This window comes from Pedobacter africanus (genome assembly GCF_040548825.1).
In the GTDB taxonomy this organism is placed as follows: domain Bacteria; phylum Bacteroidota; class Bacteroidia; order Sphingobacteriales; family Sphingobacteriaceae; genus Pedobacter; species Pedobacter africanus_A.
The window spans coordinates 1037844-1095514 of record NZ_JBEPSL010000001.1 but is presented as its reverse complement, the minus strand read 5'-3'; the positions used below and the strand labels follow the sequence as shown (position 1 = coordinate 1095514).

Annotated in this window: 52 protein-coding genes (2 of these 52 cut by a window edge); 17 read left to right on the top strand and 35 right to left on the bottom strand. The window is 44.3% G+C overall.

The window, feature by feature from the left end; translation table 11 throughout:
• The 7 genes from ABIE26_RS04385 to ABIE26_RS04355 all read right to left on the bottom strand — a co-directional run.
• Nucleotides 1-2737 carry the 5' portion of a PVC-type heme-binding CxxCH protein gene (locus tag ABIE26_RS04385; protein WP_310139606.1) on the bottom strand. It extends 338 nt beyond the left edge of the window, so the window shows 2737 of its 3075 coding nt (coding positions 1-2737); the start codon lies at nucleotides 2735-2737; the stop codon falls past the left edge of the window.
• A 40-nt stretch (nucleotides 2738-2777) separates the two neighbouring features.
• A complete protein-coding gene (locus ABIE26_RS04380) occupies nucleotides 2778-6005 on the bottom strand; it encodes a polysaccharide lyase family 8 super-sandwich domain-containing protein (protein WP_310139608.1) in 3228 nt (1075 codons plus the stop codon).
• Nucleotides 6006-6023: 18 nt separating this feature from the next.
• The gene (locus tag ABIE26_RS04375) at nucleotides 6024-7883 is read right to left on the bottom strand and encodes a RagB/SusD family nutrient uptake outer membrane protein (RefSeq protein ID WP_310139610.1); all 1860 of its coding nucleotides are present in this window, start codon (nucleotides 7881-7883) and stop codon (nucleotides 6024-6026) included.
• A gap of 21 nt (nucleotides 7884-7904) precedes the next feature.
• On the bottom strand, nucleotides 7905-11057 hold the full coding sequence (locus tag ABIE26_RS04370; protein WP_310139611.1) for a SusC/RagA family TonB-linked outer membrane protein: 3153 nt from the start codon (nucleotides 11055-11057) through the stop codon (nucleotides 7905-7907).
• An 18-nt stretch (nucleotides 11058-11075) separates the two neighbouring features.
• Nucleotides 11076-12581, bottom strand: a complete 1506-nt coding sequence (locus ABIE26_RS04365; protein ID WP_310139612.1) for a PQQ-dependent sugar dehydrogenase — start codon at nucleotides 12579-12581, stop codon at nucleotides 11076-11078.
• A 127-nt stretch (nucleotides 12582-12708) separates the two neighbouring features.
• The gene (locus ABIE26_RS04360) at nucleotides 12709-13323 is read right to left on the bottom strand and encodes a sterol desaturase family protein (protein ID WP_310139614.1); all 615 of its coding nucleotides are present in this window, start codon (nucleotides 13321-13323) and stop codon (nucleotides 12709-12711) included.
• A 91-nt stretch (nucleotides 13324-13414) separates the two neighbouring features.
• A complete protein-coding gene (locus ABIE26_RS04355) occupies nucleotides 13415-15949 on the bottom strand; it encodes a BamA/TamA family outer membrane protein (RefSeq protein WP_310139615.1) in 2535 nt (844 codons plus the stop codon).
• A gap of 100 nt (nucleotides 15950-16049) precedes the next feature.
• Here ABIE26_RS04355 and ABIE26_RS04350 point away from each other — a divergent pair, with 100 nt between their 5' ends.
• The 10 genes from ABIE26_RS04350 (at nucleotide 16050) to ABIE26_RS04305 (ending at nucleotide 25910) form a co-directional block, all read left to right on the top strand.
• A complete protein-coding gene (locus ABIE26_RS04350; RefSeq protein WP_310139617.1) occupies nucleotides 16050-16985 on the top strand; it encodes a ring-cleaving dioxygenase in 936 nt (311 codons plus the stop codon).
• Between the two features lies 1 nt (nucleotide 16986).
• Complete coding sequence (locus ABIE26_RS04345; protein WP_310139618.1) at nucleotides 16987-17616, top strand: alpha/beta hydrolase; 630 nt, start codon at nucleotides 16987-16989, stop codon at nucleotides 17614-17616.
• A 123-nt stretch (nucleotides 17617-17739) separates the two neighbouring features.
• Nucleotides 17740-18567 (top strand): AraC family transcriptional regulator, encoded by an 828-nt coding sequence (locus ABIE26_RS04340; RefSeq protein ID WP_310139620.1) that lies wholly within the window; start codon nucleotides 17740-17742, stop codon nucleotides 18565-18567.
• A 254-nt stretch (nucleotides 18568-18821) separates the two neighbouring features.
• A complete protein-coding gene (locus ABIE26_RS04335; protein ID WP_310139623.1) occupies nucleotides 18822-19319 on the top strand; it encodes a T9SS type A sorting domain-containing protein in 498 nt (165 codons plus the stop codon).
• Nucleotides 19320-19323: 4 nt separating this feature from the next.
• Nucleotides 19324-20490 carry a type IX secretion system outer membrane channel protein PorV gene (porV, locus tag ABIE26_RS04330; protein WP_310139625.1) on the top strand — a complete coding sequence of 389 codons (1167 nt, stop codon included), beginning with the start codon at nucleotides 19324-19326 and terminating at the stop codon, nucleotides 20488-20490.
• Between the two features lie 30 nt (nucleotides 20491-20520).
• A complete protein-coding gene (locus ABIE26_RS04325; RefSeq protein WP_310139628.1) occupies nucleotides 20521-23697 on the top strand; it encodes a beta strand repeat-containing protein in 3177 nt (1058 codons plus the stop codon).
• A 28-nt stretch (nucleotides 23698-23725) separates the two neighbouring features.
• Nucleotides 23726-24148 (top strand): hypothetical protein, encoded by a 423-nt coding sequence (locus tag ABIE26_RS04320; protein ID WP_310139630.1) that lies wholly within the window; start codon nucleotides 23726-23728, stop codon nucleotides 24146-24148.
• Nucleotides 24149-24256: 108 nt separating this feature from the next.
• On the top strand, nucleotides 24257-24817 hold the full coding sequence (locus ABIE26_RS04315; RefSeq protein WP_310139632.1) for a DUF4230 domain-containing protein: 561 nt from the start codon (nucleotides 24257-24259) through the stop codon (nucleotides 24815-24817).
• Nucleotides 24818-24859: 42 nt separating this feature from the next.
• The gene (locus ABIE26_RS04310) at nucleotides 24860-25324 is read left to right on the top strand and encodes a YciI family protein (protein WP_310139634.1); all 465 of its coding nucleotides are present in this window, start codon (nucleotides 24860-24862) and stop codon (nucleotides 25322-25324) included.
• A 34-nt stretch (nucleotides 25325-25358) separates the two neighbouring features.
• Nucleotides 25359-25910: a hypothetical protein gene (locus ABIE26_RS04305; RefSeq protein WP_354375089.1), complete on the top strand. Its 552-nt coding sequence runs from the start codon at nucleotides 25359-25361 to the stop codon at nucleotides 25908-25910.
• A gap of 2 nt (nucleotides 25911-25912) precedes the next feature.
• Here ABIE26_RS04305 and ABIE26_RS04300 read toward each other — a convergent pair whose 3' ends face one another.
• Nucleotides 25913-26767 carry a helix-turn-helix domain-containing protein gene (locus ABIE26_RS04300; protein WP_310139637.1) on the bottom strand — a complete coding sequence of 285 codons (855 nt, stop codon included), beginning with the start codon at nucleotides 26765-26767 and terminating at the stop codon, nucleotides 25913-25915.
• An 83-nt stretch (nucleotides 26768-26850) separates the two neighbouring features.
• Here ABIE26_RS04300 and ABIE26_RS04295 point away from each other — a divergent pair, with 83 nt between their 5' ends.
• The gene (locus ABIE26_RS04295; protein ID WP_310139639.1) at nucleotides 26851-28338 is read left to right on the top strand and encodes an MFS transporter; all 1488 of its coding nucleotides are present in this window, start codon (nucleotides 26851-26853) and stop codon (nucleotides 28336-28338) included.
• Nucleotides 28339-28353: 15 nt separating this feature from the next.
• Here the strand turns inward: ABIE26_RS04295 and ABIE26_RS04290 are convergent, their stop codons facing one another.
• The 25 genes from ABIE26_RS04290 to ABIE26_RS04170 form a co-directional block, all read right to left on the bottom strand.
• Nucleotides 28354-29682 carry a putative sensor domain DACNV-containing protein gene (locus tag ABIE26_RS04290; RefSeq protein WP_310139641.1) on the bottom strand — a complete coding sequence of 443 codons (1329 nt, stop codon included), beginning with the start codon at nucleotides 29680-29682 and terminating at the stop codon, nucleotides 28354-28356.
• A 70-nt stretch (nucleotides 29683-29752) separates the two neighbouring features.
• Nucleotides 29753-32404 carry a DNA ligase D gene (gene ligD, locus ABIE26_RS04285; protein ID WP_310139643.1) on the bottom strand — a complete coding sequence of 884 codons (2652 nt, stop codon included), beginning with the start codon at nucleotides 32402-32404 and terminating at the stop codon, nucleotides 29753-29755.
• A gap of 83 nt (nucleotides 32405-32487) precedes the next feature.
• Nucleotides 32488-33258 carry a Ku protein gene (locus tag ABIE26_RS04280; RefSeq protein ID WP_310139645.1) on the bottom strand — a complete coding sequence of 257 codons (771 nt, stop codon included), beginning with the start codon at nucleotides 33256-33258 and terminating at the stop codon, nucleotides 32488-32490.
• 32 nt (nucleotides 33259-33290) lie between these two features.
• Nucleotides 33291-34466 (bottom strand): TlpA family protein disulfide reductase, encoded by a 1176-nt coding sequence (locus ABIE26_RS04275; RefSeq protein ID WP_310139647.1) that lies wholly within the window; start codon nucleotides 34464-34466, stop codon nucleotides 33291-33293.
• Between the two features lie 35 nt (nucleotides 34467-34501).
• Nucleotides 34502-35935: a RagB/SusD family nutrient uptake outer membrane protein gene (locus ABIE26_RS04270; RefSeq protein ID WP_310139649.1), complete on the bottom strand. Its 1434-nt coding sequence runs from the start codon at nucleotides 35933-35935 to the stop codon at nucleotides 34502-34504.
• A gap of 10 nt (nucleotides 35936-35945) precedes the next feature.
• Nucleotides 35946-39443 (bottom strand): TonB-dependent receptor, encoded by a 3498-nt coding sequence (locus ABIE26_RS04265; protein ID WP_310139650.1) that lies wholly within the window; start codon nucleotides 39441-39443, stop codon nucleotides 35946-35948.
• A 207-nt stretch (nucleotides 39444-39650) separates the two neighbouring features.
• The gene (locus tag ABIE26_RS04260) at nucleotides 39651-40817 is read right to left on the bottom strand and encodes a FecR family protein (RefSeq protein ID WP_310139651.1); all 1167 of its coding nucleotides are present in this window, start codon (nucleotides 40815-40817) and stop codon (nucleotides 39651-39653) included.
• A 122-nt stretch (nucleotides 40818-40939) separates the two neighbouring features.
• Nucleotides 40940-41512: an RNA polymerase sigma factor gene (locus tag ABIE26_RS04255; RefSeq protein WP_310139652.1), complete on the bottom strand. Its 573-nt coding sequence runs from the start codon at nucleotides 41510-41512 to the stop codon at nucleotides 40940-40942.
• Between the two features lie 85 nt (nucleotides 41513-41597).
• Complete coding sequence (locus tag ABIE26_RS04250; protein WP_310139654.1) at nucleotides 41598-42500, bottom strand: SDR family oxidoreductase; 903 nt, start codon at nucleotides 42498-42500, stop codon at nucleotides 41598-41600.
• 43 nt (nucleotides 42501-42543) lie between these two features.
• Nucleotides 42544-42981 (bottom strand): hypothetical protein, encoded by a 438-nt coding sequence (locus ABIE26_RS04245; protein WP_310139658.1) that lies wholly within the window; start codon nucleotides 42979-42981, stop codon nucleotides 42544-42546.
• A gap of 46 nt (nucleotides 42982-43027) precedes the next feature.
• Nucleotides 43028-43249, bottom strand: a complete 222-nt coding sequence (locus tag ABIE26_RS04240) for a hypothetical protein (RefSeq protein WP_310139660.1) — start codon at nucleotides 43247-43249, stop codon at nucleotides 43028-43030.
• Between the two features lie 133 nt (nucleotides 43250-43382).
• The gene (locus tag ABIE26_RS04235) at nucleotides 43383-44021 is read right to left on the bottom strand and encodes a DUF6266 family protein (protein ID WP_310139662.1); all 639 of its coding nucleotides are present in this window, start codon (nucleotides 44019-44021) and stop codon (nucleotides 43383-43385) included.
• On the bottom strand, nucleotides 44008-44592 hold the full coding sequence (locus tag ABIE26_RS04230; protein ID WP_310139664.1) for a peptidoglycan-binding protein: 585 nt from the start codon (nucleotides 44590-44592) through the stop codon (nucleotides 44008-44010). The genes ABIE26_RS04235 and ABIE26_RS04230 overlap by 14 nt, the downstream gene beginning before the upstream one ends.
• Nucleotides 44511-44891 (bottom strand): hypothetical protein, encoded by a 381-nt coding sequence (locus tag ABIE26_RS04225; protein ID WP_310139665.1) that lies wholly within the window; start codon nucleotides 44889-44891, stop codon nucleotides 44511-44513. The genes ABIE26_RS04230 and ABIE26_RS04225 overlap by 82 nt, the downstream gene beginning before the upstream one ends.
• Nucleotides 44892-45051: 160 nt before the next feature.
• The gene (locus ABIE26_RS04220; protein ID WP_310139667.1) at nucleotides 45052-45696 is read right to left on the bottom strand and encodes a DUF6266 family protein; all 645 of its coding nucleotides are present in this window, start codon (nucleotides 45694-45696) and stop codon (nucleotides 45052-45054) included.
• 116 nt (nucleotides 45697-45812) lie between these two features.
• Entirely contained in the window at nucleotides 45813-46172 is a 360-nt protein-coding gene (locus tag ABIE26_RS04215) for a hypothetical protein (RefSeq protein WP_310139670.1), read from the bottom strand.
• Between the two features lie 76 nt (nucleotides 46173-46248).
• Nucleotides 46249-47085, bottom strand: a complete 837-nt coding sequence (locus ABIE26_RS04210; RefSeq protein ID WP_310139671.1) for a hypothetical protein — start codon at nucleotides 47083-47085, stop codon at nucleotides 46249-46251.
• 53 nt (nucleotides 47086-47138) lie between these two features.
• Nucleotides 47139-47405: a hypothetical protein gene (locus ABIE26_RS04205; RefSeq protein ID WP_310139674.1), complete on the bottom strand. Its 267-nt coding sequence runs from the start codon at nucleotides 47403-47405 to the stop codon at nucleotides 47139-47141.
• Between the two features lie 198 nt (nucleotides 47406-47603).
• Nucleotides 47604-48083: a MauE/DoxX family redox-associated membrane protein gene (locus ABIE26_RS04200; RefSeq protein ID WP_354375080.1), complete on the bottom strand. Its 480-nt coding sequence runs from the start codon at nucleotides 48081-48083 to the stop codon at nucleotides 47604-47606.
• The gene (locus tag ABIE26_RS04195) at nucleotides 48067-48420 is read right to left on the bottom strand and encodes a hypothetical protein (RefSeq protein WP_310139678.1); all 354 of its coding nucleotides are present in this window, start codon (nucleotides 48418-48420) and stop codon (nucleotides 48067-48069) included. Before ABIE26_RS04195 ends, ABIE26_RS04200 begins: the two co-directional genes overlap by 17 nt.
• Before the next feature lie 49 nt (nucleotides 48421-48469).
• The gene (locus ABIE26_RS04190) at nucleotides 48470-49969 is read right to left on the bottom strand and encodes a TetR/AcrR family transcriptional regulator (protein WP_310139680.1); all 1500 of its coding nucleotides are present in this window, start codon (nucleotides 49967-49969) and stop codon (nucleotides 48470-48472) included.
• Between the two features lie 16 nt (nucleotides 49970-49985).
• The gene (locus ABIE26_RS04185) at nucleotides 49986-51269 is read right to left on the bottom strand and encodes an aminotransferase class I/II-fold pyridoxal phosphate-dependent enzyme (RefSeq protein WP_310139681.1); all 1284 of its coding nucleotides are present in this window, start codon (nucleotides 51267-51269) and stop codon (nucleotides 49986-49988) included.
• 269 nt (nucleotides 51270-51538) lie between these two features.
• Complete coding sequence (locus ABIE26_RS04180) at nucleotides 51539-51676, bottom strand: hypothetical protein (protein ID WP_310139683.1); 138 nt, start codon at nucleotides 51674-51676, stop codon at nucleotides 51539-51541.
• 166 nt (nucleotides 51677-51842) lie between these two features.
• Nucleotides 51843-52001, bottom strand: a complete 159-nt coding sequence (locus ABIE26_RS04175) for a hypothetical protein (protein WP_310139686.1) — start codon at nucleotides 51999-52001, stop codon at nucleotides 51843-51845.
• Nucleotides 52002-52288: 287 nt separating this feature from the next.
• Entirely contained in the window at nucleotides 52289-52522 is a 234-nt protein-coding gene (locus tag ABIE26_RS04170; protein WP_310139689.1) for a helix-turn-helix domain-containing protein, read from the bottom strand.
• A gap of 381 nt (nucleotides 52523-52903) precedes the next feature.
• Between ABIE26_RS04170 and ABIE26_RS04165 the strand changes: the two genes are divergently transcribed.
• Both ABIE26_RS04165 and ABIE26_RS04160 read left to right on the top strand, forming a co-directional pair.
• A complete protein-coding gene (locus ABIE26_RS04165; protein WP_310139692.1) occupies nucleotides 52904-53491 on the top strand; it encodes a hypothetical protein in 588 nt (195 codons plus the stop codon).
• Between the two features lie 4 nt (nucleotides 53492-53495).
• Complete coding sequence (locus ABIE26_RS04160; protein ID WP_310139694.1) at nucleotides 53496-53975, top strand: hypothetical protein; 480 nt, start codon at nucleotides 53496-53498, stop codon at nucleotides 53973-53975.
• Nucleotides 53976-53980: 5 nt separating this feature from the next.
• On the opposite strand, the gene ABIE26_RS04155 is transcribed toward ABIE26_RS04160, so the two are convergent.
• Entirely contained in the window at nucleotides 53981-54433 is a 453-nt protein-coding gene (locus ABIE26_RS04155; RefSeq protein ID WP_310139697.1) for a hypothetical protein, read from the bottom strand.
• A gap of 354 nt (nucleotides 54434-54787) precedes the next feature.
• Between ABIE26_RS04155 and ABIE26_RS04150 the strand changes: the two genes are divergently transcribed.
• Nucleotides 54788-55174: a hypothetical protein gene (locus tag ABIE26_RS04150; protein ID WP_310139700.1), complete on the top strand. Its 387-nt coding sequence runs from the start codon at nucleotides 54788-54790 to the stop codon at nucleotides 55172-55174.
• A 25-nt stretch (nucleotides 55175-55199) separates the two neighbouring features.
• Here ABIE26_RS04150 and ABIE26_RS04145 read toward each other — a convergent pair whose 3' ends face one another.
• Complete coding sequence (locus ABIE26_RS04145) at nucleotides 55200-55400, bottom strand: HTH domain-containing protein (protein WP_310139703.1); 201 nt, start codon at nucleotides 55398-55400, stop codon at nucleotides 55200-55202.
• Between the two features lie 188 nt (nucleotides 55401-55588).
• Here ABIE26_RS04145 and ABIE26_RS04140 point away from each other — a divergent pair, with 188 nt between their 5' ends.
• The 3 genes from ABIE26_RS04140 to ABIE26_RS04130 all read left to right on the top strand — a co-directional run.
• A complete protein-coding gene (locus ABIE26_RS04140) occupies nucleotides 55589-56320 on the top strand; it encodes a hypothetical protein (protein WP_310139706.1) in 732 nt (243 codons plus the stop codon).
• A gap of 249 nt (nucleotides 56321-56569) precedes the next feature.
• The gene (locus tag ABIE26_RS04135; RefSeq protein WP_310139708.1) at nucleotides 56570-57541 is read left to right on the top strand and encodes an aldo/keto reductase; all 972 of its coding nucleotides are present in this window, start codon (nucleotides 56570-56572) and stop codon (nucleotides 57539-57541) included.
• Nucleotides 57542-57671 carry the beginning of a helix-turn-helix domain-containing protein gene (locus tag ABIE26_RS04130; RefSeq protein WP_310139711.1) on the top strand. 677 nt of this gene lie beyond the right edge of the window, so 130 of the gene's 807 nt are visible here — the first part of the coding sequence; the start codon lies at nucleotides 57542-57544; its stop codon lies off the right edge, out of view.

Sequence of the window (57671 nt, the reverse complement as noted above, 5' to 3'; positions counted from 1 at the left end):
CAAACAAACGGTGACAAGGGCCACAATTGCTGAGGTATAAAACTCTTCCTTTCTGAAGATCTCCCCTGCCAGAACGGATAATTTTTGCAAATCTGGCTATACTTTCGTTTTTTTCGGCAGATGTGGCCAGTTTCACATTTGGCCACAGCCTGTTTACCCTTTCAGCTATACCTGGATCTTTCAGCAGCTTCAGTTTACGGGCAACTGCATCAGGTACATCAGCTTTATTGATATTTCTGGTTTTTTCTATCGCCTCCAGAAATGAAGCTGCCCATAACGATCTGCTGGACACCAGGTCTATCGCAGCATTCCTTACCCCCACATCTCCCCGGTATTGCGGATATGCGGCCACGACTTTTCTGCCAATCTCAGGCATATCAAAATACTGTAAGGCCTGCAAAGCGGTTTGCTTTAAGGCTGCCGATGAACCCGATGTCTGTACTATTTTCAATAAGGCTGGCACTGCCTTTTTCTGGCCGCTTTCGCCGAGGAGCCTGGCATAGGTCAGTCGCTGTTGTGGATCGGCCTTTGAATCAGTAATAATCAGAATGGCTTTTTCAACAACCCCGATCTTTCCCTGCCTGATACCCAATGCCAGCGGTCCGCCAAAAAGTTCATTCTGATAAGGTTTTATGGCTTTCGCAAGGGCGGGTGATAGTCCGATCAAATCCCGCCCGCGAAGGCCTTCACTTAAACCACTGATCAATTCTTTTGCTGCATTTTTTGAAGGGGCTAGTTCAATTAACTTCGCAGCGGCTGTAAAATTGGCCTCTCCACCAGCCATCACATACCTCTGTATCAAACGCTTCAGTACTGTATTTTGAACGGTTTTACTTTTCCAAACTGCAGGCCGCTGAAATATATCCAGCACCTTACCGCGATCTGTTTCAGCTTTGGCTTCTATGGCCCACCAGATCAGCAAAGGAATATCCGCGTCGGCGGCATCATATCCGCCTTTCAATAAGCCTTCGATCATAGGGATAGCCGTATCACCAGGCAAACGTTTTGCGGTAGCAGCAATCTGGCTCCGGGTTTCAGGATCTGCTTCTGTTTCTGCCAGCCTGATCAGGTGTTTTGAAACTACAGGAGAGACCGATTGACGATCACCTGCCAACCGTACTGCCCAGTTTCTCACAAAGGGATCTTTATGGCTCAATGCAATGAGCGCAATGTCATCATTCAACCCGCCGCTCAGGTTAATAGCCCATAACGCTTCCAATGCCAGTTGCCCATCCGCAGATTTTAGCAGTGGCTGCAGCTGTGGCACCAAAGATTTGTTTTTACGGTTTGCAAACTGGATCTGCGCCTGCTGGCGGTACCATTTGTTTTCATTTTTTAACAATTGTATGAGCTGCTGTACCGAATACTTACTGATATCGAACTTTGGCAGTATGGCTTTATTCGTTTTACTACGCAGGCGATAAACCCTTCCCGATGTTTTATGCCAGGTATCGCGGGGATCTACATGCGAAAGACGACTGTCGTACCAGTCGGCAATATAAACAGCACCATCAGGTCCGGCCTTTACATTCACCGGGCGAAACCAGTGATCGCCGGTCGTCAGGACCTTATCTTCGTCAACATTCTTAAATGTGGATCCGAAAGGCTCCAGCCTTGTAAGCTGTACAAAATTCAGCAACGGGTTCAGAGCAAACATCTTACCCTTGTATCTTTGAGGCAGGCCGGTTTCTTCATATTTAATCAGGGAATGTGTAAAGCGTTTTCTTTCGCCGCTAAGCTGCATGTTTTTCAGGTTGCCAAAAGTATAGGCATTGGTATAAGGTCCGTGTTTGCCCAGGCTCTTCTGGTAATAGGCACCCTGTTTAAAATTAGGACCCCGATCGTAACCGTTATCTCCCGAGTACAATCTGCCTTTGCTGTCAAATTCAACATTGAAAGTATTGCCGCCACCTTCGGCATATACTTCAAACACATGGCTATCTGTATTGTAGCGCCAGATGGCCTGCCCCTGGAAAGCCACATGCTTTGAAACAGAAGAACTGATATCTGCAGTAGCGGTACTCCCCTGTGCCCCATATAGCCAGCCATCTGGTCCCCATCGCAGGCTATTTGCTACAGCATGTGTATCTTCCAGTCCAAAGCCTTGTAAATGAACAACCGGATTACCTTCGGGGATCCCGTCGTTGTTCCTATCCGGATAAGCCAGCAGATACGGCGGATTGAGCACCCAAATTTTACCGCGACCGGTTACTACACTGGTTGCAATATTTAGCCCCTTAATTGCATCAGTTGCCTTATCGTATTTTCCGTCTCCGTTGGTATCCTCAAAGATGGTTATTTTATCTGCGCCCTTAGCCCCTCCCGGTGGAGCAGTTGGTATTTTATCGAATTTTACCCTAAGGTAATTGTCGATACTGGTCACTTTCAAGCCTTCCGGATAGGGATATTGATGGTATTGTACCACCCAAAGCCTTCCCCTGTGGTCAAAACTCAATTCTACGGGCTGTACAATCTGTGGTTCAGCCAAAACCAGGTCTAAGGCCAGATCGTTCGGGTATTTAAAATGACTGAGCGTTTTTTGCGGAAGCGTAGGTTTTGAAGTATCACTGAGTGCACCAACACCTTTAAATGACTCCATATAACGGGCTACCTCTTCATTGTCACTTTGGGGTAGTTGGGTACCATTCCTGCCTTTTCTACCTGAATCCTGGTTACATCCAGCGGCAAGCACAACCAGGGCAATGCAAATTATCCCTATCTTCTCTATTGTGTTCATTTTCTCTGTTTTAAAGCTATAACTCATTGAGTTGTTGTCGTCAGTATTTTACAAAAATTCCCTTTTGCTGCATAAATCCATTAGCCAGTATTACAACATAGGTTCCAGGCACAAGTGTAGCAACGTTTACCGGGCTGGAATTCAGTCCTTTTTTTATCTGCACCTTTTTAGACAGCACGGTATGCCCAAGCACATTCACAATTTGCATATCGGCTGTTCCGGCATCAGCAGCTTCATATTCGACCTCCATATCTCTATTCGCCGGGTTAGGAAATATTTTGAGTTTTCTTTTTGGAGATACATCAGAACTAATTTTAGAAAGTTCTTGTATACTGCCAACCGGCTGAGTGGCTCCGGAAAAACGCAGACTGGTTCTTTTAATCAGTTTAAGCGTTTTAGAGAACCCATGTTCCAGGTTAAATGCCAGGGTAACCGAATTTGTTTGTGAGCTAAAAGAAACATTAAATGGGTTTTCCAGTACGTCCCAGTTACCATTAAGCACCAGGCTTACAGACCTTGGATAAGCGCGCCAGTAGTAATCGTAAGCAGTTTCTTTTTTTACATTCATATCCGGTGAATTCATGGTCACGGTAAGGGTATCCCCGTTTTCCTTTATACCCAGCAACGATACGTCGGAAACACTTTTTACAAATCCTGTATTTACTGTGTTACTGGCTTTATAAAAGGCATAGCTGGTAAGCGACTTAGGCAGGTATTTTACCACATGCATGGTATCGCTTTGTTTAAGCACCTGGTATACTGTATTTGTCTCGATCTGTGTAGCTAAGGCCTGCATAGCCTGAGGCGTTGTAGCCGGTACTACCACAAACTGATAACCAGACTCTATCGGATTAACTCCATGATTGATCCATGCCTTACTGGCCAAAGCCGTTTCAAATGAGTTGGGAAGAGTCTGATCCATCACTGTTTCTCTAGGAGTAGATTGCGGGCCCCTGAAAACCCGGACTGTCCCATTTCCGCGGGCCACATAATATCCGGTAGACTGGCCGTTTACGAGCCATAGGCCGGCCAGCTGTGTGTCCAGGGTCTGGTCATAGTCGGTGGTAACCGCTGTAGCTGAATTGACATAAATCGCCGGATTGACTGTTTTATTAATGCCCTGAAACAGATTAGTAGCCACATTTCCCCGTCCATCTATGGCATTGATGTTACTTCCAAGACATACCAGGATGCTGTCGAAGGCAAAGACCGTTTTCTTAAACCTCAGCCTTGAGGGCAGATAATTGCCATTAGCCATCTCGGCAAAGTTGAAACCAAAAATGCCATCATCCCCCAAAGATAAGGAACCTGCAAAATTAAGGTTCTGAAATTCCATAGCCGTATCTTTCAATGGTTGCAAGCCTGAAAAAGTGGGAAAATGAACCGTTGTAGTACCAGGCATAACGTTCCAATCCCAGCCTTTTCCACTAAGGATGTAACCTGTTGCATCCAGCGAACCTGCATACAGGATTTCCAGACTGCCATAACTCTGATAACGCCCATACCGGTTTTCATTTTTGTATATTTCTGCTCCAAATATTTTGCTGGTAAAGCCTCTCATTACCGCTGTCCATTTGTTCTTCCTCAGAATTCCTAAAGCACCATAATTGTATTGATGAAAACCCGAGGTAGAAACAGCATCAACTGAATATTTGCTTGTACCAGTCACATCGTTGTAAATAGCCCCCATTTCAGGGTCGGCGGGAATATGCTGTATATCTCCCCCAATCTCAATAAACTTCTCAAAATCAGTTATGCTCACCGGTAAGGCCGCAGGAAAAGGGTTTCTTCCCGATTCGGCATGCGCAAAAAGCACACCTTTGGATGAACCCATCATCAGATATTTCAAACCTGTGCTCATACGCCTGTACGCCGCCAGATCAATTTTGTATGCGGTTCCTTTTAGCAAACCAGCCAACCCTATCCATGTGGCCCAGGCCCCCATATAACTTGTATGCTGTGAGCCATGGTGATAGCCCACCCCATCTGGTTTAACCCCATCCCTTCCTCCAAGCGAAGGGACGGTATTGCGCTCCATGAACCTTTTAACCATTTTTAATTCCCTTACCGCCACATTGTCGTCGGGATCCAATACGGCCAGTTCAAACAAAAATGCAGTCCTTAATTTCAGGTAGTCTACGCTATATCCTTCCATAAAATTCGCACCATAGATCACACTATATTCGTTGGCCCACTTCAGCATTTTTATGACCTCAGCTCTGAGCGCAGGCGTATAATGCGGTAGTGCCTCCAGGAAACCTACCGGAAAAATCCGTGGATTGGTGTAGGAATTCGTTTGTAACACAATTCTGCCGCCCTCTGCCAGGCCTTCACTCATCAGGTACGCTGTAAACAATACGAGTTTGTCTTTTGCATCAGTATCTCCTTTATTGGCAGCTCTGGCCAGTGAACTGCAATGCCCGGAGATGAGAACAAGGGTAGCAGGATCGTATATTTTCGAGATGCCATTCCCCCTGATATTTCCGTCTGTATGATAGCCAATGCTGCAGGCAAGTACATAATTTTTTGCTGCAGTAAGTGCTGTCTCCGTTACAGAATCAGAATTTCTGGCAAAATGCGCCCTTAGCATTTGCAGATCTCCCAATTCCTGTGCTGTTGCTGCAACAACCGGCAAATCCGGTCCGTTCTTCCAGTTTTCCAGCACATTCAGGTACGGGGCATTTGTTACCTGTTTTACAAATTGGGGATAATCTGGCCATACATGCGGCCCTGGGATTCTTACATCTTTATTTCCGATGAGCGTCACCTCATCAATATAGATCAGGCAGCTGTCGGCAGTATTGGCTGGCTTATAGGTAATTTTCATCTCATTCAACAAAAAACCCGCCATAGGACTTCCGGCACTGTAATCGTAATAATACGAACGGTGAAATTCCCTCCAGCCTTTATAATTCAAAAGCATTTTTCCTGAACGTCTTACAATACCACTACCATCCATAAATTCAAAAAGCAGGGTATCGTTAGATGCGGCCGCAGCATGAATAAACATCCTGGCAATTGCCGATGCCGCAGTATCCAGCGATATCTTAGGGATAGCCAGGTTTGTTGCCAGGATGTACTTGCCGTTCTTTGCATGCCATTTCAAAGCTTTGCCAGCCTTTATGTGCTCAGTACTTGCCGCCAGTGCTGAATCGGCATTGGTTTGCCAGTTTGAAGGGATGCCAGCATCAAATGAAACAAAGCGCTGCTGAGCCCTGGCGCCCGCTATAACTGATACAACCATTAAGGCAATAAATAAAGTTCTCATTTTCATGTCAGTTTAAAATTACCAGCCTAGATTTTGCGTCAAGGCCCTGTTTAATGTAAGTTCCCTTGTCGGTATTGGCCAAAGCTTATTTCTGTCGGTAATGTTCGGGCCAAAACCTTTGATAAAGAGGTTTAAATAGGCGGGAGTTGTGGAGGTACCCAAATCCCTTTCAATGGTAGCTGAAAGCTCATGCATCCGGGATACGAAAATGTCCCAGCGTATCAGATCCCCTTTCCTAAAGGTTTCTCCACTCAGTTCCCGCGATCTTTCGTCGCGGATAAATGCCCTGAAAGTTTCTTTACTGGCGGTCACCGCAGCAGGTACCAGTGCATCCGCTGGTGTATAAATGCTTGCCGTTGCTGTTGCACCCGAACCGTTCCCCCCACTAAATGCGATCAAAGGGGCTGCAGTGTACCCCACACCCCTCGACGTCCCGTAAACTGCATCATTGGCAAAAGTTACCCCGGTAACTTTACCACCGGAAATACTGGCGGTAGCCACTACCCCTGAACCTCCGCCCCCTACAAATGTTACCGTCGGAGCTGTGGTATACCCGGATCCTCCATTGCCAATGGTCAGGGTTTTTATCCCTGTACACCAGCCCCTTCTTCTTACTTTATTTACAGCCTCTATGGCATCAGCCGTAGGCACTGAGTTTTCGGCCATCTCGTTTTCTGCTTCAGCGAACATCAGCAGCACGTCAGCATAGCGGAGCAAAGGACAGTTTATAGGGGTACCTGTTGTATTTTTTGGCAACACAACTTCATATTCCCGTCTGTACTTTGCCGGAAACCTGTTGTAGGCAGTAGTACGGTTAACAGTGGTAATAAAGGTCTTGGAATTGGCGGGCTGACTGGCACCCCCATACGTAAACCTGGCAATAGACCAGTCCCGCCTGATGTCACCCTCCTGAAAAAGATAATACAAATCTGCAGTTACCTTAAGGCCAGCATAGGCAAAGCCTGTTGCCGTATTGGATGAGGCCGGTCCGTTTACATCCCCTACAGAACCTGTTTCAGTAAAAGCATCCGATTTATTGCCCCAGAACTCCACCTCCCACAAACACTCCTTAATGTCGTATTTATCAGCGGCAAGATTAATGAATACACCCGAATAAGAAGGGTTCAGGGCATGTCCGGCCTCTGCATCATCCATTACTTTTTTAGCCCAGTCTCTTGCAGCCTTATATTTGCTCTGGTCTTTAACAGGGTAACCGGCCATATGCAGGCAAACCCTGGCCAATATACCCCTTACTGCCGATTTGTTTACCCGACCGCCAAAGCCCAGCTGGCTGATGCCCGATACCAGCCCTTCCGCTTCCGTCATATCTGCAATGATCTGTTCATAAACCTCTTTTGCCGTAGCACGGGGCACATCAACCGCAGTAACCGAGGGGGTTGGCTTCAGCATCAAAGGCACGCCACCGTAAGTTTGCACCAGTAAAAAATAATAATATGCCCTCAAAAAAAGTGCTTCACCTTTCACTTTAGCCCGTACCGCCTCATCTATAGCCGGATTATTGTTCAGGTTGGCGAGTAAATAATTCGCCCGCCCAATCCCTATATAAAGGGTGTTCCAGAAACTCTGAATCTCTGAATTGGCCGCTGTAAAATCGTAAATATGCGGTCCGGTAAGCGGTGCACTCTTCACATACCAGGATTCATCTCCTTCAAAGCCCCAGCGAAAATGGATCGGATTGGAGTACACCACAGCCAGGTTATCATAAACTCCGTTCAATGCAATATTTAACTGCTCGGCATTCTGATAATAATCAGAAGGTTCAAAAAAATCTTTGGGCTTGGTATCCAGCTGCTTTTTGCAGGCAGAAAAACCGGCCAGCAACAGGGCAGACAATAATAAATAACTGTATTTCATCATTTTATAGAATAAGGTCAGAAATTAAAATGTTGCATTTAAACCAAAAACAATGGTTCTGGGTATGGGATAAGCCGAAAAATCAAACCCGGGAGTAAGAACTGAGCTCCTTACAGATACCTCAGGATCCATACCCGAATAACGGGTAAAAGTCACCAGGTTCTGTGCAGTCGCGGTTAACCTTAGTTTACTCAGGCCTACCGATTTAATGTAGGAGATCGGTAGGTTATAACCCAGCGAAACTGTTTTCAACCGTAAATAAGAACCATCTTCAATTACCCTGGAGGAGTAACTGCCAATAGTGCCCTGTCCGTTCGCCTTAAAATTCTTATTGGTAGGATTGCTTTCGCTCCAGCGGTCTACATAACTTGCATATTGATTTAAACTCACCCTCACATTACCATTCCCTTCAAACATATATCTGTTGGCATTCATGATATCATTACCATAAGACCACTGCAGAAAAATACCAAGGTCAAAGCCTTTATAGCTGAAATTATTGGAAAAACCACCGGTGTGAATGGGCTGCCCCCTGCCAATAACCGTAAGGTCGTCGGTATTGATGATACCGTCAGCATTCAGGTCCCTGTATTTGATGTGCCCGGGCTGCGGCGAAGCTCCGTTATTGGTGACCCCGGGTTTCAAAGTATAAACCCCTGCCTGCGATTTATCAAAATCGGTTAGCTGGTAAACGCCATCAAAAATATAACCGTAAAACATCCCTGCGGGCTTTCCAATCTGCGAAATATAAGCCGGATTGGCATTATATTGCGATTCAAAGTTAACAGTTGAGTACAGCGCATCCTGATCCCTCACCAACTCCAGAATCCTGTTCTGGTTAAATGCAATATTAAAATTGCTCGACCACTCAAATACCTTGTTCTTAATATTTACCGTCTTCAATGCAAACTCAATTCCCTGGTTCCTGATTTTGCCAATGTTCTGCTGTACATTCAGTACACCGGTTGTTGCAGGCAGGTCAGCATTCAGCAAAAGGTCTTTCGTCGTCTTCCTATACCAATCTACTGTAAAGGCAATCCGGTCTTTATATAAACCCAGATCATAACCAACGTTCAGCTGGTATGTGGTTTCCCATTTCAGGTTCCTGTTACCCAATCCGCTCACAATTACCCCCTTACTCGGCAAAGCATTATTAAAAGAATAAGAATTGGCGATTGGAAAGCTCAGGCCCGCAAAGGCATCATAATTACCTACACGGTTATTTCCGGTACTGCCATAACTCAGCCTCAGTTTGGAGTTGGATACCATTGTCCATGGTTTCATAAAACTTTCATCCTGCATGTTCCAGGCAAAAGAACCTGATGGAAAATATCCCCATTTATGTCCTTTGGCGAACTTTGAGGAACCGTCACTTCTGAATGTGAATTCCAGCAGGTATTTCGACTTGTAGTTATAGGATAAACGGCCAAAATACGAAGCCATAAAGTTTCCGCCCGAATTTGCATAACCCGCATAAGGCACACCCTCATCCAGGCCTGTTGGCCCCAACTGCTCGTTTGGCAGATTCTGCGCGGCATAACCATAAGATTCTGCATTGTAATCCTGAAACGAAAACCCTCCCAGTACAGTTATTTTATGGGCTTTATGGATTGCAGCTGTATAGGTAACCGTATTGTCGCTGGACAAGATATTGATCTCATTGTAAATTACCGAGCCCCATTGTCCCTTCGCATTACGGGCATTTAGCGGGCTCCCCTGAACAGTTTTTGAATTGTAGAATAAAACCCCTCTCTTTTGCCTGTCGGAAACCGAGCCTGCAAACCTGAATACAAGATTGCTCAAAGGGCTGTAGGTAACATATCCATTGGCCAGAAAATCCGATGTCCGGCTCCTGTTGTACTCATTGTTGCTCGTAACAATAGGATTGAGCCTGATGTCGAACTGGTTGATGAGTTCAAAATCCCCGTCCTCTTCCAGCATATCCTGGTTGTTCCGGCCGTTTACAGGTCTGTATCCCCAGGCTCGCGACAGCAGATAAGTCGTAAAAGAAGGCCCGTTACCTTCAGAAATGGGCTGCCCATAGGTATTGATCTTACTATAGTTTGCGCTGATCCCTGCTTTCAGCTTTTTGCTGATGGTCTGATCAATCGAGGCCTTGCCCTGGTAGCGCTTAAAGCCGGTGTTGATGACAATCCCCTTCTGATCAAACAATGAGCCGGAAATGGAATACCTGGTCTGGCTGTTCCCTCCTCTCAGGGCGATATTGCTGATGGCAACCGGCGACTGCTGAAAAACCTGTTCCTGCCAGTTTATCCCCTCCATGTTCCGATACGTTTCCAGGGTTTTACCCTCCGTCAAATAGGTATTATTGGCCGAGGTCTGGTTCAGTTCAGTCTGGTATTTAACAAATTCATAGGCATTCATTACCGGTATGGTTTTCTGTACCTGCTGAAAGCCATAGGAAGAATTAAAAGTCACTACGGCTTTGCCAATCTTTCCTTTTTTGGTTTCAACCAGCACTACACCATTTGCTGCTCTCGAGCCATATATGGCTGTCGCCGAGGCGTCTTTTAGTATATTGATGGTTTCTATATCATCCGGGTTCAGCATGCCGTCTTCCGGATCTTCAATAGGAAAACCATCAATTACATATAAAGGGGAGTTGCTTTGGGTTAAGGAGTTTGCGCCACGTATAACGATGCTCATGCCCTTTCCGGGCTGGCCATCCTGGGCAGAAACCTGTACCCCCGCAACACGCCCTGCCAGCGCGTCTGTAAAGCTGGCCACAGGAGCCCTGGCCATATCGGTCATATCTACCTGCCCCACTGCACCCGTCAGATCAGACCTTTTAACGGTACCATAAGCTACCACTACCACTTCAGACAAATTGGAAACCGCTTTTTTAAGTGCCACGTTGATCACGTTTTTTTCTCCTACTACAAAAGCCTGTTCTGTATATCCTATATAGGAAAAAGTAAGCTGGTCGCCACTGTTTGCCTTTAATGTGTACTTACCGTTAGCATCTGTTGTGACAACCGCACTGGTCCTTTTCAACCTGATGCTGGTCATAGGAATGGAGACTCCTGTTTCTGCATCGGTTACAATCCCCGTAATGTTTTTAGCTTGTTGAGCTATCAACTCAACCGGTGTAAAAAAACAACAGAGTGCAACCGGTAAAACAATCAGCTTCAACTGTTTAATAATTTTTCTGTTCATACATTGGTTTAGTTTTGGTTATTTTTTTACTACGCCTCTTACTTTCGCTACATGCGCCCCGGTTATGTTTTCGGCACTGTTCCCAAAGCGTGTCCGTACATATGTCGCCACAAGTGCTATTTCCCGATCACTTAAAAAATCAAAGGCCGGCATTTGCTGATCGTATTTCCTGCCTTTTATAATTACCGGCCCGGATAGTCCTTTCAGTATTATTTTTATCAATCTGTTTTTATCACCCAATACCTCCTGGGTACCCCTTAAAGGTGGAAAAACCCCGGCAAGCCCTTCGCCATCGTTTTTATGACAGGAAGTACAATAATTGTTGTAAACAACTGCCCCATCCGTTAATGGAGGCTTTAACTGCTTTTCCTGTACAAAACCACCATTACTACTGTCACCCGGCAATATTTTGATGATCCTGTCATCTCCCTGCTTAGGGTATCCTTGGCCGGGATTCCAATCCCGGTTACTGGTCGACACATATACCTCTCCGGCAGGAGACACACATACACCCCTCAAACGACCAAACTCATGATCCAGGTAAACCTGCTCCGCAATTACCTTTGTTCCTGCGTCATTTAGTTTCAGTACCCTGAGGCTCTGTGTCTTCAGCGTTACCAGCAATAGGGCATTCCTCCATTCTTTTATCGCGCAATTAGCTCCGCAATAAGTTATCCCTGCCGGTGCGATAACTGGCGTCCAGGCCTTTACGGGTGCTGTAACCTCATGTGTTTTACAAAACAGCTGTTCCTTTTCTGTATCACAGAAGCCTTCAACATGGGGCCAGCCATAGTTCCCTCCTCTTTTTATCAGATTCAGTTCGTCGCCTATTGCGTCCCCATGCTCCGAACTGAACAATGTTCCCAGATTGGTAAAGGCCAGCCCCTGCGGATTTCTATGTCCGGTAGACCAAACCGGGCTTCCTCCAAAAGGATTATCAACCGGAATGCTGCCATCAATGTTCAGACGGAGTATTTTCCCGGTCAAGGCATTGGTATCCTGGGCACTGTTTCCATTGGTTGCGTCGCCTACAGTTAACATCAGCTTACCATCCGGTGCAATTACAAGCCTAGAGCCGGCGTGGCCGGTAGTTGCAGGGATGTCGTTTAACAATACCAGCGGGTGTATTAAAGTGTCGTTTATATACGTATACCTTACCAGCCTCAAAAAAACCTTTTTACCTTCTTTATAAGTATAATCCAAGAAAACATAAGGCAATTTCCTATCGGGATGTATAGTCATTCCAAGCAAACCGGTAGACCGGTTTCTGAAGGTATCCGCAATCCGGAGCAATAGCTGTTTCTCACCGGTTTCAGGATTTACCTTGCTTACTGTTCCGCCCTGCGCTGTAAACCAGATACAATTGTCCGGCCCCCAGGCAATTTCCCAGGGTACATCTAAGTTAACTGCAATGGTTTTAGTCTTAATCCCAACATGGGTACCCGACGATTTTACACCCCTGCCTGCATAGCCGTTCAGCAAAATGCCGGCAAATACAATTAAAAGTATGAAAGATGCTTTCATTTTGATTGGTTTATTGGGTACGTACCCGAATATAGAAACAGAAAGCCCTAAACACCAAATCGGCATAGCAATATACTGGTATTCCGGTATAGGTAAATACCGGAATACCAGTACAAAAAGACGAATGTTATTTTTTTAAGAAGCCCGAACGAAAAATCCGGTCCCACAGATCGGAGGTTACGCCATAGCCTTTTGTAGAGTCATCATAATGGTGCAGCATATGGTGTTGTTTAATTTTTTTCCATATCCCATTTTTAAATTGTGCATGGTGCAGCATATAGTGCGTCATGTCATAAAAAAGGTAGCCTGATATAAAACCTCCAAAAAAACCATCCAGCATTTCTACAGGCAAAAGCCAGCGAAAAAGAAAGTAAAATGCCGTGGCCAGGGGGATACTCGCCGAGGGCGGCATCACCAAACGCTGTGCATCATTCGGATAATCATGATGGACACCATGAAATATAAAATGTATGCGTTTGCCCCATTCCGAAGATGGATAGAAATGAAACACAAAGCGGTGCAACACATATTCGGTTAAGGTCCAGATCAGCAGACCTAAAAAGAGGTGCAGCAGAAACACAAGAAAACCATTGGCAGTAACCGAAGCCCAGAAAAAGTAGGCAATAACAGGTATATAAACAATTAAAGGCACATAAAAAGGCACTTTAGATAATGCTTCGAACAAAGGGTTCTTAAACATTCTTATAGATTCCCGGGAATTGGATACAAAATTTTTTTTCATCTTAAGTAATTCTGCTACCTGTAAAAGCGAAACGCTAAATTACAGCTTTTATGTCATTCCAAAAGTAGCAATTATTGAATTTCGGTCATTTTTAGTACCTGAATTTCATGGCCACATAAGGGTACCAGCCTTCGTTGGAATGCCCCGCCACCAGGCGAAATACCGTTAACGCTGCAGGGGCAAAATACACCCCGGCCCCATAGCCCTGGTGCCACACATCCGACTTCTCATTCCTTGCCCATACCCTTCCTACATCGTGAAAGGCAAGAAGACCAAACTGTCCGGGCAGTATATAATTGATAAAGTCAGCTACTTTATACCTCAGTTCCAGATTGTTGTAGAGACTGTGTTGCCCTCCAAACCTGAATTCCCTGTAGCCTAGCAAATTACCTTGTCCGCCTAAAAACTGCGACTGGTAAAAGGCCTGTTTACCTATAGTCATTCCCCCTCCAATCCTGTCGGTCAGGATCAGTCTGCTCCTGCGGTCTATACCTTTATAAACTGAAAAGCCCGCAGTAAGCTGTGCTATAGAATTTGAATAGGAGTTCAAACCTTTATAGGCAGTCAGCTTCAGGTCCAGGTAATTGCCCGAATCAGGTAAAATGTCGCTGTTCCTGTTGTTGTGGACAAAGTTGAAAGTAAGCCCCGCAAATGCTTTGTCTTTGGTAATGGTACTGCTATCGGCCGAGTTCAATGCAGAGGTATTGCTGATGAACCGCCCGTTATTATCGTGCTGGTTGTACCTGTAATACTGGAACGACGGACCGATACCTAAAGTTGACTTTGAGCGCTGCCACCTCACCGAGGGTTCAAACTGGTACAAACTAAACCTTGCCCGGTAATACCTTACAAAATCACCGGTCTTATTAAAAGTAGTTTCATTACCAAGGCCATAAAAATTCTGAGAGTTTTCAGGGGCAAATACATCAGCCTGCAAAACAATATCCGCTTTTCCCAGGGCCTTAAACAATTCCGAGCGGTAATTGAACCTGAAACCTTCGGTAGCAAAAGAATGCAGGAACGAGAAAGAATGCGTGCTGCCAAATGGAAGTTTCCGGAAACCCGGTTGTACAATTTTGTACGAAAGCCCCAGCAATACCCGGTCGTCGATGTTGTACCCGGCATTTAAAAGCAGCATTTTCCTGGTATACAGGTCTGTGTATACAAAATGTGTATTGGAAGTATCACTGTCAAAACGTTTGGCAATCTTTGCCGTGTTTCCGCTAAGGCTTACATTATTGTCCATGCCAAATACCTGTACCCTGTTTACACTATTGTCGATCTGATAGGTTTTCTTTCCTTCCACCCCAATAACCCTGAGCTTAATGGGCGATGTTTTGTTGTTGAGTATCAGGCTATCGTTTCCATCCCTTACGTACAGCCTGATCTCTTTGGTTACCGACGGATCAAATGTGCGGTTGAAAACCACATCCTTAACCATTCCATCTTTTGTAAGCTTATGTATGGTTACTGTCAATGCCCTTCCAGGGGCATCAACAATGCTAATAAATTCGTTTTTATTGCTGGCCTGTATGTCAACAATCCTGTTTATGAAATGATAATACCTGTTCATCATCACAGGCAGCTTTGCCCGCCTTTCCTTAAGCTGTGCCAGTAACCTGTCATGCCTTAAACTGTAACCAGGTTCAGGCAGTTTCTTCAGGGCTTTTTCAAATACCTCGTCAGTCAACAAGGCACAAAACTCCTTAACTACCCTATTCCATTCTTCTTCGTTCATTTGGGAAAACCAGCGCGCATATACCGCCCTTCCCTCCCAGAAAAACCAATTGATATCCGGCAGGTTGCGCTCATACCCCTGAATCATGGGCAGCAACCAGGAAGCCTGCGCATAACGGGGTATAATACCTTCCGACAGGTAAAACACCTGGTCCCGGTCGCGGGGTATAGGTATGTATCTTGTTGTTCCGTTCTCTTCTTTTACAGGCTTCCACCTCCACTGGTCTTCATGCCGGTCCCAATCGCCCAGCAAAGCGTCCAGGGCCTTGGCCCTTAAAAACAAAGGCCCGTCATAGGCATAATCATTATTATCGTTCAGCTTGCGCATCATCTTCTCCGAGTTATCGGTATCCCCTGCAGGTTCCCGCTCTTCAAGCAAACACAGGGTATTGGCAAATACCTTTGCAAACTCCCCAAGCTTTTCATCGGGCATTACCCAGCCAATCATCGGATCACTGTGCGGCACATTTACTGCATCTGCAATGTCCGGAACTACAAGGGCCGAAAAAGGGTTCTGGGCCGACATGTTGTCTTTCACTACCTCGCCCGCAAATGTTTTGCGGAATACCGCAGGCAAAAGTATCTCCGGAAATTTCTCTACACTGCGCAGCACCCATTCTTTCCCTAGTTTGTCTACCAGCCGCAGGGAGTGCGACTGGTTACCTCCACCACGCTGCGTAGGTGTCAGTCCTCCCTTTATGACAGAAATCCTGATCACCGGTACTTTTACAGGCATCGCATATTCCTTACGGTAATTCTCACCAAACAGAAAGCGATGAAATTTACCTACACTATCATACTTCGGATAAATCCTTACATCAATAGAATCCTGCGCCCGGGTAAGTAAGCTTACCATTAACAAAAGAGGGAAGAGAACAAATTTAGTCATGAGTTAAATATCTGAAAATAAAGCTACGCATTTCTTAATCTATGGTAAGATTTTTAAAATTCACAGGGCGTAATTTTGTGTTATCAAAAAAAGGAAATATATGAAAAACGAAATTTTAGGTATTCACCACATTACTGCAATCGCAGGAAATGCAAAAAGGAACTATGATTTTTACACCCGCATATTAGGTTTAAGGCTGATCAAAAAAACGGTTAACTTTGATGACCCGCATACCTATCACTTTTATTACGGAGATGAAAAAGGTACCCCCGGAAGTATCTTAACCTTCTTCCCATGGGAAGGCATGCCTGCCGGGCGCCGGGGAACAAGACAGGCAACAGAAATAGGTTATAGCGTTCCGGCAGGAAGCCTGGAGTTCTGGCAAAAACGTTTTGAAGATCACAATGTAATTTACAATAAACCAGCGGTTAAGTTTGGCGAACGTTACCTCACCTTCCTCGATCCGGACGGCTTAAAATTTGAGCTTACAGAGGCCAAAGTTAAAGACAACAGGCCACAGTGGGAAACTGCCGAAGTCACCAAAGAAAATGCTGTTCATGGTTTTCATCATGTAACTATTACCACCAATAAAATGGAAGGTACCGCAGCTGTATTAACCCAAATTTTTGGCTATAAATTAACCGAAAAAGAAGTTAACCGCTCCAGGTTCACAACTGATGCAGTTGAACACGCAGCTATTGTAGACCTGGTAGAAGCACCTGGTGAAGCAATAGGACACATCGCAGGCGGCTCCGTGCACCATGTTGCCTTCAGGGTAAAAGATGAAGCAACGCTAATGTATTTCAGGGACAGAATCGTTGAAATGGGATTGAACATCACGCCAAAGATAGACCGTAACTATTTCTATTCGCTGTATTTCCGCGAGCCGGGAGGTGTGCTTTTTGAAATTGCTACCGATAATCCGGGCTTCACCATAGATGAACCGCTTGAAGAATTGGGCAGGAATTTAAAGTTACCAGTACAATACGAAAGCAGCAGAGAAGAAATAGAAAGTATATTACCAAAATTAGATTAGCATGTATACCCATCAAAAAAATACCATTACTGCCGGAGCTCCGGTAGCAGAAGCAAAAAGTGCAGTCATTTTTATTCACGGCAGAGGCGCGTCCGCTACGGATATCATTGCTCTGGCAGATCACCTGCAAATAGAAGATGCGGCGTTCTTTGCACCCCAGGCTACAAACAACAGCTGGTATCCATACAGTTTCATGGCACCGGTTAAAGAAAACCAGCCGGCTTTAGACTCCGCACTTGAAGTAATTAAAGATCTGGTTACAGCTATCGAAAATGCCGGCATTCCCCAGAATAGAATTTATTTTGTAGGCTTTTCCCAGGGTGCCTGTTTAACGCTGGAATACATCAGCCGGAATGCAGCAAAGTACGCAGGGGCAGTTGCATTCACCGGCGGGTTGATTGGCAAGGAAATCAACATGCAAAACTACAAGGGCAACTTTAAACAAACGCCGGTATTGATCACCACCGGCGACCCCGATCCGCATGTGCCTGTTTCAAGGGTAGAGTTGAGCAAAGGCCTTATTGAAAAAATGAACGCCAACGTTACGGTAAAAATCTACCCTGGACGGCCGCACACCATCACAAAACAGGAAATTGACCTGGCCAGGAAGCTGATCTTTCAACTAAATTAAATACTCTGGCGGATGATTTATTAATCCATCAGGCAATCTTGTGACAAAGGGTTAAATGGAAAAACATTTTTTTGTAATTGCTGCAAAAAAATGTTTTTTTTGTTCTACATCTAAGCAAACGTTTTGATTATCAATCCATTTACCCCAAACCCTGCGCTACAGCCATATATACTGGCATACGGTTACGTGGAAATAAATGAACAAATTGATAGCAATAATCCCATCCATATTTTTCCTGTAGACTATACCGTAATGTGCTTTTCGCTCGACGAAAAAAAACTCATCCGCGAACTCAATACCACCAACACTTTTAAAAACCCGCTTAGTTATGTGGGTTTTCTTGATCGGCTCCGTTCCTTCGACTCTTTTACAAGGAAAGTAGTACAGGTTTATTTTAAACCTTTTGGTGCCTACAAACTCCTGGGCATTCCCCAACATCATTTCACCAATTCGGCTACAGACATGGAGGCTTTGTTTCCAGCATTAAAGTCAACCATCTGTCAGATGCGGGATGAAATGAAATCCCCGCAAAAGGTCATCTCAATTCTTGAAAGCTGGCTGTTACAGCGCTTGTTCCTGTCAGATAAAATCTGCACCGCAAGGATAGAATACGCCTGTGACCTCATTAAAGCATATGCAGGAAACATTCATATCGATGAACTTTGCAGGCAGGTAGCCATGTCGCCCACCACCCTTCGCGATCATTTCAAAGAAAAGATCGGCTTCGGTCCAAAAACTTTCGGGAGGATCGTCCGCTTTAGCCAGCTCAGGCGGTTGTTATGTGAAAACACAAGCCTGAAATGGACAGATCTTGCAGATAGGTTTGAGTTTTTTGATCAGACACACTTTATCAAGGAGTTTAAACATTTCTATGGTTGTACCCCGTCGCAATTGCATAAAATGGGGCAATTGAACTTCACAGGCAAGCTTACCGACAGCCTTGACCTTTAATTAAAAATCCGTTGTTTTTTACTATTTATTTTTTGCTAAAGCACTTACTTTTAAGTAATTCTATTTAACAATCTTAACAAACGAAAGAAATGAAACATTACTTTCCGACAAATCTGATGGACGGAAATATTTTTCCCTCAACCAGAATTATTCCCCGCTCGTTAAAACATACCGTTCAATCATTCTCTTCAAAAAGCTTCATGATTTTCAACAACTTAGAATAGTCTAAATTAAATTCTAACATTCAACCTTTTATGAAAACAATCATCCCTATTTGTTTTGCCTTAGCTACCGGAACAACTGCCTCTGCACAGCAGGCACAGCTTCAGCGTTCTGTAATAGCAAGTACCGGAGGTACCGCACAAATCAACAACACCATTATTCAATACACTATCGGTGATGTGTTGGTAAATCCCATTGAAAGTCCACCCTTACTGGTCACGCAGGGCTTCCAGCAGCCAGAAGTAGCTGGCAATGAAACCGACCCGGAAATCAATTACGTCAACAGTTTTATTGTTTATCCTAACCCAGCCACCGGTTCAACCTATGTAGAGTTCGATTTACTAAAATCAGGCCCTGTTAACCTGCAGCTGGTCAACAACGCCGGGCAAACGGTCAGAAATTTTACAGTAAACCTGCTGGCCGGTAAAGTGAAATACCCTTTGCTGATTTCCGGGCTATCTTCTGGCCTTTACTATGTTGTGCTCAAAGCAGCATTTAAGCAGTATTCCGAAAAACTAGTTATACAATAAGCTTATGAAACGTACGATTTACCTTGCTGTATGTTATACAGCATGCATGGTCTGTTGCTACCCTAACATTTACGCGCAGCAGGATAGCAGGGTTGTCAATACCGGTGCAGGTTTCCTGTTGCTCAGTCCCGATGCCAGAAACGCTGGGGTAGCCGAGGCAGGAACTGGTTTACCGGTAGACGCCAACTCCATTTTCATCAATGCTGCTAAACTGATATTTGGTGAAAAAATGGGGGTCAGTGTATCCTATACGCCCTGGATGAGAGAACTCACCAAAGACTCGCATTTGGGTTATTTAACCGCGTACAGGCACCTTAACGAGAGAGAGGCCCTTGGATTGTCAGTTAAATACCTTGATCTGGGTACCATTAGCTTCCGGAACGAAAGTGGTGAACTGCTTGAGGCCTATAAAGCCAATGAATTTTCCATTGATGCCAGTTACGTCCGAAAGTTTGGTGAAAACTTCGCCATGGCCTTAACCGCGCGGTATTTTCAAAGCGATATCGGCTCCGGAACCTACAACAACCTGCTCTTAAAACGTACCGATGCCTTTGCAGCCGACATTTCCCTATACTCAGATAAGCTGTCTCAAAAAGGCAAATATGGCAGGCGGTTTAACTGGGGGCTAGCCTTAACAAATATAGGTACCAAGTTAAAATACAACGAAGTACAAACCACCTTCATGCCCATGAACCTCCGGATCGGTGCAGGCTATTCACTCTATGCCACACCCGAAAACAGGTTAACCCTTTTACTGGATGTAAACAAACTCATGGTGCCTACTCCGCCGCGTTACAAACTCGATCAGGAGGGAAACATAACCAACCAGATAGAAAAAGGAAAAGACCCCAACAGAGGTGTAGCAAGTGCGTTGTTTACCTCGTTATTCGACGCACCCGGTGGCTTTAAAGAAGAATTACAGGAATTTACGATAGCCGGTGGATTGGAGTTCTCCTATTACGATCAATTCTTTATACGTACCGGCTACTTTTATGAAAACCCCGAAAAAGGGAACAGACAGCATTTTGCAGCAGGGGTGGGTTTTAATGCAAATCCCATCCGTGTAGATGTAAGCTATATTTTCCCAAGTGCGGAAAGGTATGTCATGCGCAATACCATGCGCTTCACCTTAAGTTACGCCCCTATTTTGGGCAAACCAGCAAAAAAATAATTCACATAAACCTATTCAAACGCTAATTATATGAAACATTTTACTGTATTCGCTTTCTTAATCACGCTTTTTGCCAGTCAAAATATTTTGGCACAAAGCGGCTTAACCGGAATAAACTACCAGGGGGTAGCCAGAAATACAAATGGAACGGTCTTATCCAACCAGGCGGTTAAAGTTAAAATATCTGTGCTCGGAGGCGCTGCTAATGGCCCTGTCCAGTATATGGAAGAGCACTCGCTAAACACCAACCAGCTCGGGCTTTTTACTTTGCAAATTGGTAAGGGAACCGCCTTAACAGGCACATTTGCCGGTATACCATGGCAAAATGCCAACCAATATGCCAAGGTAGAGATGGCTCTTGGCGGAGGCAGCTATACGGCATTGGGCACCACACAATTAATGAGCGTTCCTTTTGCATTGTATGCAGCAGCCGGCACACCCGGCCCTATCGGGCCGGTGGGACCCGTTGGCCCGATAGGACCACAAGGTATCCAGGGTGTTCCAGGGGTCCTGAATGGCCCAGCCGGGGGCGATCTGACCGGCAACTACCCTAACCCAACTATTGGCAATGACAAGGTTACCACAGCTAAAATAGTAAACGGTGCCATAACTTTGCCTAAACTGGCTGCCGGTGTTATTCCCACTACCCTGCCTCCTAACGGCCCAGCCGGCGGCGATCTTTCCGGCACCTATCCAAACCCATTAATTGCCGATGGTAAAGTAACTACCGCCAAACTGCTGGACGGTTCGGTTACACTGCCCAAACTGGCGGCCGGTGTTATTCCAACTGCCTTACCACCCAATGGTGCCGCAGGCGGCGATCTTTCCGGCACTTATCCAAACCCTTTAATTGGCGATGGTAAAGTAACTACTACCAAACTGCTGGACGGTTCAGTAACACTGCCCAAATTAGCCCCTGGAATTATCCCCGCCGCCCTGCCTCCAAATGGTGCCGCAGGCGGCGATCTTTCCGGCACTTATCCAAATCCGGTTGTGGCCAATATCCAGACCAGGCCGGTATCCAATGTAGTCCCGGTTTTAAACGATGTACTCAAGTTCAACGGCGTAGCCTGGACTCCAGGCTCAATTGGAGGTGGTGGTTTTGTATTACCGTTTAATGCCAATGAAAACAATGCCGGCACCTTATTTTCTATCAACAATGCAGGCGATGGAACATCCGTAGAAGGTACCTCCTCCTCAACAACAAGTAGCATAGCAGCCATAAGAGGCATTGTTTCGAGCACCACACCAGGTGGATTTTCCAGCGCAGTAAGAGGCGTCAACAACGGTACCGGAGGCTTAGGGATAGGGGTATGGGGCTCTCAGGCAGGCTCCGGTTGGGGCGTTTACGGAGTTACCCCAAATGGACTTGGTGTATATGGAAATGCTTCGGCAGGAGGAACAGGCGTATACGCAAACAGCAATACAGGGACAGGTTTAACTGCCACCAGCAACAATGGTCCGGCAGCAAACATTTCCATTTTTAACAATGCAAACAACAGTACTGCGCTCGATGTCTCTACAGTGGGCAATGGAACCGGTCTGGCTGTAAATACTTCCGGATCGGGCACAGCCGTAAATGCAAGCAGTGCCGGTTCCCATGGCGTTCGTGGAACCACCGCTGCTATAACGGGAGCCGGTGTGATAGGTTATAATACAGCGGGTGGAGAAGCTGTAGTCGGAATTAACACCAGCGACATTGCCGGAGCAGTTGTAGGCCGCAATGACGGTGGCGGTTATGGTGTGAGAGGTTTCATTTCTACGAATGCTACCGGTACCGGAGTTGGTGTACTAGGCCAGGTTGGCCTTAACAACAGTAATGGCAGGGCTGGCAGGTTCGAAAATTTCAATGCTACAAATACCCTCGGAAATACCCTGGAGGTAGAAACCAATGGAAATGGAAATATCCCCGATAACACGCAGGGAAATGCAGCTTCCTTTCTGGTAGACAATACAAATAGTGTGGCTGCAGGCGTAAGATCTGAAGTAAAAACCATTTTTGGCAACTTTGGTGCAGCGGGTATCTTTGGCGTTTCCTCTGGAACAGGTGGCTTTGCAGGTCTTTTTCATTCATCCAATGCTGCAGGTAATGGCCCTGCCCTGGTAGCCATCCAGGATGGAAACGGCAATGCCATCACAGCCAATGCAAGTAAGAATGGCAATGCCGTAGAAGCCAATATTGATGGTGGCGGGAATGCACTCTATGCCTGGGTCCCTACATTCGCCACAGGAAGGGCAGGTAGGTTTAACATCTTCAATGATGCAAACACCAGTGATGTCATTACGGTAACTACTGTTGGAAATGGAATTGCAGGGAATTTCAAAGTAGACCGGGTTACCGGTACCTCTCCTGCTGTAAGAGGTGAAGTAAATTCGCAATTTGCTAACTTCGGTACTGCAGGTATTTATGGAATAAGTTCCGGTACAGGTGGGTATGCTGGTTTATTCCATGCCTCCAATCCTGCAGGAAATGGTCCTGCATTAATTGCCATAGCAGATGGTAATGGAAATGGGATAACGGCAAATGCTTCCAATAGTGGTGATGGCATTGAAGCCACCGCCGATGGCACGGGTAGTGCTGTATACGGCTGGATCCCAAATTTTGGTGATGGCAGGGCAGCCCGTTTTGTAAATTACAACACTGGTAACACCAACCCTGTGGCCACTTTCGAGCAGCACAGCAATGGCTCAATCGCCCTGTTCAAAAGCGGCAACCCCGGAACCGTAAATGTTGCCCGCATCAACTCTGCCGGACGTGGTTTCTTTAATGGTGGTACCCAAAATTCAGGTGCAGACATTGCGGAATCCTTTGAAGTAGAAGGTTCGCTCCAGGCTTATGAACCCGGAGATGTGCTGGTAATTTCTACCAATACCGACCGCACCGTAGAGAAATCTGCCGGCGCTTATTCTACCCTGGTTGCAGGTGTATACGCAACCAAACCGGGGGTACTGCTAACAGAAAAAGAAGGTGTAGAAGACATCACAGACCAGGTTCCTATGGGCGTTGTAGGCGTTATCCCAACCAAGGTTTGCGACGAGGGAGGGCCTATATCCAGAGGAGATCTGCTCGTTACTTCATCAACCCGGGGAGTGGCTATGAAAGCCGATCCCGAAAAAGTTAAAATCGGACAGGTACTGGGCAAAGCGCTTGAAGGCTATACTGCCAAAGGTATAAGTAAAATCAAAGTCCTGGTCAGCATTAAATAACATTAAATCATCAGCTAAAAAAATCAACATGAAAACAATTCATCATATCAGCACACTACTCTTTGTCAGTGTTATCCTAATCCTTGGCTCAAACACTAAGGCACAGGAATTCAAAACAGGCGAGAGCATCAAAGCACAATTGCTTCAGGGTACAACTCCAGGGCTCAAATTAGGGCCTGTTGTACAGAAAAAACAGTCGGAAGACAACAGCAAAGAGTTGCAATATACTTCTGGCAATTTCAAGGCCTACCTGCAAAAAGCCGCTCAGGGATCAGGGGCTGGCGGTGCAGGTACACAATCCAGATCTATTGCCCCCTCGGCCAATAAAGCAAAAACAGGGAGCAGCCAGATGCCAAGCGATGGAAAAACACCCGAACCAGAACAAAAGAAAACAGAGGCCCCAAAGCTGCCTCCTATGCAAACCGAGCAAAAAGGCACTGTACCTCTGTAAGCCACTATTTACGGGAAAGAGCTGTACAATGTACAGCTCTTTTTTTGCTGAGTACGTATCAATTTACTGACAAAATAACTTTGGCCTGTAAATTGGATAGCTTTATTCATGCTTAAAATATTAAAATTATTAATCATTGCAGCAATTATCGGACTTCTTGGCTGGTTAATTGCCGATAAGTTCAGTTTCAAAACCACTGTCGAAAGCAAACATCAGCTATTACTGGAGCGTGTAGAAGCTATGGGCAAACTGGAGCTCGTAAAATACCGCATCAGCGATGTATTGGAACATAAAAACAAAACCCCTTTCCTACCCGATGCCAGCGTGCTGCTCATCATCAAAGCCGATGCAGTGGGCTGTATAGACCTTGCCAGGGTTAAAGCCGAACACATCAAGGTTTACGATGATTCTGTAAACATACAATTGCCCCAACCCGAAATCTGTTACATCAAAATAGACCACAAATCTTCGCGGGTTTACGATACCAAAATGGCCTTTTTCCGTGAGGCCGATCTTGTTGATGCAGCCTACAAAACTGCCGAAAAACAAATCGCAGATGAAGTCCGCAAGTCAGATATCCTGCAGCAAACCCGGGCAAATGCATTAAACGTCCTTCGCCCCCTGCTCACAGGGCTGGGCTACAACAAAATAAGTTTATCTTTTGAGTAATAAACTGCTTTTCATTGAGTTGCTATTTTTTTATCTTTAACTATGAAACATAGCATATGCTCATTTGTTATTTGCCTTTTGGTATGTACAGGCAGCCTGGCTTCTGCACAGCAGGCCAACCCTAAATATGATAAAAAACTGGCTGACTCGCTCAAGGCCGATGCGTATGGAATGAAAATGTATTATCTCGTTATTCTAAAAACCGGGGCAAATACCACTGAAAATAAAACAACTACCGACAGTCTTTTTAAAGGCCACATGCAAAACATAGGTCAGCTTGCCAAACAGGGCAAACTTGTGGTGGCAGGGCCCATGAAAAAGAATGACAAAAATTACCGGGGCATTTTCATCTTAAATTCAGCAAGTATGGAAGAAGCCGCTGCTTTGCTGAACACAGATCCGGCAATCCGGCATAAACTGCTTGACGTTGAAATTTATGGCTGGTATGGATCGGCGGCCCTTCCCATGTATCTTCCTTATCATGAAAAAGTAGAGAAAAATCAATGATTTTTCTTACCTTCCGCTATCTAAATTAATGTCAATGAAACGATTTCGCTTTTATGCGCTCCTGTTGCTGGTGGTTAGTATAACCAGTTCCTGTAAAAAAGTACCGGTATTAGACTGGATTACCCCAAATCTTTCGTTCAAAATTGATGGTGCGGCTAAAGAAGTCAAGGGAAGTAAAAATGCCTTAGCAATATATGTGAAGGAGTTGAATATTATGCACATCAGCGGAATTATCAGCGAAGATGAACAGATTAATCTTACCATCGGCAATTTTCATGGCGTTGGAGAATATACCGTTGAAGGAGAAGACTTGCTGGGACTTTATACTTCCACTGATCTGCCACAAAGCCTCATCGGTACCGAAGGCAAAGTAAAAATTACTGAATTTGTAAATGAAAAAACCATAAAAGGGGAATTTCAGTTCAAAGGAGTTTTATTTATTATACACATTGGCACAGATAATACTGATCCCGATAGCGGTTCTACAGAAACCAAGACCGTATCTGAAGGCAAATTCCAGCTAAACGTAACCATAGGAAAACCTGAGGATATAGAATCGGGAGATGTTGATATCGAGATCGACTAGGCCTATAGGAGTAACCCGGATTCAAGTCCGGGCAGGGCCTGACGATATCGAGATAGACTAATTCCTCTTTGCTTTTTAAAGAACTTGTTCAGGTGGCTCCCGTCTGCAAACCCGAATTCATCAGCCAGTTCATTGATCCTCAAATCACTGAATTTTAACCGCCATTCAATCAACCTGATCCTGTAGCCACTTATAAACTGCTGCAGGGTCTCCCCACATTGTTTTTTAAAGTAAACACCCAGATAGGTCTGGGAAATGCCAAAAGTATCGCCAATAGCCGCGGCGGTTAGCTGTTCCGGTATAAAAATGTTGCGCTCAATATGATTAATGATCTCAAGTATCCGTTTATCCGTATTATCCCTCACATTTCCTGGTCTTAATTTAGCGATATTCCTGGCAGCAATCACAATCAGGGCATTTACCAGGTTCATCTCCAGGTCCTGCTGGTAAACACCACCCAGCTTCATACCAAAAAGCAATGAATCTACTATCCTTTCTACAAGCCGGCTGTCCTCCTTGCACCGCATTACACAACCCGATAATTTGGTCGCATAGAAAAGCAGACACTCCAGGTGATGTATACTTTTCCAGGGATAACTCCTGATGTAGCTGTCACTGAAACGGATCAGCAGAAATTCTGTCTCTTCCACTATTTCATAATGATGGTGGTCATTGGGCGCAAGCAGCAGCAGGTTGCCATCACGATAGGCCATCCTGTTCCCGTTGATGTTTACAAATCCCTTTCCTGAAATCAGGTATACCATTTCAAAAAAACTATACTGCCTGTTGCTCAGCGGGCAATGGTCTGTTTTAAGGTACTCCACCTCTACAGCCTGGTGTATGTTCTGTTTAACCATAATACAAACATACCTTTTTATAATAGAAATGAACCGAACAAAAGCGCTTTTACCGGTCTATTTTTGTCATAAAAACAACAACTATGCATAACAAGAAAAAAAATAACCTTACCCTTGCGGCCATCTGCCTGTCATCACTCATGTTCGGACTGGAAATTTCAAGTGTTCCTGTTTTGCTGCCCAGCCTGGAGAAAATATTACATGGCAGCTTCACAGATGTACAATGGATTATGAATGCTTACACCATTGCCTGCACAACGGTACTGATGGCTACAGGGACCCTGGCCGATCGTTACGGTCGGAAACTGGTATTTGTCATTGGCCTGGTGCTCTTTGGCATCACCTCTTTGCTTTGCGGTCTGGCTACAAACATGCCGCTGCTCATTGTTAGTCGTTTTCTCCAGGGGCTGGGTGGCGGCATTATGCTCATTTGCCAGATCGCCATTCTGTCTCACCAGTTTCAGGAAGGGCCTCAGCGCAGCAAAGCATTTGCCATGTGGGGCATAATATTTGGCATAGGCCTGGGTTTTGGCCCGCTTATAGGGGGCCTGATCCTTTCATTTTCCAGCTGGAAATGGGTTTTCCTGGTTCATTTCCCATTAAGCATATTTACCCTGGGCTTAGCGCTTGCAGGTATATCAGAATCTAAAAATACCCAGGCCCAGCGTTTGGATGTTTGGGGCATGATCTCCTTGTCGCTAGCCGTTTTTGCATTGATCTATTTCATCATCCAGGGGCCGGTATTGGGCTTCGGCAGTACAGCCGCATTGTTCATCCTTGCAGGCGCTGTATTTGCTTTCCTGCTCTTTCTCTATGCCGAAAAAACCTTCGCTCAGCCCATGTTTGATTTTACCGTATTCAAAGTGCGTAACTTTTCGGGCGCCATCATTGGTTCCATAGGCATGAACTTCTGCTTCTGGCCCTTCATGATCTACCTGCCAATTTATTTTCAGGGAGTACTGGGTTACAGCAGCCTTTTTGCCGGAACCGTCCTGCTGGCCTATACCCTGCCAACGTTGGTTGTCCCACCACTGGCGGAACGCCTGCTGCTAAAATACCGGCCCGGAATTGTAATTCCATTTGGTTTATTCAGCATTGGCCTTGGTTTTATACTGATGTGGCTGGGCATCAGGGCCGCACATCCGGGATGGCTCAGCATGCTTCCCGGCACCCTCTTGTCTGGCATTGGCCTCGGCTTTTGCAATACACCTGTAACCAATACCACCACCGGATCCGTAAGTTCCGATCGTGCCGGAATGGCATCCGGGATAGACATGAGCGCCAGGCTCATTACCCTGGCAATCAACATCGCTTTAATGGGCCTGGTTTTGAGTAAAGGCATCAGCACACACTTAAAAGCAACATTTACAGGCAGCTTCAGCTCAACCCAGCTTCAGGGCATAACCGAAAAAATAGCTGCAGGCAATATGAACGGCCTGGGCAGGGAAAGCCAGGCAGCGCTCAGCTATGGTTTTGAACTGCTCACGCTTTTTAGTGGAATTGGTGTCTGGATACTGGCAATCCTCAGTTTTTACCTGTTCAAACCTAATTTACGGCCCGCTAAAGCATAACTGCAGCAATGCCCATTACTTCCTTGGCGGCAGTTTGGGCATTTTGCTGCTCCTTTCAAATTGGTAAACCTTAATGTTCTCCCACATCATCACTTCGCCGCCTACGTTTTTGATGGCCCTGATTTCTCCATCCTGAGACACCACAAAACCAAGGCTTTCGGGATGTTTGTAGCAATAAGAAAACATCGACTGGTGCCTTGTTCCGAAATGCCTGGGGTCTATTCTTACCTTGTTCACTGAAAGTTTGGATGATCTGTTCAGGAAAACGTAGGGTGGCAATTCTTTTTCATTGATAACTGCTCCAAACCCATGTACATTTAAATGAGGCGACAAAACTACCAGGCCATCTACACAGCTTAAAGAAGAAACAAACCTTACAGCACCAATCAGCTCATTATAGCTGTCTTCAATTTCCAGTGCATTCTCATTAAACTCGTCGTGGAGCACCGAAGGAATGTCCCGTTTCTTGCGTTTATACATTTTGATCTCATCCAGCAGCAAATCATTATCCGTAACACTGGTCAGAATATGTAAAATTGCCGATTCTATCCGGTTATATTCCAATTGGTATTTCGTGGTCAGATCGCTCACAAAATCTTTTGTAATCAATATCGCGCCCCCATGATGATAGGTTTTTATTTTAAGCAAAATCCGGCTAATGGACTGGATCACATATTCAAAAATAATGTCGTTGTACACCCCCGCATCATCAGCACTCAGGTCATGCCCTACCTTCTTTTCAATAAAAGATTTGCTGTATATCGCTTTCTTTCGGATGAAATCTGAAACCGGCCCATATTCAAAAACGTTCGGATACAATTTAACCAGGGAGTTCTGGTTCAGCGTGGCTACCGGATGATAATCCAGCATTACATTCAGGATGCCGATACCATTGATCATGGTTTGAATGATCCCCGGATAAGGTGGTTTATCATCCTGCTCATAATTCAGGTAGCTCTGGTAATGATAGGTCTGGTCAATCATTCCATAAATAAAAAGCTTATGATTTTCATCATAATGAACAGACAATGTAGAACTCCAGGGATCGGCAGCTTTAGAGAGCTTAACCAGGTTTTTTATCGAAAATTCTATAGGTGGTTCAAAAGCAAAGAAGTTCCAGTTATCGTGTTGTACCGGTTCATCTCTTTCTATAGATCGATGGTCCAATAAAGTAACGGTAACTTTGATGTACTGCCCCTCCTCTGTTTGCAGACTCGTATAGTACAAGGTATTAAACAATTCCTTTAAAATAGCCTCAGTAGGTTTTTCTTCCTTTATTTTAGAGCGCTGCAACTCAGCGTATACAAAACCTGCAAGGTCATTAGACGTAAAATGTTTTGCCATATCGGATAAATTGAGGCTTAAATCTACTCTTTTTTTATCTCGCTTCTAAAAATCAATAGCGCTTTGTAGCTCAGCCGAACACTGCTTTGGCCTTATTTATCGCTTTGGTAAGGTCAATGCCCTTACCCAGCACGCCTTTAAAAAGATCACCGGTTTCTTTCAGCCGGTCCAGGGCATTAAAAATTGTAAAGTCCGTCATTTTCATCCCCGGCTTCACCTCGTCCCAATCCAGAGGCATAGATACTGTAGCGCCCGGCTTAGGGCGCAAAGAATAAGGCCCTGCAATTGTGGCGCCCGGCCTGTTCTGCAGAAAATCCAGGTACATCTTTCCCTTACGGCTGTCCACCATTCTTTCCAGGCTGGTAAATTCCGGAACCTGCTGGTGTACCAGGTTAACAATAATTTTAGCAAACATCTGCGATTGGTCGTAAGTATATTTAGCACCCAGGGGGATGTAAACGTGCATGCCTGTTGATCCCGAGGTCTTGGCATAACAAGGTACTTCCATCTGGTCAAGCACCTCCTTTACCATCCTGGCCACTTCAATCACCTGGTCAAAGGTGTTCTTGTCGGGGTCAAGGTCTATCACACAATAATCCGGGTTGTCGGGCGATTGCCTTCTGGAAAACCAGGGGTTCATTTCAATACAACCTAAAGAGGCCATCCAAAGCAAAGCAGCTTCATTATTGCCCAGCAAATACTCCTTTTCCTCCCCATCGCCTGTGGTGTAAGGAAAAGTCTCTGCCCAATCCGGAGCCTTGCCTTTCACATCTTTCTGGTAAAACCCTTTGGAATGTATACCGCCCGGAAATCGGTTCAAAGACATCGGCCGGTCTTTCAGATAGGGCAAAATGTAACCGGCCACCTGGTAATAATAATTAAACATATCGCGTTTGCTCACCTTATCTTCCGGCCAGTAAAGTTTACTCAAATGCGTAAACTTCAATTCATGACCGTTTATTTTACGCACCTGGGTTTCGTCTTTAGGGTTCAGCAAAGTCTTGCGCCCGGCAGCTTTAGGCGGTCTTATTGCCCCTGCATGCCGGTCTTTCTGTACCGGTTGGGTCTCCTGCTCATCAGGCAGTTCCGCTTCAACAATTGCCTTAGTTTCAACCGGGGCCTCTCTCAGCACATCTTTGGCCTTCTTATCTGATCGCATCCCTTCAAAAGAAGGATGGCGGAAAACACCATCGCTGGTTACCTCGGTAAAACTCACTTCGCATACCAGTTCAGGTTTAAGCCATGTTGCCTTGGCCTTAGGCGGGTTAGGCCGAAACCGTGAAGGTTTGTTCACATCCGGTATTTCCGAAAAGGGGCTTTTATTGATAATCAGCGGTTCAAATTGAGCCATCATTTCCCGCTGGGCCTTATCGTTAAAGCCAGTGCCTACTTTGCCCACATACTGCAGATTTCCGTTCTCATAAACGCCCAGCAGCAACGAACTAAACTTTTTAGAGGTCCCTTCATTTTTTGTAAAACCAGCAATTACCACTTCCTGACGCAGGTTTACCTTAATTTTCAGCCATTCAGCTGAACGGGCATTTTTTGCGTATACACTGTTTGCTTTTTTAGCAATAATGCCTTCCAGGCCCATTTTTGTGGCAGCCTCAAAAAATTCAGTCCCCTTGGCCTCAAATACTTTGCTCAGCCTTATGCGGTCATCATTCTGGGGTAAAACTGCAGCTAAAATTTTCTGCCGTTCCAGTAAAGGAAGCTGAGTATAGTCTTTACCATCAAACCAAATCAGATCGAACACGTAATATACCAGTTCGCCATCCGCCTCACTTCTCCAGTTTTGTAAATCGCCAAACTTCGAAATCCCCTTATCATTGATCACAAGAATTTCACCGTCCACAACAATGTCCATTTTCCAGCTTTGCAGCAATTCAAAAATGGGATAGAACTTTTCGTTAAACTGTTTATTGTTGCGCGACAGCAACTGCACATCCCCACTCTTTTTACAGAAGCCCAAAGCGCGGTAGCCATCCCATTTCACTTCATATATCCATTCCGGATCATCAAAAGGCTCATCCACCAGCGTGGCCAGCATAGGTTTCATCCCTATTGGAATTTTTGCTTTTTTCCCCTTTTTAAGCAACGGTTTAATCAGGTCTTCCTCATGCCCGTTCTTCCACACTTTCTCACTGCTGTTTTCCATTTGTGCTATGGTCTTTTCAGAAAGCACAGATTTATCTTTTTTGGTGATGTCAGCTGTCGAAGCATACTCATCCTTATGCTTAATCAGCAACCAGCCGTTCTCGCCCATCCCATGGGTTTCAACCAATGCATATTCACCTTTGAGCTTTTGGCCATGTAAAATGATTTTCAATGACCCGGTATGCAGCTGATGCAAAAGGTGCTTCTCCTGGGCTTTTTTTCCCTTAATCTGCTCAATAGGTTCATAAGTACCCTCATCCCATACAATCACCGTTCCGCCGCCATATTCACCTTTAGGGATGATGCCTTCAAAATTCTTATAATCGAAAGGATGATCTTCTACCATCATGGCCAGGCGTTTGTTTTTAGGATCAGTAGAAGGTCCTTTCGGTACTGCCCAGCTTTTCAATACGCCCCCCATCTCCAGCCGGAAATCATAATGCAGGCGCGAAGCATCATGCTTCTGGATTACAAACTGCAGCTTACCACTTGCAGCAGGTTTGCCAGTCTTAGGTTCGGTGGTTTTGTTAAAGTCGCGCTTTTCGTTATATTTTTTCAGGCTCATAAACAAATGTTTTAGAACTGATTAACAATCTAAAAACGGCTTGGTTTTCAAACCTGTTCGTACCTGCTTTTTCCAGAATAACGCTATGCCTGCTGCTTAGTGCCCAGACTTTTCATCAACTGGTCGTATAAATTGTCGCTACCAGCATTCTGAGGTTTTATTTTTTTGATAACTACGCGCTTACCTTTGGCTTTGGCTTTAATGATTTTGAGCAGTTCTGAATTGTATTCATCCTTGAAAGCACTGATGTTAAAGGGAGAACTGTATTGTTTAATCAGCGCTAAACCCACATCCATTTCTTTTTTGGTGATTTTGCTATCTCCCACCTTTTTCAAATCTTTCCTATCCCTTATTTCTTCCTCGAACCTTATTTTCGTAACTACAATTATGCCATCCATTGGATGTATTATACAAAGGTTTTCGGTATTACGGAGCACAAAACGTGCAACGCCCGCTTTCTTCGATTTTTCAAGGGCTTTCAGCAAAAGTGCATAAGCTTTAACGCCCTGTTTTTCAGGTTCGGTATAATAAGATGCTTCGTAATAAATCGGGTTGATGTCTTTTATATCCACAAAATTTTCGAGTTCTATTACTTTGTTCTTTTCCGGGGCTGCATCTTCAAAATCATGCTCATCCAGTATGATATAACGGTCTTTCAAAAAATAGCCGCGCACAATCTTTTCGTAAGGAACCTCTTTGTGTGTATGTTCGTTTACGCGCAAAAATCTGATTTTGGCGTGATCCCGCTCGTCGAGCATGTCCAAATCAAGATGGCTGTCTTGTACCCCTGAAAAGAGTTTAACAGGAATATTAACCAAGCCAAAACCAATGGCACCTTTCCAAATTGATCTCATCTATTGTTGCTTTTTGAATAAAACAACCTACTTCAGCTATTGTTTTCTTCGCGCCGCAATGCTTCATTGATCCTGGCCGGGGTAATATCCTGACTTGGCCTTGGCGCATCATCATCAAATATTTTCCCGTCTCTGCCAATTATGATATAGCGGGGAATGCCCATAATGTTAAAGGCTTCAGCAACCGGGCTTTTAAAGCCGCCTGGTGATAAAAGGTGTATCCCCTCTATCTTGTCATCTGCAATAGCTTTTTTCCATAGGTCAGCGCTGTCATCAATACTTATATACAGAAAAACCACCTCTTTATTATCTTTGAAACTGGCATGCAATTTCGGACTGCCATTTTTCATTTCATACCTGCACGGGCCACACCCGCTACTCCAGAAATCCATGTACACCACCTTACCTGCAAAATCCTTTAAGGTCACGTCTTTGCCATCCTGGTTTTTAAGTGTAAAGAAGGGCGGCTCTTTGCCTGTTTTTACCCTGGTAAATTTCTCAAAAATGAGCAGGGTTTCCCTGGCATCTTCGGCAGTGGCATATTGTGTAAGGTATTTATCCAGCAATGGCTTATACATTTGCATGTCTTTTGCCCCATAAGAGGCCGTTTCAAAGTTTTTGCGCAGGGCAATGCTGCGGTTTTTTCCTGAAAAATGTTTTTCAATCAGCTGATATTGCAGGTTTGTTTTTTCTTCAGCAGGCAAAATGCTGTCTGTTTCCCCCCGTGCCGCCATGGCCTTTAACCTTAAAAAATCAACATATTTCCGCGTTATAAAAATAACATAGGTTTGATTTGAAAGCAGCTGTTCATCCATTTTAACGCCCTTATCAAGATTCCAGTAGCCGTCCGGAATTACGGTCGACAACTTACGTTTCCCCAGGCCTTGCAGCATAAAGGGAATACCCATAGCATTGTTTTTTTTGTGATATACAAAATCAATCAGCTGCTTTTCATAAAATGCAGGACTAAGCTTTTCCTTATTTGCCTTTAACAATGCAATAGAATGATCAGAAATTTCATTGAATTGCTTCAACAGCTCATTTGCGGGAATGGTCTTAAGATCTGTTTTTTTAAACAGCTGTTGTCTTTTCCAGGTGTCCTGAAATACAATTTCCTGCGCTGTTGAATCTACAGATCCCGCTTTTTTTTGTCCTGATGCGATGCCTGTGCTTGCGCACAGGATCAGCATCATTAATACTTTTCTCATCTTATCCTATTTTTATTTGATCCGAAAGATTTAATTTATTGTTCTAAATAGCCTGGGTTTTGAACCAGCAGTTTATTACCCCCCATTGCGGCAACCGGAATGGGCATAATGAGTTTGTTCAAATTGCTGATGCTGGCTTTGACTGTGCCGGCCGGTATATCCCCAAGCCGGTCATACCGTACAATATCAAACCAGTGCTCCCCATTTTCGCCGGCAAGTTCCATTAGCTTTTCCTGGTATATGGCCAGCAGCAAGGCCTTCTTATCGGCCGGTGCAATTGGTGCCAGAATGGTGCCGGCCCTTTTCCTGATCTCATTTACGCGGGTTACCGCATCCGCATCCACCGTTGCCGACAGGCGTGCTTTAGCTTCGGCAAAGATGAGGTAGATCTCGGCCATTCTTAACGGATAAATGGTATTTCCATAAGGTATCCCATTGCCAGGATTGTTAACCTGAAAAGGGTGCTTACCATTGTTGTTAGGCCCTTTTGTACCAGCAGCATACACATAGCTAAACCTGGGGTCGTAACCGCTGCCTGCGCCCGAAAGGCTCCCTGGCCCTGCAACAGCAGCATCGGCCAGCTGCTGCAGGCTTGCTGAAAAATTACTGTTCCTGATTTGATTAACAGGGCCAACGCGTTCATTCAATCCATCTGTAAAAGGCGAGTAAAAGGTTTCTTTGGAATCAAAGCGGTTCTTAAAAATATCGGCGTACTGGCTCTCCAATGCATAGCCATCTGTATTGTTGATCACCAGGAGCGACTGGCTTGCCGCTGCCCCATAATTGCCCATGTACAGGTAAACTTTTGCTAAAAAAGCCCTTGCTGTGGTTTGGCCAGCAAGCCTGTGTGCAACAGCTTTAGGTCCGTGGGCTGCAGCAAACTCCAGATCGGCCACAATAGCATCATAAGCTGCTTTAACACTATTCCTGGCCTGGTTGTCAATACCCTGGGCAGGTTTTGTCCTGATTACGATGCCATAGCTTGAGTTCAGGTCGTAGAATTGTCCGTAAAATCTCAGTAAATAAAAATGGGAAATGGCCCTCAGGCATTTTGCCTCGGCAATCATTTCGTTTTTCCGCTGCTCGCCAAGGCCTGCTGCTTTGCCTTGTTCCAGGAGGGTAATCAGCCAGTTGGCCTGGTTAATGAGCTGGTATTGTTCCTGAAAATAGCCGCCAATAAATGCATCACCAAACCTTACATCATTTATATCCATGTTCTGGCTTCCGTATTGCTGGGTAAGGATAACCAATCCATCGCCCAGATATTCAGTCATGTAGCCGGAAATAGAAGTGTACAGGCCGCGTGTCTTTGCATATACATTGTTGAGCACGGACTGTGCCGTAGCTTCATTGCTGATCACGTTTTCTTCGGTCAAAGCGTTCATTGGTTTAATGTCGTCTATTTTACAGGCACTCAAACAGAGCCCTATGGTCATCAGCAGCAATAATATTTTTGAATATGTATTCATCTTCTTATGTTTAAAATTGAACATTCAAGCCCAGCGATATGGTTTTAGCCAGGGGATAAGGCTCTGCATTTTGAGTTCTGCCTATAATACTTCCATCAGATAAAGATCCGGGATCGGTACCGCGCCAGTTTGTGATTGTAAACAGATTGGTTGCCGAAACATATACAGATAAACCGGACATCTTTAACCTGTTGGTTACCTGTTGCGCAAAAGCATAGCTTAGGTACAGGGTTTTTAACCGCAGGTAAGAATTGTCGAATACCGTACGGTCGCTGGCCCGCGAGTTCTGGCCTGGGTTACCGAGTACTGCCCTGGGGTATTTGGCCCCCGGATTTTCAGTTGTCCAGGTGTTGTTTGCAAATATGGCGAGGTTGTTATCCAGAGGGATAGCGCCGGAAGATGCATTGGACCAGATTGATTCCGAGCCTTTAACAAACTGCAAAAAGGCGGTCAGCTCAAATCCTTTATAGGAAAAGGTATTGTTGATGCCGCCAAAAAAATCAGGCTGAATACTGCCCAGAACAACCCTGTCGGCCACAGTAATCTTTCCATCACCATTCACGTCCACCATTTTAACATCGCCGGGCGAAGTAGCTTTCTGGTCGTAATAACTGCCTGCGCCATACCTGGCAACCGCTGCAGCATTTAAAGCATCAATTTCGGCCTGGTTTTGAAAAATCCCTGCAGTTCTGTAACCTTTTATGGTGCCGGCAGGCTGCCCTTCAATGTAGTTATCTGCATAAAAGGAATTGATGAAAGGATCGTTGCTTAGATTTCCGCCGTTTAGAGATTTGATGCGGTTCCTGTTTAATGACCAGTTTAGCCCTGCAGTCCAGTTAAAGCCTTTTGGCTGGCGTAAAATATCGGCATTCACTTCTATTTCTATCCCTTTATTGCTCATGTTTAACAGGTTTGATGTGTAGGATGTGAGTCCAAGTTCTACAGGGAACGGTGTTGCCGCCAGGCTGTTGGGCGTGTTCCTGTAATACACATCAATACTTCCATAAATGCGCCTTCCTTTGAAATCAAAATCCAATCCGGCATTGTAATCATAAGTGGTTTCCCATGAGATTCCCGGGTTGGAGAGGGTGCCCGAAAACTCTACGGCAGGTTGCCCGTTGTACAGGCCCAGATCGCGGAAGCCTTTTTGAAAGAACTGAAAATAGGCAAAATCACTGATGTTTGAAGAACCGGTTTTACCTGCACTTAATCTTAATTTTAAACGCTCTACAGCCCCTTTTTTATCAAAAAAGCTTTCGTTGCTGATGTTCCAGCCTAAAGAAAGGGAGGGAAAGTAGCCCCGTTTGTTGCCAGGACCAAATTTGGAAGAAGCATCCGACCGGAAATTTACTGTAGCCAGGTACCTGTCGCCAAAATTATAGTTCAGCCTTCCAAAAATAGAATTTAAGCCGGTTTCCACAGATCCGCCACCGTAAGCCACTGCAGTACGGGCATTGTTTACGTTGTTTAAGATCTTATCATCCGGAAAGCCCTGGTAATAATTGTATGTCCGCTTTACGATGGTTCGGTCCCAGATATAACCTGCAGTAAAATTTAACTGCTGAAGCTCACTTAACTTCAAATTGTAATCGGCACTGATGTCTGTAATGTAATTGGACATCAAGGCATCAGAAACACTCAATGTCGATTCGGCCAGCGGGCTACTTGGAACAATATTGTAAGTAACCTGCGGAGAAAACTGGTCTGTTCTGGTTAAAAACATCCCTGTATTAAAAGCTGCTTTTAATTTGAGTCCTTTTATCGGCTCGGCCGCAATAAATGCGTTTCCTGCCAGGTTATAACCTTTAGCAGTATTTTCGTGCTGTAACTGTGCTACCGGGTTGGCATTGGAATAGCCCTGTCCCTGAAAAAGGACTGGTTGACGCATAAACAAGCCCTTTTCATCATAAATGGGTAAATCGGGCCGGGAAACAAGATAAAATTGTCCCCTTATGCCAATATCGGGATTATTCCCTCCTTTACTGGTATTTGCATTGAGGTTTAAAGAAGCACCTGTACTGATGTACTTGCTTAGCGCAGTGTTCAGGTTAAGGTTAAAGCTGTACTGTTTTAATGAGCTGTTGAGCATGAGTCCTTGCTGGTCGTAGTAAGACCCACCCACACTGTAAGTAGTGTTGTTACTGCCGCCCCTGATGCTCAGGTTGGCCTGCTGGGTGTTGGCATTGCTGCGGTACATCTGCTTAAACCAGTCAATATCGGCATTGCCGAAAAAGCCCGGGATCAATCCACCGTAGGTATATTTCTGGGTAGCGGTATTGAGGCTAAGGTTGGCAAGTCCTGTACCAGCATAATTGGTTAACCGCGATACAGGAAGCTGCCCGCTGTTTACTGCATCTACCGTATTTCGAAGTAAAAGGTCCGTAAAGTCTTTATACTGTGCGGTATTCATAGGTTTCAGCCTGGCAATAGGACTGGCGTAACTATTGGTATAGGATAGGCTTACGATAGGCTTTTCACCTTTACGGCCTTTTTTCGTAGTAACGATGATTACGCCGTTTGCCCCGCGCGAGCCATATATCGCAGTAGCGGCAGCGTCCTTCAAAATACTGATGTTCTCTATATTGGCAGGGTCCATAGCCAGTAAAGGGTTGTTTTGAATGGCAGATACAGTTTCGCCGCCGGTATTGTATTGTGCATCGGTATTGAGTATAATACCGTCAATTACAAAAAGGGGTTCATTGTTACCACCCGAAAAAGGAGAAGTAAAGCCCCTGATGTTGATGGTAGCAGCCGACCCCGGTTCCCCATTGGTTTCGGTCACAAAAACACCTTTTGCCAGTCCGCCAAGCGCACGGTCAAAACTGGCATTGCCCAATGTTCTTTTGCCAAGGTCTTTTTCGCCAATGGTAGCAATGGCGCCGCTGATGTCCGCTTTTTTCTGGCTTCCGTAGCCTACCACCACAGTTTCGCTCAATTCGTTGGTAACTTCGGCAAGTAGTATATTGGGGTTTGCTTTCAAATCGGCCGCTTTTATCTCTTTGGGTGTATAGCCTATATAGCTGATGAGCAGCACATCGGTTTCTTCGATATTTCGCAGGGTAAATTCACCATTTGCGTTTGCACTCACCGCTACTTTCCTGCCTTTTACCAGCACAGAGGCCCCGGCCAGCGGCTTCCCCTCTTTGTCCACCACACGGCCTGAAACGTCAATAAAAGCAAGAGCAGCCACCACTCTGTCCAGAAAGGAAGGCACTTTTGCTTTAATGATTACGGTCTTGTTGTTTTCGATGGTATAAGTTAGTTTCTGTCCGTCAAAAACCTTTTTCAGCACTTCGTTCAGTTCAAGGCCCTTTACGTCTATACTTACTGTTCTGGCACTGGCCAGCAGTTCGTCTGTAGTGATAAACTCTATGCCGCTTTGGCGGTTTATTTTTTCTATGATGCTGATCAGAGAGGCGTTCTTTTCTTTCAGGGTGATCCGCTGAGCGTAAGTCCCGGCACTTACCTGGATAAGACAAACCGTCATCAGTAGAAGCAGAATCTTCATAATTCTCAAAAATTGTATGGCATAGCCTGGTGGCCAACACCCTGGTTTAGTGTAAATTTTGTACATTTGGTTTTCAGTTTTTGATTAAAATTGTGTCTAAGCAATTTACAGGCAACTGAATTTTTGATCAGATCCCGATTGCCCTCGGGATTTGGTCTTTTTCAATCAACCTGGCTTTATTTTATTGTTCTTGTTTTCTCAAACAGGCTATTCTTTTACGTATACTTTCCTCCCTTCTATTTCAAAATGTACAGCCCCCGTTAACTCCATCATTTTTAATACCTCCGATAGGTTGTTGTTTCTTGAAATCACTCCCCTGAACTGCCCTTTAGGTTTTTGCCCCACGTAAACTACTTCTATGTCGTACCAATAAGCCAGTCGGCGCATAATGGGTTCTATGTGTTCTCCCTTAAACAGGAAGTAGCCATTTTTCCATGCTATCGAGGCTTCCGCATCAACTTTGTTTACCTGTATTTTGCTGTTATCTGCCAGAACAGCTTGCTGATTTGGTTTGAGTACCACCTCAGTTTGCCCCTCCTTCACGGGCCATCGATGTGACACCTTAACACTTCCTTCCAGTAAAGTTGTTTTCACATACTCCTCATCAGCATAGCTGTTGATGTTGAAATGTGTACCCAGCACTTCAACTTCCTGACCTTTACTTTCTACAATAAAAGGCGCACGCCCGCCCCTTTGGGGAGAGAAAACTTTAGCCACTTCAAAATAGGCTTCACCTGTCAGTTTCACCCTTCGTTGCCCCCCTTTGTTCAGTGCTTTGGTATAGGTTAAACTTGATGCAGCATTAAGCCATACCTTTGTCCCATCAGATAAAGTAATCTGATAAGTGCCTCCCCGTGGGGTAGAGAGTTTCATTTCATTCTTGTCTGTGTTTTCCACAAGCTTGCGCTCTTCATTCGAAATGACTGGGGTATTGTCATTATATCTTAAATCTGTATCCATCTTAATGCCTGTTTTCGCATCATTCAAATTAATCACCTTACCATCAGCAAGTGTTAAAGTTGCTTTGTTGGTACCCGGGGCGATATCGTTTGAAAAGTGGGTCGGACTCAACTCGCGGCGAGAATCCGAAAAACCAATCTGATATAACCAAATGCCCGTTGTGATTGCGGCAATGGCTGCCGCAGCTATGCCGCCAATACCCAACCACAACCTGTACACCTTAACCGGCTTCTGCAGTGGTAACTTTCTGCGCAGCTCTTTTACAGTCTGCTCTATTTGACTGGCTGTCAATTCATTTTTATTTTGCGCCACATACAGCAGGTACCATTCGTTTAAACGCAATTCCTGTTCGGGTGTTAACTCGCCTTGCTGGTACTTATGAATAAATTCTGCGGCTTGTTCTTGTTCGGTCATGTTCATTTCGGGATAAATGCCCCTTTAATACCAATACAGCCTAAGGTGCCAAAAGTCATAGCCGGATTTAAAAAAAAATATATTAATTTGAAATACCGGCTTAGAGCATTGAATGGGGCATTTTAAATAAAAGGAAACAAAGTCAAATAGCTATCAATTTTCGTCTTCAGGATTTTAACCGCATTGTATACCTGTTGTTTGGCGGTCTTATCGGAAATGCCCAAACGATCGGCAATTTCCTTATAACTCAGTTCCTCCATCTTGAATAGTATAAAAACCTCACGCATCTTATCAGGAAGTGCCCCAATTTCTTTTTCGAGCAAAGCCATCAACTCTTTTTCCCGAAACTGCTCATCCGAATAAATATGCGTGCCTTCCATATAAGCAATCATAGACTCAGCATATCGTCCTACAACTTTGTGGTGCGACATGGCGTTAAAAATTCTGTTGCGTACTGCAGTGAAGAGATAGCCACTCAAAGGTAGGTTAAGGTTAAGCAGTACACGTTTTTCCCATAGTTTGAGCATTACATCCTGAACCAGGTCACTTACTTCGCCCTGATCCCCAAGAATGCGGTAGGCATGTGCAATCAGCAATCTGGAATACCGCTCAAATATTTCTGTGTAAGCCAACCGGTCGCCCTCCTTTAGTAAAGCCGCTAGTTCCCGATCAGAATACCCCTTATAATTGTTCATGAATTTTATGCCAATTTACGGAAATACAGCGAATGATACCAAAAGTCAGTAAAAGAACTATGCCGAAAGGCATACATATGCGTATTTAAATCGTAATCCTTCCGCCTGCAACCGGAATGGTTGCTCCTGAAATATAGCTGGCTTCATCAGATGCCAGGAAAACATAGGCCGGAGCTACTTCTACAGGTTGCCCTGGCCTGCCCATAGGCGTATCCATACCAAATTTTTCCGGATCTGGCATGGTTGAGGGGATAAGTGGTGTCCAGATTGGACCAGGTGCAACCGCATTAACCCTTATACCTTTGCCTGCAGTTAATAAGATCTGGCTTAAGTTGGCCGTAAAATTTTGAATGGCACCTTTGGTAGCTGCATAAGGCAATAGCACGGCACTTGGGTTGTAGGCATTTACCGAGGTGGTATTAATAATATTGCTTCCTTTTTTCATGTAAGGCTCGGCAGCTTTGCTCAAATAGAACATGGAATGGATATTGGTTTCAAATGTTTTTACCCATTCTTCGCCCGGGATGTCGGCCAAATCTTTCCGGGCCATCTGAAAGGCGGCATTATTTACCAGAATATCTATTTGCCCAAACTCCTTTACAGCTTTTGCTATGATTTTTTTGCAATGGCTTTCTTTTCTGATATCGCCTTTTACCAAAATTGCCTTTTGACCAGCTTCTTCTACATATCTGGCCGAATCCTGCGCATCCTTTGTTTCTTCATCGCTTAGGTAGCTAATCAGCACGTCTGCCCCTTCGCGCGCAAAAGCAATGGCAACGGCCTTTCCAATACCGGAATCTCCACCAGTAATGATGGCCTTTTTACCTGTAAGTTTTCCGGAACCTTTATAGCTTTCTTCACCATGATCGGCTAAAGGTTTCATTTTTTGCTCTTTTCCGGGCGGCGTCTGCTTTTGTTTAGGAAAAGGCGGAACAGGATATTTAGTATCGGGTTTTTGAGGCGGTTTCTGCTTTTTCTGTCTTTCCATGGCTTTATCCTTTAAAAAAGAACAGGTAAAGCGCTAAAAAGTTTTATAAATCAAGCCTTCCCTTCTGCTTCGCGTAGGCCTGATTGGCATTCAGTAAAATCAGATCGGCATAAGCTTGCAAATAGAGTTCCGATTGTTCCTTTTCCTGGGCATGCCTTAGCAAAATGGCCAGGTCATTCATGTCAGTTCTTAATTTGGCGCTTAAAGATATGCTCACATTCCTTATCCTTGTGGTCATCAGTGCATTGTTGTACACATCTGGATAGCGTTCTACAAAACCTACCACAAAAAGCTGGTTAAATTCCAAAGCCCAGCCAGCGCCGCTAAACTGCTGTGTCTCAAATTCTGATCCGGAATGAATGAAAATAAGTTCATCCCCGGCAACAAGCCAGAGTAAACGGCTCCATATACTCAGGGGAAATTTTGTGCTCAGACTGTAATTGTCCAATAAATTCAAGCGAAGGTTTAAGTTTGGTTCCATATAAATGCAGGTAAATGCAATTAGGGATACCAAAACCTATGCCGCTTTAATAAAACTCTTCCTCTTCGTCGTCGTTATCAAAGTCAGGATCCTCAACCTCCTTAACCAAATCCGGGTCATCGTCTTCATATTCAACATCTTCCCTGGAAGGGAAATCGTCATCATCATCGTCCTCATCCTCATCTTCCGGACCAGCATACCCGCCCGCTAATAAAGCCGGGTTTAATTCGTCTGTTTCGGCGGTTAATGAATTTTCTAAAGTTTTCATAAAGATTGGTTTTTATAAGCATCTGTAAAACAACATAATTTCCAAAAATGTTTTAATATTCATTCTATGAACGAACGTTCAGGAGCAGAAACAATTCCACTAAAAATGCCTGCACCTGGCAGGCATTTTTGTTTCAGGCCACTACCAGCTCGCCTACGTAAACACTGGTACTTACCGCATTACCTTCCGCATTCACATAATGCATCCAGGCTTGCACTACATCCCCCATAAAATCTTCCGGCAATTCTAACACCGCTTCTTTATCACTCCTCAAAGCAACACCTTCAAAAGTCACAAAAGCTTCCTTTGCAGGGTTATAAATAATAAAATTAGCCTTGTCTTTATCGTTGTTAAATGCTGATGCTGGTAAATTGTCCCATTTAATCTTCAGCACTGCATTTACCAGGCACAGCACCTCCAATATCCATGATGTCAGCAACTCCCCCCTGCTAAATATTGCTTTCTTAAAGTCAATACCATAATCCGGCGCATTCCCTGTTACCGCTTCTTTCAGGTGATAAGACACTGCCCTGTTCATTGACGTCTTATAACCCGTTAAAATCTGATAGCCTATGTTAATGATGTTCAGTAGTGGTTTCAACCATCCCATTACCAGCGCAAATTTCAGGCGCTGGTTAATCTGTTTTTGGGTTGGGGCAGCAGTACCTTCCGACATACTACGCAGATAAGCCACACCCCGGCAGGTAGCACCTACCACATTACCAATTTTACCGGATACCGGCCCGTTTATTCCATTTTTATATCTTGCCATAATGCTTGTTTTTATTTGAAATTATCCAGTCAGCATACTTGCTAACCGTCCGTTTATGCCGAAGCCGCTGGTAAACACCATCACCATTTCTGCTGCCGTTATTGTTACTATTCGCCTCATAAGAAACCAGCCATTCTCCCCTTACTTCCGCTACCAGCCCAACATGAGCGATGCGATTTAGTTCCGAAAAATAAATACCAAACAAATTCCCAGGTTTCGGCTCTTTTACAATCCTCGATGCCGGAAACATTGCAGGCGACCAGGGCGTTCTTGGCTGACTATATCCCGCCTTCCCAAAAACAAAAGAGACATAAGCAGCACAATAAGGTGCCGGAACTTTAATTCCGGTATACGCCAGATACTCCGCTATCCTCTTCCCATCATTCTTACCGGTCAATTCTTTAACACCCACCTCCGCTCTGGCAATGCTAACCACCCTGCCTCTCTCTCCTCCCCGAGGAGAGATCCCCCTCGCGGGGAGAGAGGGGCTTACACCACTGCTACTATACACCCCAACCCCACCAACAGCACCAAACAAAACGATGCCCATAAAAATGTCAGCTTTTGCCATACCTGTAAATCTTCAAAGTGTAAAACCATCCTGTCCATACCCGGCAAACCCATCCGCAACCAGAACCTCATAAACAACCACCAGCTCAATTCCAACAACAACAAAAATGTAATCAGGCTTAGCACCACCATTAGTGGCACACTCTGGTTTATCCCTGCAGTCATTTCAGGGTTATCCAAAAAACTGGTTATCCCGCTCCATACCAGCATCAGCAATACAAACAGCCGATGTTCTTTCTTGGCTTCATTAATAAAGCCTATAAGGTTGATACCCCAATGTTTAATACCTATTGTTTTCATACATATAGCTTATTTATTAAGTAAATAGGGCTGTGCTGTATATATGCACAGCCCTGGTGTTGTATAAGCAGAAATTTTGCATGCTCTGAAGCGGCCTGGCGTCTTCGCGATTTTTCAGCGCGATTATGCAGCCGCAGAAGAGTTCATGCTGAATTTCTCACTACAACACCGTAAACTCCCCTATATAACTGCTATTGGAAACCTCTTTCCCATCAACACTTACAAAAGAAATCCAGGCATGCACCTGATCGGTGCCCCAGTCTGGCGGCAGCTGCAACACATATGCCTCTGCAGATCTTGCAGCAGCAGAAGGCAGCATGGTAAACTTACCTTTATCTACATTGTAGGCCAATACCGTTGCCCGGTCTGTACCACCAGTAGTCGTAGGCAGTGCATCATTGTCCCAGCTAAAATCCAGCTTAGCCGCTGTTGTAACGGCAACACCAGGATTTGCACCCGCTGACAACTCTCCATCGCTAAACATTACTTTTGTGTAATCAATGGCATAGTTAGCAGAACTTGTTCCGGTAACTGCATTCTTCAAATGATAAGAAGTTGCAACATTCATTGGCGTTATGCCCTTGTTGAATTGCTGGTAACCTACATTAATCAGCGGTTTAAGCCGCTTTAAAAATGTAGTGACCATGGCCAGCTTAAACCTTACATTTAACTGTGCTGCTGTTGGGGTGTAGTCCCCAAAGTCAGGGATACTTTTTAAATAATGCACCCCCTGCCAGCTCGATCCTACAACCGAGCCAACTTTACCCCTGAAATTTCCAAGGATACCTTTTTTATACTTGCCCATATCTATAAATTTTATGGGTTTATTGGCGTTTGCAACCTTTTTATAGCTGTGGTTAGCAACGATAGCAGCTTGTGTTTTTGCTCGGCCGTCATTGCGAGGACGCAGGACGTGGCAACCTAAAAAAACCTCGGCAGTTTTGCAATCATCCAATCAACTGCAGCTGCAAATTGATGTGCGCTGCCCTTCCATTGCAGCCTAAGCAGGTGTTTAAAGCAGAGTTCAAGCCAAACAACCTCGTCCGAAAATCTGCATTTCAACTCATAATCCCTACCGCCTGCAACCTTCAAATCATATTTACAATCCTGCTTTGCACCTGTACCAATAGCCATACTCAGTTGCTTTATCCAGCCCACAAAATGCAAGGGCTCCAGTACATTCAAAATCTTCAAAGGCTGCTTACCTTTTACTATTACAACCAAACATCCCCGCCTGTCATTTATCCTGTAAATATTCAGCGTCAATTCCTCCTTACGCATTTAAGTATAACCGTAAGTCTGGGTAAAGGCCCTGCTCCTTTGCGGGCCTTCTCTTTTAACCGCAGTTAAAAGCAAATTAGTTTGCCTGCCTAACCTCCTTTCCTGCTAAAGCGTAAGTAACCAAATACCTTTCATACAAAGCAATCAGCATATTGTCCTGCACGGCAAAGTCTGTCAGCATCCTGCCTTTATACCTGGGTACATAAAAGCTGTACTTATACTTACCACTATCCAGCTTGTACACATCAAATACTTCGTGCCTGTTAAAATCTTCCAGGCTTTCGTTATCTGCAGCCAGGGCAGCATGGTTGTAAAAATAGTTTCCATCCACATACCCTTTTTTGTTGACCACTAGTGCAGGTTTGGCCATGGTACGTATGGTTTTACTGCCAGCTTTATACGCGCCGAGTTCTATTTTAGCAAGGCTGTTGGTGTCAATCAGCTTTCCTTTATACAACAAGTTCAATCCCGTATCCAGGTACACAAAGGCATTTCGGTAATAATAGGTATAAACCATCCGGCCTGTGGCTTCATCCAAATTCACAAAGCCATCACTTTTAAAAGGATCCTCTCCCGGGTTTAGCTGTTTTACAATCCGGGCTTTCAAGGCAGCGAGCCTCAGCCTGCGCGCATCTGCAAAGCTCAGCTTGCCATAAACAGTATCCTGCAAATTGTAGTTACAACTGAACAGCGCCAGCACGGCCTTGCTATTGCTCAAATAAATGCGGTTCTTACCTTGCCAGGTGATGTACCAGCCTCCAAATTTCAGTTCCAGTGAATCCAGTTTCTGCACAGCATACCTGTGCCCGCGTTTAAAGCCATTCTTTTTTGGCCTGGGTTGTACTAAATAAAGTGTAACTACAGCAGCAACGCTGATGATAAAAACGAGTAGTATCTTATAAGTCAGTTTCATATTTGAGAGTTAAAATCAGGGGCGCACCCCAAAAGCGCCCCCTGATAGATTGATTACTGTGGTTTGTTACCCAGCACAATTCCTACTTCGTGGCCGCTTAAGCAGTTTGGTGCGTCGTAAACGCTGATTCCGTCGTATTCAATACTACAGGCAGTGCCTTGGACCTGCGTATCACAAATCACCGGAGTTTCACAGTCATTTTCAAGGTAATAGGTGTACTGTGTTGCTGTTTTTTTAGCTTCAACAGTTGAATTCTGGAACGCAGCGGCTCCACCTGCTACGGCTACCAGGGCCATAACAGCAAAAATTGCTTTTTTCATAAATTTTAAAATATTATAGTTTAATGCCTACTCTATTGTTTACCGGCTTTTCAGCTTCCTCCGGATTCATTTGTGCACGTTAGAATATCGTTATACGCCCGAATGGCGTGTTATTGTTCGCTAGTGTTGGTAAGGGGCAAAATTGCCTTCGCCGAACAGGCATAGGACTCATTTGTTTTTCCCTCTGGGGAAAACAATTTATTCCAGCCTGGGAGGTGAATGGCTGTTTTGCCCCTTATAAACCAACACGATTGCTATTACCCCCAACACCACAAACCCCGCGTTCAACACCATATGCCAACCCCATCCCAATGCCTCAATTGCAGCCCCACACCCACATAATTCTTTTTCCATTACATACAGCACCATAAATATGTAGGTGGTAAACATCGTCATCAAACCAAAAGCAGCATACAAGCCAAACAACCTAAACCAGTTCAACACCAGCATCAAAGCAAGCACAACCTCCACAAGTGGCACCAACCAAGCCAGCACCGAAGCATAAGGCGTTAACATCCCGCTTTGCCCCATAGTAACCACGAACTTGTCGTACCCCATCAGCTTATCAAAAGCCGCATAAGCAAACAATAAAAAATATAACCAGCAAATAGCCTCCACCATAGCACTACACCAACCTTGTTTACTTAACCTCTTTAATCGCTCAAAACTCATATTCATCAGTATGTTTTAAATCCCTAAACCAATCACACAACTCATTTAAAATCCCAATCAATGCACGTATAATGTCCTGTTCGTGCATCTCTTCCATGTTCAGCGGTAACCCCTGCATTCTTTCTTCTACTTTCATCGCCCGTACCACCAGCGCACAACAGCGTTTCTCGCCGTATTTTATTTCCCAGTACAAGTCACAACCCGCTTCAATCAAATAATTCAACCCATCCTCCATCATCTCGGTCTTTGTCCGGTGCAGGATAGCCACCATATCTGGCTCCCAGTAATAACTGCCCTGCTCCAGCACCTTTATTATAGCTTCGAAATAGTTAAGCTCTGTCATACCTATTATTTAATAACACTTCTATTCAAGGGAGGTGCCTGTTATTTTTTCACACCAGCACCCTACTTCCTTTCTTCTTGCTCAACACCTCCAACTCCGCATCCAGCCACTTCGTCAATTCCTCAATCACCGGCCGCTTATAATTGTCGAACCGCATCTTGGTTAGCTGCACCACCTGCTTAATGGCCGATCGGTATTTAATCAGCAGTTCCTGCCGCCCGGCAACCCCGTCAGCCTCGGCAGCCTTACTGCGCATCAGCTGAAAATAATAATGTATAAAAGCCGTATCGTTAAAACCTAATCCTAGCAAAGTCTCCAAAATCCCGTCGGCAGTAACGTAATCCTCTTCCACACAATCCAACAGGCGCTTGTTAAACTTGCGCAGGTACTTAAAGTCTCCCCATTCCATACGCAGTTTGGGGTCACCAAAGCGCTGGTAAGGTGCAAGCAGCAGTTTCATCAGTACCTCATCCAGCTTCAATGCCAATATCTTAGTACGCAATACCCCCATTTGTTCCTGAAATACGCGGTTCTCCCTGTCGCGGAACATCCGGGGGATAATCAGGTTGCCCGGTATGTAGCCGTTTAGCTGCTGGCGTACGGTGTCCAGCAAATCCAGTACGGCCTGTGCATTGGGGTTGTGTTTGCGTAAGGGGTCGTATAGGCTGTCGCATACCGAAACCAGCGTATGCAAGTTGATGTACAAATAAGTTTTAATCCTTGTTTTGCTTTTCAGTTTCAGCAGGTGCCGCATCATCACCATTTCCAGGTTGTGGCATTCTGCCTTAAGCGCGGTATGCACTGTGTTGCCTGTGTCATCAGCCGGGCCTAAAAGCACCACCTCGGCTGCAAGGTTACGTAATTTCTCAAAAGCGTAATTCATATTTGGTTCGTGTTCAGTTTCAGTCTCTTCACGCTCTTCACGCTCTTCACGGGCCGCGGCCTGCCACATCAATTCAATTATTTGCCCGTACGTTTTGTGTATGGTCCACCAGTCCTCGGCCAGGTTCAGGTCTATACCGGCAACCGTACTTTTGTTCTTATTGCTGTGCAATACCAGGTAATAAGTAGAGGCTAGAATAATGGATATCAGCGCCCTAAAGTTGTAGTTAGAGTTGGTAAAGTAAGGGTCGGTAAGTGCCAGCAGCGGGGCTCCCTGTTCTTCCCTGCTTTCCGATATGCGGCGGGTTAAAGGGTCTAGCTTGCTCATTTGCCATAAAATGATCTCCTGCATATCCCCCTCATCGGTAAAATATTTCAGGTTGCTCTGCATCATGGTAATAAAGGTATCCCTTACTTCCTTTTCGGCAGGCAGCTCGCCCAGCTGATAAGTTTCAAAAAACAAAGTCCAGTAATCTTCGCGGGTTATAAACTGCTTCAGCAAATTGTGCAGGGTTTTAAAGTAATAGTAAATCACCTTGCGTGATGTGCCGGCCTCTGCAGCAATGGTGCTAATGTCTAAACCGGCATAACCTTTCTTCCTTAAAACCGAAGCTACAGCCTTAAATATTTCTTCCTTTTTACTTTCAGGATCTCTTTTCTTTCCCATTTTTAAAGCAAATTCTCTATTCAAAATTTTTGATGTTCATTTTCGTTTTTACCCATTCCCAGGCATTCAGTACCGTGTCCATGTGGTCTATGCTGTGGGTGGCCATTACACTCATTCTTATGCGGGCCTTGTTTTTTGGGACCGCTGGGTAGCCAATCTGGTTGGCATACACCCCGGCTTCCAGCAGCCATTTACATACCTCGGCATTCAGGCCCGGGTTGCCCGTCATCACCGGTACTATGGCGCTGGCACTGGTGCCGGTATCCAGGCCTAAATCGTGCAGGCCCTTTTTCAGGTAGTTGATGTTTTCCCAAAGCCTGGTACGCCACCAGGGTTCATCATCTATCAGGTCTATACTTTTAAGAATGCAGGCCGATGCCGGGGTAGCCGCTACCGAAAAGATGTGCTGGCCTGCCTGGAATTTCAGGTAATTTACCAATTGCTCATCGGCCACCACATAGCCACCCAAATGGCCTAAGGTTTTGCTAAAGGTGCCGGTTATTACATCTACATCTTTCCAGGCCTCGTGCAGCTCAATCACACCTCTTCCGGTATCACCAATTACGCCTACCCCGTGTGCATCGTCCATTACCAAATATGCCCCGTAATGTTTGCATAGTTTTACAATCTCGCCCAGCGGTGCCAAATCACCGGGCTGGCTGTACACCCCATCTATTATTACCCACATGCTCCTGTATTTGCCCTGGTTTTCGCGCAGCAGCCGTTCCAGCCTTTCCATGTTATTGTGCACAAAGGTTTTTACATTGGTATGCTGTACCCCTTCGTACATACTGGCGTGTACACTCATATCCAAAATGGCCAGGTCTTGCTTTTTCAACAGCGCCTGCATGGTGGCGGTGTTGGCGGTATAACCAGTGGTAAACAGCAGGGCGCTATCGCGCTTAAAAAAGGCAGCTATCTTTTCTTCCAGCTGGCGGTGGTAACTCATTTGCCCGCCTATGGCAGGGCTGGCTGCAGTACCCACGCCATATTGTTCTATGGCAGCTATCGCAGCAGCTTTTACCAAGGGATGCTGGGTAAAGCCCAGGTAATCGTTATGCACCAGTGCCACAAAACTTTTGTTAGGGTTGCCCGGCAGGTTCAGTTCCACTTCGGGCAAACAGCCGCTGGTATTTTCCTGCCGGTAGTGCCAATGATCGCGCGCCAGCCAATTCTTTATATAAGCATCAAAATAAGCCGCCCACTCAAAAGCATCCATACCAGGCATATCCACAAAGTCTTTAAAACTTGCATTTCGCAGTTCCACGTCCGTCATTTTTATCAGATCAGTTGTCGTCATAGTTTTTTATTGTTTTCGGTTGATCGATGGCGAAGGTAAATCGCTTTTGTTGCCTCAGGTGTGCAAAAACCGGGGTTCCAGGGGGTGTTTTGTTCCAATTCAATTGGCCGCCAGGGCAAAAAAAGAGCGTAGCAATTTCAGTTCAATTTCTGGCTTGGCTTTTTGCCCCTGCAAAGGGCATTTTTTCAGCTTCAAATTGTTCCTCCCCTAGCGGGATTTTGAGCGTCTGTTTTAATGCATTTTGTGCGAAAAAAAATTTACATCATTTCCTAACTGTCAAAAATCTTATAAATGGCCTGTCCGCTGCGCAGTAAAGTCAGCATCAAATCCAACTCTATACCATCAGTTGTTACCAGATGATTGGAATTTACCCAGAAATGGGCCAGTAAAATATTTTTATCCATCATAAAAATTATATAGTTAAATCACAAAATCTGCCTCTTTTGTCATAAAAATTCTGACAAAAAACACAGCATAAAAAAAGCGCAGGCCTGCGCCTCCGCTTTCATTATTCATTACCGATAAAATGGTTTAATACTTTATTTCAGGTAGCTTATCACAACTTGTGACAAGCTATTTAACTGGCCAGGATTTAATCCTGCTCAATGTTTTCTTCGCCTCTTCGTTTTTCTTTGGAAAAAGCTCACGGTCTTTTAGTCTTTCAACTATTCCAATAAACTCGCTGTCGGAAATACCAACAGAATTTTTTAAATTCTTCTCTTTGGTTCTCATATATACAAAATTACTATTTATCCTCCCGTCATACTGCTAACACACCACGTCATCCTGAATTTATTTCAGGATGACGACCGTTTTATTTAACGCTACAAATTTAACCAAAACAACTTAAATAAACTAATAATTAATTTAAGCATTTAATTACGTAAAAATGCTGTTCGCTTTTCCAAAATATTGTATTAAACCATTAAATCAAAGAACTCAGTGTAATAGAAAAAACGAGAGGACCACACCGCTCCCCTCGTCTAACTTTAACACTTATTTAATCACCTCGAGAGACGTCAATTTTCTTCTCCAACCGCCATCACCTCCTCATAACTTACCCCATAAAACCTGCCCAGCTTTTCAATCTGCTGGTCGCTAGGGTAAACAAAATCGTCCTCTAGCCTCAGGTAAGCATCAAGCGTCAATTTCATATAAGCAGCCACCTCTTCCAAACTCTTACCATTTAATTTGCGCAGCAAGGCAAACTTTTCACCAGGTGTAAGCTTCATGAATTTTATATTTTGGTTCATATATACCGGTTAGCTAATTGCGAAAGTAACCACAATAGCTATCCGGTAAATTGCAGGTCAGTGCGGTTTACTTGTGTAATAAGGCAATAGCAGAAAACGATGAATCCATCAACTAAAATTACAGATGAAAATAAAAAAGCGGCCCAGATTTTAATCCAGGCCACTTCTTCATTATCGATCTCGATGGTGAGCCGATGTTGACTAGCTTTTTGTGTAGGGGACTAGAGATGGCTTTCCCTTGAGACCAAAGTAATTTATCGCCGCGGCAGATAAGTTGCTATCTACTAATTTTTTAAAAGATAATTTTCACATGAATTTTAGTCAAAAATCATGCAAAATATCACCATTAATTCTGAACTTTGTTGTTGAAAGGAAAATATTATGTCAAAATTAAATGAGTTAAAAAGTCATTTAAAGAAAGGAAATATCTATAAGAGGGATGAACTGCAAAAGTGGTCAAGTTCTATCGATAGACATCTTTCTCAGCTTACCAGCAATGGTGTTTTGAAAAAGGTTGGACCTGGTCTATATCATTTTCCGAAGAAGAATGCTTTCGGTTTTGAACCACCTGCGGATCAGTTGCTGATCAAGAAATTTTTGGACAACGACAATTTCCTGATTACTTCCTTCAATTCCTATAACGCATTGGGAGTTGGAACTACACAGTTGTATAATAAGCAGATCGTTTACAACCATCTGCGTAGTGGAGATATTAGACTAGGCAACAAGTTGTTCACTTTCAAAAAAAAATCGGCCTTTCCACCGAAGCCTACCAAGGAGTTTCTGGTAGTTGACCTAATCAATAACCTGGATTACCTGGCGGAAGACCAACCAAAAATACTTGAAAAGGCCTTAGAAAAAGCGATGAGCTTAAATAAGCATTCCCTAGGGCATGCTATTGAGAAATATGGTACACCAAGAACAAGAAAACTATTGGCTAAGAAATTACTACTTTGCCAGAAAAATTAATGCTATGAAAAGAATTCCGCTATTATTATTGTTTCTACTTTACTTTGCCAGCAGCTTTGGTCAGCATGCCGAGAATATAAGAAAAGTGACCTCGGCTATGCTTAAAGCTCGTGACCAAAAGGACTATGAAGCGTATACAACTTATTTCTACCCAACTGAAATCAAATACCGTGGAGGTAAAGCACAGTGGATAAAAGCATTGAAGAATGATGACCGGGAATCTGCAATGATTAGACTTGAACGCAGAAAGCAATCACTTGGCAAAGTATCAAAAGTATATAAGGCAGGCAAGGAACTCCATTGCATTATAGAGTGGAATCTTAAAGGTAAAAATTCGTCGTCACACTGGAACTTTTTAGCCATCAGTGGTGATCAGGGCAAAAGCTGGAAATTTATCATGACTGCGGGCAAAACCCCTAACGAGGTTTGGGCGATGGTACCTAAATTCAATCAGGGCTTAACCTGGGTAGATTACAATGAATAAGATCATCATTTCCTTATCGCCCTGGCGCTTACTTCCCAATCCTGGTTCATACCTGCATCATACAATTTAAACAAAACCGGCCATTCGTCCTTCAGCAGGTGCGGAATATAGGCGGTAAATATTTTCACAAACCTTTCAAAATCAATCTCAGGTTTAGTGATAACAAGATATTCCTCATCGCCTGAAGGAATCACTTCCTGAACCTGACCTGGCCAGTGTATTTTAATATCGTTAGGCAACTTGTTGAAATGCTGTGCATCAATGAGCCTGCCGATATTTCCGATCAATTCCTCAGCCAGCTCAGATCCTTCACGCACTCGCCATACGCCATTCAGCTTTTCCACACTACCCAGCAACTCCCCGTCACGGGCAATGCGCCAGGATTCTCCAGCCCGAAACTGGATCACCTGGTAAGCCTCACTCACTGCATTCCGATCAAAATAAACCAATTCAATCATAGTAAACCACTTTTTGCTCAACTCCTTTCATCATATAAAAACTTAGGATTAACAAAGCTAAGTCAATCAAAGATAAAATACTAATATTTTTAGCAAAAAAATCTTAAAGAAATTTTGAACTAACCTTTTATATCGGAATTATTCCAATCCATCCCAACGTTGCGTAAGTAAAGTTGAAACCTTATTATTGTCTTAAAATAAATAAAATCTAATAATGCTCTATAAGTACTATCTAATCTTTATAGCAACCCTTGCTACCGTTTTATACTTCCAGGAAGCCCGTGCGCAACAATTGAAGAGATTTAATATCAACAATAAGAACTGATTTTTTTAAACTCACAAGGGAAACAAAATATGCGGCAATTTTATCAATCAACCTACTATTTGTGGATCGCAACCAAAGCAATATTTGCAATTGCTGGGTTTATCAGCGCTATAAATACTTTAGGCATCAGTAATTTAACCGGGCCAGAGAAATTAGCAAATTTTATAGGTGTTGTGTATGCAATTTTGCTGGCCATAGATGCTATCAATTCACTATCGGGAAACTACCCGAAATATTTGAAGTATATTAATGGTACCATCTCGGTTTTATTGGGTATTGTTATTCTTGCTTTGCCATTTATAGCGAATGTAATCAGCATTCCAGTAACGGTGTTTTTTGCAGCCTGGATTATTTTACTGGGCTTTTTCGATTTGTTGGTTATTAAAAGGAAGCCTTCAGAGATCGTCAATGAATAACACTATTCATTCTTGGGGAATAGACTTAAGTTTTAACTTCCCAATATCCGCCTTTTGCTGGTCCAATTCTTATTATCAAGCCCTTTTCACGAAGATACTTGATGTTGTTTTCGATAGCAGTATCTGAAATACGTAAACTCTTGGCCATTTCTTTCAGGCTAACCTTATTGTTTCTCCGCATTTCAGCAATAATTGACACTTGCGTTTTGGTTAACTTTTCACCCAACTTTTCACCCAACTTAAATCAACAGCCGCTTCTGGCTCAGAATAAACAGTTACCCTAAACCCAGCCTGAAACTCCTCAAAAAAGGGTGGTTTGAGCCCATACATTTTAAACCCTTGCTGTATGCGTTTAATGCCAGTACAAAAACACCATTCAAGAAAAATGAATACCTTAGCTAAAAACGATATACAATGGAATGCCACTCAATACCTTCTCTTAATGTCAGCATCAATGCATTCATTATCCGAAAAGCAAAGGATTTTTGTAAACCACGTATACGCACTGCAGGAAACATCACTGTGAAACTCAGCAAGCTATTATTTTTTATAGCGCTGTTCCTATTCACCGGGGCTCATGCACAGACAAATAAAACACATACCCCGAAGGTACTACCGGACTGGAGAAAGGCCACTTTTGCTTATACAAAGCAGGTGATACCTCCAACAATAAAAAACGATAATACCGGGGAGGTATTTCCGGTCATCTTAAAAAGAGCCTCCATTACAAAAGTCGATAATGAACAGGTGGTATTGGCCATCTGCACTTTGGAGACCGGTGATAAAGAAACAGCTTCGTTAACCTATTTTTTTATCAGTCCAAAAACAAACCAGGCGATCTCAAAATTTAAGTCTGTATCCACGGTAAAGGGTTGTGACCTGGCTATTCCCGCGTTTGTGGTTAAGGACATCAATGGAGATAAAAAAGACGATTTTATCTTTTTAGAATTATATAATGATAAGTGCAAAGGCGATTATTGGATAGCATCAAATTTCCATCAGATCAAACCTGAAACCACAAGAGGAGAATTGGATTATTACCTGAAGCTTAGAAATGACATGAGAATCAACAGAAAAGTGAAAACCACCGAAATAAGTACGTTACAGAAAAAGCTGGAAGCGGTGGTTACCGAATTATTTAAATGATCTCCTATTATTGATTAAGCTTTCGATAACGATTAAACTGGCCAATACAAAGTTAAAATTGTTAAACAATAAACGAATCAGACTCTAATAAATGCTAACGCTGAGTACTTTAGGAGCTGTATAACCAAGTTTACCAATAATACTAAATAGTGGTGTTCTTTAAATCTTTAATACATCATGAGCCACTGGGATAATTAATTTGAGCCGTATAGGTAAGCTAAATATGGATCGAACGCTGATCTTTGTATCATGACAACGATCAAAAAAATACAACTGGGCCAAAACGGCCCCCTCGTGTCCAAACTTGGTTTGGGCTGTATGCGCATGTCTTCTGTATGGGGAGGTCCAACGCCAGAGGAATCCGAGAGTATAGCTACCATACAGACTGCGCTTAACAGTGGCATCAATTTCTTAAACACCGGCGATTTTTATGGTGCAGGGCACAATGAACTGTTAATTGGCAAAGCCATTAAAGGCCGCAGGGACGATGCTTTCATCAGCGTTAAATTTGGTGCTTTCTTTCATAATGGACAATGGCTGGGCCTGGACCTCCGTCCTGTGGCTATTAAAAATTTCATCAATTATTCGCTTACCCGTTTAGGCATTGAAACCATAGATCTGTACCAGCCCTGCCGGATGGACAACAGCGTACCAGTAGAAGATATTATAGGTACCATAGCCGACCTAATCAAAGAAGGTAAAGTGCGCCACATTGGTGTTTCTGAGATTACGGCTGCTCAACTGCGTGAAGCAAATAAGATTCATCCGATAAGCGCATTAGAAATTGGTTATTCACTGGCAGACCGGCAGATAGAAAGCGAATTGTTACCGGCCGCTAAAGAATTGGGTATCGCAGTAGTCGCCTTCGCCAACACAGCCGAAGGCTTGTTAACAGGCGATATGAAAGCGCCGCTTCCAGCTGATGCCTATCACCTGCACTTCTCACGCTTTCAGGGCGATAACCTCGTCAAAAACCTGGAAAAGGTGGAAGTATTAAAGGCCTTAGCGAAAGATAAACAAGCTACATCTACACAAATCGCTATCGCCTGGGTAAATGAGCAAGGCGGCCAAATGATGCCATTGGTAAGCATGAGCCGCCGTTCAAGGTTGCCGGAAAATATCGCTGCCATGAGTATTGAATTTACGGCGTCTGAAATAGAATTATTAAACACTACTTTTGCACCGGGCGCCATCTTAGGCAGCACTTATTTACAGAGATAAATGACCAATCCAGCTGAAATACTTCCAGGTGTGATCTTCTATTCCTATCTCTCCGCTGAACGGAAAGATAAAGTATGCTTCTGGAACCATCATACATTGGTATTGATGGTTTCCGGGCAACTTCATTTAG

Excerpts from the sequence above, each read along its gene's own strand:
- ABIE26_RS04295 (WP_310139639.1), top strand. The coding sequence starts at position 26,851 with ATGCATAACAAGAAAAAAAATAACCTTACCCTTGCGGCCATCTGCCTG.
- ABIE26_RS04255 (WP_310139652.1), bottom strand. The coding sequence starts at position 41,512 with ATGAACAATTATAAGGGGTATTCTGATCGGGAACTAGCGGCTTTACTA.
- ABIE26_RS04270 (WP_310139649.1), bottom strand. The coding sequence starts at position 35,935 with ATGAATACATATTCAAAAATATTATTGCTGCTGATGACCATAGGGCTC.
- ABIE26_RS04225 (WP_310139665.1), bottom strand. The coding sequence starts at position 44,891 with ATGAAAACAATAGGTATTAAACATTGGGGTATCAACCTTATAGGCTTT.
- ABIE26_RS04220 (WP_310139667.1), bottom strand. The coding sequence starts at position 45,696 with ATGGGCAAGTATAAAAAAGGTATCCTTGGAAATTTCAGGGGTAAAGTT.
- ABIE26_RS04180 (WP_310139683.1), bottom strand. The coding sequence starts at position 51,676 with ATGATGGATAAAAATATTTTACTGGCCCATTTCTGGGTAAATTCCAAT.
- ABIE26_RS04360 (WP_310139614.1), bottom strand. The coding sequence starts at position 13,323 with ATGAAAAAAAATTTTGTATCCAATTCCCGGGAATCTATAAGAATGTTT.
- ABIE26_RS04215 (WP_310139670.1), bottom strand. The coding sequence starts at position 46,172 with ATGCGTAAGGAGGAATTGACGCTGAATATTTACAGGATAAATGACAGG.
- ligD (WP_310139643.1), bottom strand. The coding sequence starts at position 32,404 with ATGAGCCTGAAAAAATATAACGAAAAGCGCGACTTTAACAAAACCACC.
- ABIE26_RS04140 (WP_310139706.1), top strand. The coding sequence starts at position 55,589 with ATGGAATGCCACTCAATACCTTCTCTTAATGTCAGCATCAATGCATTC.
- ABIE26_RS04345 (WP_310139618.1), top strand. The coding sequence starts at position 16,987 with ATGTATACCCATCAAAAAAATACCATTACTGCCGGAGCTCCGGTAGCA.
- ABIE26_RS04250 (WP_310139654.1), bottom strand. The coding sequence starts at position 42,500 with ATGGAAAGACAGAAAAAGCAGAAACCGCCTCAAAAACCCGATACTAAA.
- ABIE26_RS04325 (WP_310139628.1), top strand. The coding sequence starts at position 20,521 with ATGAAACATTTTACTGTATTCGCTTTCTTAATCACGCTTTTTGCCAGT.
- ABIE26_RS04160 (WP_310139694.1), top strand. The coding sequence starts at position 53,496 with ATGAAAAGAATTCCGCTATTATTATTGTTTCTACTTTACTTTGCCAGC.
- ABIE26_RS04240 (WP_310139660.1), bottom strand. The coding sequence starts at position 43,249 with ATGAAAACTTTAGAAAATTCATTAACCGCCGAAACAGACGAATTAAAC.
- ABIE26_RS04210 (WP_310139671.1), bottom strand. The coding sequence starts at position 47,085 with ATGAAACTGACTTATAAGATACTACTCGTTTTTATCATCAGCGTTGCT.
- ABIE26_RS04200 (WP_354375080.1), bottom strand. The coding sequence starts at position 48,083 with ATGAATATGAGTTTTGAGCGATTAAAGAGGTTAAGTAAACAAGGTTGG.
- ABIE26_RS04375 (WP_310139610.1), bottom strand. The coding sequence starts at position 7,883 with ATGATGAAATACAGTTATTTATTATTGTCTGCCCTGTTGCTGGCCGGT.
- ABIE26_RS04245 (WP_310139658.1), bottom strand. The coding sequence starts at position 42,981 with ATGGAACCAAACTTAAACCTTCGCTTGAATTTATTGGACAATTACAGT.
- ABIE26_RS04365 (WP_310139612.1), bottom strand. The coding sequence starts at position 12,581 with ATGAAAGCATCTTTCATACTTTTAATTGTATTTGCCGGCATTTTGCTG.
- ABIE26_RS04350 (WP_310139617.1), top strand. The coding sequence starts at position 16,050 with ATGAAAAACGAAATTTTAGGTATTCACCACATTACTGCAATCGCAGGA.
- ABIE26_RS04300 (WP_310139637.1), bottom strand. The coding sequence starts at position 26,767 with ATGGTTAAACAGAACATACACCAGGCTGTAGAGGTGGAGTACCTTAAA.
- ABIE26_RS04235 (WP_310139662.1), bottom strand. The coding sequence starts at position 44,021 with ATGGCAAGATATAAAAATGGAATAAACGGGCCGGTATCCGGTAAAATT.
- porV (WP_310139625.1), top strand. The coding sequence starts at position 19,324 with ATGAAACGTACGATTTACCTTGCTGTATGTTATACAGCATGCATGGTC.
- ABIE26_RS04165 (WP_310139692.1), top strand. The coding sequence starts at position 52,904 with ATGTCAAAATTAAATGAGTTAAAAAGTCATTTAAAGAAAGGAAATATC.
- ABIE26_RS04230 (WP_310139664.1), bottom strand. The coding sequence starts at position 44,592 with ATGGCAAAAGCTGACATTTTTATGGGCATCGTTTTGTTTGGTGCTGTT.
- ABIE26_RS04310 (WP_310139634.1), top strand. The coding sequence starts at position 24,860 with ATGAAACATAGCATATGCTCATTTGTTATTTGCCTTTTGGTATGTACA.
- ABIE26_RS04275 (WP_310139647.1), bottom strand. The coding sequence starts at position 34,466 with ATGAGAAAAGTATTAATGATGCTGATCCTGTGCGCAAGCACAGGCATC.
- ABIE26_RS04290 (WP_310139641.1), bottom strand. The coding sequence starts at position 29,682 with ATGGCAAAACATTTTACGTCTAATGACCTTGCAGGTTTTGTATACGCT.
- ABIE26_RS04320 (WP_310139630.1), top strand. The coding sequence starts at position 23,726 with ATGAAAACAATTCATCATATCAGCACACTACTCTTTGTCAGTGTTATC.
- ABIE26_RS04260 (WP_310139651.1), bottom strand. The coding sequence starts at position 40,817 with ATGACCGAACAAGAACAAGCCGCAGAATTTATTCATAAGTACCAGCAA.
- ABIE26_RS04155 (WP_310139697.1), bottom strand. The coding sequence starts at position 54,433 with ATGATTGAATTGGTTTATTTTGATCGGAATGCAGTGAGTGAGGCTTAC.
- ABIE26_RS04195 (WP_310139678.1), bottom strand. The coding sequence starts at position 48,420 with ATGACAGAGCTTAACTATTTCGAAGCTATAATAAAGGTGCTGGAGCAG.
- ABIE26_RS04280 (WP_310139645.1), bottom strand. The coding sequence starts at position 33,258 with ATGAGATCAATTTGGAAAGGTGCCATTGGTTTTGGCTTGGTTAATATT.
- ABIE26_RS04355 (WP_310139615.1), bottom strand. The coding sequence starts at position 15,949 with ATGACTAAATTTGTTCTCTTCCCTCTTTTGTTAATGGTAAGCTTACTT.
- ABIE26_RS04170 (WP_310139689.1), bottom strand. The coding sequence starts at position 52,522 with ATGAACCAAAATATAAAATTCATGAAGCTTACACCTGGTGAAAAGTTT.
- ABIE26_RS04380 (WP_310139608.1), bottom strand. The coding sequence starts at position 6,005 with ATGAGAACTTTATTTATTGCCTTAATGGTTGTATCAGTTATAGCGGGC.
- ABIE26_RS04335 (WP_310139623.1), top strand. The coding sequence starts at position 18,822 with ATGAAAACAATCATCCCTATTTGTTTTGCCTTAGCTACCGGAACAACT.
- ABIE26_RS04150 (WP_310139700.1), top strand. The coding sequence starts at position 54,788 with ATGCGGCAATTTTATCAATCAACCTACTATTTGTGGATCGCAACCAAA.
- ABIE26_RS04135 (WP_310139708.1), top strand. The coding sequence starts at position 56,570 with ATGACAACGATCAAAAAAATACAACTGGGCCAAAACGGCCCCCTCGTG.
- ABIE26_RS04205 (WP_310139674.1), bottom strand. The coding sequence starts at position 47,405 with ATGAAAAAAGCAATTTTTGCTGTTATGGCCCTGGTAGCCGTAGCAGGT.
- ABIE26_RS04305 (WP_354375089.1), top strand. The coding sequence starts at position 25,359 with ATGAAACGATTTCGCTTTTATGCGCTCCTGTTGCTGGTGGTTAGTATA.
- ABIE26_RS04185 (WP_310139681.1), bottom strand. The coding sequence starts at position 51,269 with ATGACGACAACTGATCTGATAAAAATGACGGACGTGGAACTGCGAAAT.
- ABIE26_RS04315 (WP_310139632.1), top strand. The coding sequence starts at position 24,257 with ATGCTTAAAATATTAAAATTATTAATCATTGCAGCAATTATCGGACTT.
- ABIE26_RS04190 (WP_310139680.1), bottom strand. The coding sequence starts at position 49,969 with ATGGGAAAGAAAAGAGATCCTGAAAGTAAAAAGGAAGAAATATTTAAG.
- ABIE26_RS04175 (WP_310139686.1), bottom strand. The coding sequence starts at position 52,001 with ATGAGAACCAAAGAGAAGAATTTAAAAAATTCTGTTGGTATTTCCGAC.
- ABIE26_RS04265 (WP_310139650.1), bottom strand. The coding sequence starts at position 39,443 with ATGAAGATTCTGCTTCTACTGATGACGGTTTGTCTTATCCAGGTAAGT.
- ABIE26_RS04370 (WP_310139611.1), bottom strand. The coding sequence starts at position 11,057 with ATGAACAGAAAAATTATTAAACAGTTGAAGCTGATTGTTTTACCGGTT.